The sequence below is a fragment of the Curtobacterium sp. NPDC086286 genome (assembly GCF_044746255.1).
GTDB lineage: Bacteria > Actinomycetota > Actinomycetes > Actinomycetales > Microbacteriaceae > Curtobacterium.
This window is the reverse complement of record NZ_JBIVBW010000007.1, coordinates 20,791-75,542: the sequence shown is the minus strand read 5'-3', so window position 1 is coordinate 75,542 and position 54,752 is coordinate 20,791. Positions and strand designations below refer to the sequence as shown.

Here is a 54,752-nt window from a genome sequence, read left to right as displayed (position 1 = left end):
CGATGTGGCGGGAGTTCGAGGCCGTCATCGAGCGGTACCGCGCCATCCGGGGGCAGGCGGCCGATCTGCCCGAGGGCGTCCGTCGCGTGTTCGCCCAGGTCCGCAGCGTCCCGATCATCGACGAGGAGCCGACACCGTGACCACCTACCAGCCCCGCACACTCCCGGTCCCGCCGATCTCGCCGGTCGAGGTCCTGACCAACCGACTCGGCACCGCGCTCGTCCGCTGGAGCCTCCGGCACGCCGAACGCCGTGCCCTCCGAGCCGTCACGGCCCGCGAACGCGCTCTCCGTCGCGCGCTCGGTGGGCAGGCCCCGGCGATCACGAGCACGACGACCGACCTGGTCGCGGCCGAGCTCCGTCGGCGCTGGTGACCCGGCCGGCACGACCACCGTCCGCGGACCTCAGGGACCTGCGAGCTCGAGGGTGATCGCCGGTTCGTCGCCCAGCTCGACACCCGCGCGGCGACGTTCCGCGGCCCGGAGGGGCACGAGGTACCCGCCGTCCTTCGGGAAGAGCGAGGTCGTCCAGGTCACCGACCCGATCGTCACGCGGGCGGGGATCACGCCCCAGCCGTAGGTGAGCATCGGAGCGAGGTCGTGGATCACCTCGGCGGCATCCGGAGGCACGACGGCGTAGAAGAACGGCGCCGGACCGCGCCACTCGATGATCTCGCCGCTGAACTGGAGCTCCACGTCGCGATCGTACGGCGCGCCGCACGCGGACGGGCGGGTTCGGCCGCGTTCGTGACCGTTCCGGTTCACGATCCCCGGGTTCCGCGAACCAGGACGGTCAACGCGCACGCGCGCATCCTGCTCCAGCGACGGGAGGCGAGGGACGGGACGGACGCGCCCCGCGCCTCCTGGACCCTGCCGAGGAGACGCGGGGCGCGAGCCGCCGCACCGGACGCGACGTCAGTGGTACGTCGCGGCCTGCCCGTAGAGCACCTGCGTCATCGACGACACGTACGACGAGACGTCACCGTCCGGCAGGTTGTACGTCATGAAGACGCCGTAGCCGTCGGCCTTCGTGCGCTGTGCGAGCGACACCGCGGTGGACTGCGCCGTGTTCTGGATGTCGACCGCGGCGGCGGACAGCTTCGCCTTCCCGAGCCCCGGGATCGACGGCGCCGAGTAGGTGCCGTAGTACGGGTTCCAGGCGTAGTCGAGCTTCGAGCCGATGGTGCTGCTCGACGACGAGAGCGACGAGGACGCCGGGCCGATGTCGTAGAACGAGATGAGCTTGCCGGGCATCTGGGCACGGAGCGCGGTGATGAGCCAGCCGATCGACTGCTGGTTCGGCTGCGGCGTGCCGTTCGTGCCGTAGTCGGAGTACTCGTCGTCGAGGTCGACCCCGTCGAGGCCGTACTTCGTGACCGTGGCGGTGACCTGGGACGCGAAGTCCGCGGCGGCTGCCTGGGTCGGGAAGTTGGCGATCCCGGCGCCCTGGTGGTTGCCGAGGATCGACAGCGAGACCTTGATGCCCTTGGCCTGCAGCGGCTTGATCTGCGTCGCCGCGGCGTCGAGCGTCGCCTGCACCTTGTCGTTGTTGTACAGGACGGCCTTCGAGCCGTTCCAGTTGATGTTCGCGGCGAAGATGATCGCCACGTCGAACGTGTTCGCCCCGTTCGCCAGCTGGTAGCGGCCGACGTTCGCGAGCTGGTCGTTGTTGACCTCGACGTACGCGATGCTCGTGGGCCCGGACTTCGTCGCGCTGGTCGCAGACGCGGTCGCTCGCGCCGGGTCAGCCGAAGCCGCGGACGGCACGAGTGGTGCCGCCACCATCGCGGCGATGGCCGCCACGATGCCGAACTTGATCGTCTTCTTCATCACATTCCTCCTTGAATGGGTCGGTCGTTCAGTTGTGTGGGAAGCGGAAGGTGCGGACCTCGTAGGCGTCGACGGCGAACGTGGTCGCGTCCGTCCGGGTCAGCGGCTCCTCGAGCAAGGTGACCTCCGCCCCCGCACCGAACGGGCCGTCGACCACGAGCCCGCCGGTCCCCCGCTGCCCGGACGGCTCGTACACCCGCACGACCAGGTCGCCGGACCGGTCGTCGGCGAGCTTGACGCTCGACAGCACGACGTCCCCGGAGACCTGCACGAGCGGGTCGAACCCGTGCCCACCGGTGGTCACCCGTGCAGCGGCGTTCATGACCACGCCGGCCGCCGTCGCCCCGAGCTGGTCGGTGCCGATGACGATCCCGTACCGGTGCGTCTGCACGCCCTGGTCGGTCTCGGGGTCGGGGAACCGCGGTGCCCGCAGCAGCGAGAGCCGCACGGTGGTGGTCACGTGCCCGTCGACGGCGTCGCGCGTGGTGTCGAACCCGTGGATCGAGTCGTTCACGAGGGCGACGCCGAAGCCCGGCTCGGACACGAGCACGTAGCGGTGCATCGAGGTCTCGAACTTCGCGGCCTCCCACGAGGTGTTCGTGTGCGTCACCCGCTTCTGCGCCCCGAACTGCGTCTCGGCGACGGTGTGCTCGGCGCGGACGTCGAGCGGGAACGCGACCTTGAGGAACTTCTCGGTCTCGTGCCAGTCGGTCGTCTGGTCGAACTCGAGGGTGCGGGAGTCCGGCGCGAGCACGAGCTCCTGCCGGACCGTCGAGTCGCCGAACGCCCGCTCGACGACGACGCGCGCGACACCGTCCGCGTCGACCGAACCGTGCAGCCCGGTGACCGACACGAGGTCCTCGACCCGGTTCCGGTAGTACCGGTCGACGTCCCACGCGTCCCACATGTTCGGGAAGTCCTGGTGCAGCTGCAGCAGGTTCGCCGCCTGCCCCGGAGCGATCGCCTCACGCCCGGTCGCCCGGTCGACGGCGCTCGTCACGAGCCCCTGCGCGTCGACGACGACCCGGACGAGGTCGTTGGCGAGCACGTACCCGCCGTCCTCCTCGGTCAGTGCCACGGCGGTCGGCTCCGGCACGTCGGTCGCCAGGACCGCGCCCTGCGCGGGTGCGCCGGCCTGGAGGAACGGGGCCGGGTTCACGACGACGGCCGCGTCCCCGGTACCGGCGAGCGCCGACAGCGCCTGGTCGATGATCGCGGTCAGGGCGCGGTCCGTCTCGGCGTACTTCGCGACCGCTTCGCGGTGCACCCACGCGATCGAGGTCCCCGGCAGGATGTCGTGGAACTGCTGGAGCAGGACCTGCTGCCAGAGCGCGTCGAGCTCGTCGTACGGGTACTCGAACTCGGTCCGGGCCGCGGCGGTCGTGGCCCAGAGCTCGGCCTCGATGAGGAGCTGCTCGGAGCGGCGGTTGCCCTGCTTCGTGCCGTGCTGGCTGGTCAGGGTCGCACGGTGCAGCTCGAGGTAGAGCTCCCCCACCCACACCGGCGGGTCGGGCAGTTCGGACTTCGCCCGGTCGAAGAACGTGTCCGGGTGCTCCCAGCGGACCTTCGCGCTCCCCTCGAGGTCGGCGAGGCGCTTCGCCGTGCCGGTCATCTCGCGGGTCGTGCCACCGCCGCCGTCGCCCCAGCCGACCGGCGCGATCGACCCCGAGGCGAGCCGGTTCTCGCGGAACTGCCGGGAGGCCTTCGCGACCTCGCTGCCGGACAGCCGCGAGTTGTACGTGTCCATCGACGGGAAGTGCGAGAACACCCGCGACCCGTCGATGCCCTCCCAGAGGAAGGTGTGGTGCGGGAACTTGTTCACCTGGTTCCACGAGATCTTCTGCGTGAAGAACCACTCGAAGCCCGCGCGACGCATGAGCTGCGGCAGGGCCGGGGAGTACCCGAAGCTGTCCGGCAGCCAGACCCCCTTCGGCCGGATCCCGAACTCGCGCTCGAAGAACCGCTGCCCCTGCGAGAACTGGCGGACGATGCTCTCGCCCGTCGGCATCACGGTGTCGGACTCGACCCACATGCCGCCGATCGGCAGGAAGCGTCCGGCCGCGACGGCGGCCTTGACCCGGGCGTAGACCTCGGGCCGGTGCTCCTTGATCCACGCGTACTGCTGCGCACTCGACATGCCGTACAGGAAGTCGTCGGTCTGGTCGATGAGCTCGGTCATCGTCGAGGTGGTGCGGGCGACCTTGCGGATCGTCTCGCGGACCGGCCAGAGCCAGGCGGAGTCGATGTGCGCGTGCCCGACGGCGGAGATCGTGTGGGCGGAGGCCTCGGCGGGCGCGGCGAGGACGTCCGCGAGGGCCGCTCGGGCCTCGGGGGCGGTCGCGGCGATGTGCTGCAGGTCGAGCCGGTCGAGGGCGTCGTCGAGCGCCTGCAGGATCCGCATCCGCCGCGGCCCCTCCGGGAGCTCGGCCTGCAGTTCGAGCAGGACGTCGATGTCGAGCGCGAGTTCGTGCACCTCGGACTCGAAGACGGCGAGGTCCATCCGGCGACTCGTGTAGAGGCGCGTCGACGACGAGGTCTGGACGTCGCCCTCCTGCGTCGGGAGGAAGGGGTGGTAGTCGAGCAGGACGGGGTTCGACGCCGCCTCGACGAAGAGCTCGACGGTCTCGCCGCCGACGGCCTCCTCCGCGACGAGCACCCACTGGTTCCGGGGGTTGATCGACTTCACGGGCGTGCCGTCCGCGCGGTAGACGAGTCCCTCGCACTGGAACCCCGGCATGTTCTTGTCGAAGCCGAGGTCGACGACGGCCTCCACACGGCGGCCGGCCCACTCGTCCGGCACGGTCCCGGTCAGCCGGAACCACGTCGTCCCCCATGCTGCACCCCACGTCGTGCCCACCTCGTACGGCGTGAACTCGAGCGCGAGCCCGGCCGCGGGCGGGATCGGCTCCCCCGGCAGCTCGTGCCACGCGGTCTCGAGCGGCGTCGCGGTGGCGTGCACCGCCGGCAGGATGCGTTCGTCGAGGACGCGTCGCGCCCGGCCGGTGGTGAGGGGGATGTCGTCGTGCATGGGGACCTTCCTGTCGTGCGGTGGTGCTGGACGTGCGGGTGTGCGGGGTGTGCGGCTCAGGCCATCGTGGCCGGGTGGGCCACCGACAGGAGCTCGGTGGCGGTGTCCTCGGGGACGTCGACGCACCGGGTGATGCCCCGGGCGGCGAGCAGCGCGTGGTCGTCGACCCGCGAACGCAGGACCACCTGGGGGCCGCGTCCGTCCGGGGCCGTCGAGGCGAGGTCGAGCCAGGCGGCGGCGAACCGGCCTCCCGGCGCGCAGTCGGCCCGGAGCCCGCCACGTTCGGCGCCGTCCGCGAGCACGTCGTCCAGCACGAGTGCGGTGGCCGGCGGCCCGGACACGGCACCGGTCGTGTCGGCCCGGCCCCGGGTTCCGTGCTCGCGGGCGAGGGCGGCGAAGGCCTCCCCCGCCGGCTTCAGCCGACCGTCGTTCGTGAAGAGGCCGAGGTCGTACTCGAGCTCCGGGAAGTCCGCGAGCGACCGCGAGACGTCGTGCGAGCACCACCACGTGACGCCGAGCACGTGCTGCGCGTCGAGCACGTGCCGGATCGTCTGCTCGGTGAACGCGGCGGCGTCGGCGGGGTCGACCACGTTCGTCGGGGCGCCCACCTCCTGCAGCCAGTTCGGGCGCTCCGGGTCGCGGTTCCACGCGCTCGCGAGCTGCAGCAGGTACTCGCCGTGGCGGACCGAGCCGGCCCCGAGTGCGCCGTGCAGGGTCGCCGAGCCGTTGAACACCCACGAGTGCGTGACGGTCGCGTCGCCGTGGTCGGCCGCGTGTTCGGGGCCGAACGGCTGGGCGTCGTCGTACCAGGCCGCGTCGTACTGCGCGACGGTGACCAGGGGCCGTGGACGCGACCCGGTGCCGGGGCGGGCGGGCGGTACCGAGCCGAGCCGCGCCTCCAGGCCGACCGGACTCGACAGCCCCGCCCGCGCCGCTGCGACCATCGCTGCCGCCCACGCGTGCCCCTGCTCCGCCGTGATGTCGTGCGGCGTCGGGTGCGGCGCGTGCGCGAACTGGTTCACCTCGTTGCCGATGGTGATCCCGAGCAGGTTCGGCTTGTCGGCGACGGACGCGGCGAGCGCCTCGACGTAGGCCGCCGTCGACGCGACCACGTCCGGGTCGGTGAACATGTTCCGGCGGTGCCAGCTCTCGAGCCACGAGGGCACGAAGTCGAAGCTCGACAGGTGCCCCTGCAGCGCGTCGACGTTGACGTCGAGCCCGAACGAGCCCGCGATGTCGACGACCGTCGCGACGTCCCGGAGCGCCGACTGCCGGATGAGCGTCCGGTTCGGCTGCACGACCGGCCAGAGCGGGAAGATCCGCACGTGGTCCGCGCCGAGCGACGCGATCTGCTCCATGTCCCGCGCCGTGTCCGACGGCGAGAAGTCGAGCCACGAGTGGAACCAGCCGACCGAGGGGGTGTGGTTGACGCCGAAGCGCATCAGCCCTTCACCCCGCCCTCTTCGACGCCCTTGAAGAAGAACCGCTGCAGGATCGCGAAGATCACCGCGATCGGGATGAACGCGATCATCGTGCCGGCCGCGATCATGCGCTGGTCGGTCGCGAACGTGCCCTGCAGGTACTGCAGCCCGACGGTCAGCGTCAGCTTGTCCGGCGACTGCAGCACGATGAGCGGCCAGAGGAAGTCGTCCCACGCGCCGATGAACGAGAAGATCGCGATGACGGCGATGGTCCCCTGCACGGCGGGCAGCGAGATGTACCGGAGCCGCTGCAGGGCGTTCGCGCCGTCCATCACGGCTGCTTGGTCGATCTCCTCGGGGATCTGCCGGAACGCGTTGAACATGAGCAGGACGTTGAGCGCCGCGATCATGCCGGGCAGGGCGACGCCGACGAGGGAGTCGGCGAGGCCGAGGTCCTTCACGGTGACGAACTGGGAGATGATCGTCGCCTCGCCCGGGAGCACCAGGGTGGCCAGGAAGAGCCCGAGCACGGCCTTGCGGAAGCGCCACTGCAGCCGGGCGAGCGCGAAGCCCGCGAGGGTCGCGAACACGATGTTGCCGAGCACGTCGATCGCGGCGACGACGAGGGAGTTGCCGATGTACCCGAACACGGGGATCGCCTCGCCCACCCGCAGGTAGTTGCCGAAGGTCGGCTGCGTCGGGATGAAGGACGGGTTCGCCGTGTAGATGTCCTCCCCCGTGCCCTTGAGCGAGGTCGACAGCTGCCAGAGGAACGGCCCGATCGTGATGAAGAGGACCACGACGAGCAGGACGTAGCGGAGCACCTTCTCGCGGGTGGACATGACGCCCCACGCGGCGCGGCGCCGCTTGCGTCCGTTGCGTCCGTTCGGCCGGGAGGCGCGGCTCCCGTCGGTCGCGCCGGTCACGTCCGGCGCGGGTGCGGCCGCGCCGGCGGCGCCCCCGAGGACGGGTTCGGTGGTCGAGGTCGTGTTGGTCACTTGTCCGCCTTGCTGTTCATCCGGGCGAGGGCGAGCATCGGGATGAGCGTCACGACGAAGAGCAGGAGGCTCAGGGCGGACGCGTAGCCGAGGTTGCCGGTGAAGCCGCGGGCGTACTGCTGGATGAGCATGACGAGCGAGTTGTCCTGCCCGCCCGGTCCGCCGGTGCCGTTGGTGAGGATGTAGAGCTCGCTGAACACCCGGAGCGCGCTCACGCACACGAGGATGCCGACGAGGGTCATGGTCCCCCGGACGCCGGGCATGGTCACGGACCAGAACCGGCGGACGGAGCCGGCGCCGTCGAGGGCCGCGGCTTCGTGCAGGTCCTTGCCGACGTTCCCGAGGGCCGCCAGGAAGATGATCATGTAGTACCCGAGGCCCTTCCAGACCGTCAGGCTGATCGCGCTGAAGACGAGCAGCCACCGGTCGGTGAGGAACGGGATGGAGCTCTGCACGATCCCGAGGGACTGCGCCATCTCGTTGATGACCCCGCGGTCGTCGAGGATCCAGTTCCAGATGAGCCCGACGACGACGGCGCTGGCGATCACCGGCGTGTAGTACGCGGTCCGGAAGAACGCGATGCCGGGGAGCTTCCGCTCGACGAGCACCGCCATGAGCAGGGGGAGCACCGTCAGCAGCGGCAGGCACACCGCCATGTAGATGACGCTGTTGAGGAGCGCCTCCCACACCTGCGGGTCGGCGAGCAGCGTCTCGAAGTTCTTGAGGCCCACCCACTGGCTCACGCCCCCGAGCGGGCTGGCGTTCGTGAACGACAGCCGGACGGTGTTGATCGACGGCCAGAGACTGAACGCGAGCAACCAGACGAGCGCCGGCAGGACGAGCAGCCAGGGCGTGAACCAGCGGTTGGCGCGCATCAGCTGTTCGCCAGCAGGCTGTTCATCTTGGTCTGCGCGGTCTGCAGCGCCTTTTCGGGCGTCGTGCCGCCCTTCATCGCCAGCGCGATCTGCTGGTCGAGGAAGTCGGTCATCGCCGAGTTCGCCTCGACCGGGTTGAGGTTCTTCGCCGTCTTCAGGGCGTCGTTGGCGAGCACGCGGGCCTTGGCCTCGACGGTGCCGTCGTCCTTCGAGAAGTACGGGTCGGACTGCGACGAGGTGGTCGACGGGAAGATGTTGACCAGGTGCGCGAAGGCCTCCTGGTTCTTCGCGTTCGTCATGAAGGCGGCGAGCGCCTCGGCCGTGGCGATGTGCTTGCTCTTCGCGCTGACGCTGAGGCCCTGCACGTAGAGCGGCGGGTTGTCGAGGGCCGACGACACGACGATGTTGCCCTTGAGCGACGGGTTGTTCTTCTCGAAGTCGCTGATCGCGGTGGCGCCACCGGTGGTCCAGGCGACCTTGCCCTGCGTGAACAGGGTGGAGTTGCCGAGGTAGTCGGTGTTCAGGACGGACGAGGGCATCAGGCCCTCCTTGTAGGCCTTCGCGTACTTCGCGATGAGATCGGCCGCCTTCGACGAGTTCGCGAAGGTGAACTTCGTGCCCTGGTCGTTGATGATCTTGACGCCGGCGAGCGAGAAGTCCGACAGGCCGGGCTTGCGGCTCATCAGGTAGTCGTCCGGGCACTTCTGGTGCATGGTCTCGGCCTGCGCGAAGAGCTCGTCCGTCGTCTTCGGCGGGTTGGCCGGGTCGAGGCCGCACTGCTCGAACATCGTCTTGTTCCAGTAGTCGACGTCCGTGTTGAGGTACCACGGGTAGCCGAAGGTGCCGTCGACGCCCTTGTAGTTGTACGCGGCGAGCGCGCCCTCGACGTAGGTGCTCGAGAGCTTCGAGTCGTCCTTCGCGACGTCCTGCAGGAAGCCGCGCTTGGCGAGGGGCAGGGCGATGTCCGGCGGCAGGTTGATCACGTCGGGCAGGGAGTTCGACGACGCCTGGCTGAGGACCTTGTCGGCGTAGCCGTCGCCGGGCTGGTCGACGAGCTTCACCTTCGCGTCCGGGTACTTCGCCTCGAAGTCCTTGATCACGCCGTTGAGGTAGTCCGTGTAGGTCGGGGTCAGCGCCCAGGTCTGCAGGGTGATCGATCCGTCGACCTTGCCGCTCCCGCCGCCGCTGCCGGCGCTGCTGCCGCTCGAGCAGGCGGTCAGCGCGAGGGCCGTGACGGCCGCTCCGGCGAGGATCGCGAGGGCGCGTCCCGTCGTCCTGCGTGTGGTGTTCTTCATCGCTCGTGACTCCTTCGTCGTGGTGCGCGTCGTGCTGAACCGGTTCAGTCCCCGTCACCGATCCGTGTGAATGGAGCGATGATTTCCGACTAAAGCGTTATAGTCAACCCCGTGGCCCAGAACCGTCGCACGACGATCGCCGACATCGCCGCACGAGCCGGCGTGTCCATCAGCGCGGTCTCGTTCGCGCTCAACGACCGCCCCGGCGTGTCCGACGAGACCCGAGCGCGGGTGCAGGCCATCGCCCGCGAACTCGACTGGCAGCCGCACACCGCCGCACGCGCCCTGGGTGGTGCGAAGGCCGGGTCGATCGGCTTCGTGCTGAACCGGCCGGCCCGGACGCTCGGCACCGAGTCGTTCTTCGGCGACCTCATCTCGGGGATCCAGCTCGGGCTGGCCGGCAGTCACGTCGGCATGAACCTCCTCGTCGCGCGGGACGCCGCCGAGGAGCTCCAGACCTACCGGGACTGGTGGCGCGGACACCGGGTCGACGGCGTGATCGTGATCGACCCCCGCCGCGACGACGACCGGCTCACGCTGCTCACCGAGCTCGGGATGCCCACCGTCGTCGTCGGGTCGCACCCCTCGGCCGAGCCCGCGGCGCCGACGGTCTGGATCGACGACTCCGACGCGACCGACACCGTGCTGCGGTACCTGCACGCGCTCGGACACCGGCGGATCGCGCACGTGGCCGGACGACCGGAGTTCGAGCACACGGCGATGCGGATCGACCGCCTCCGCGAATTCACCGCGGCCGAGGGGCTCGAGGACGCCGTGTCGATCCCGACCGACTACTCCGCCGAGGCCGGGGCGAGCGCGACCAGGGCCCTGCTCTCGCGGAGCGTCCGCCCCACCGCGATCGTGTACGACAACGACGTGCTCGCGGTCGCCGGGCTGGGCGTGGCGAGCGAGATGGGCGTGCGCGTGCCGGGTGACGTCTCGATCGTGTCGTTCGACGACTCGGCGATGGTCCGGCTCGTGCGGCCGTCGATCACCTCGCTCACGCGTGACACGGTCGAGCTCGGGCAGCGGGCGGCGACGCTCCTGCGCGAGCAGATCGACGCCGGCTCGCCGCTGCCGTCGCGCCCGGGGCCGTCGCTGACGCTCAGCGTGCGCGAGTCGACCGGCCGCGTGCGCCCCTAACCCCTCCGCCCCGCCGGCCCCGTCGACACGCCGATCTCGGGCGCCTCGTGCGCACGGGCAGCGCGGCCGACTTGACGCCGGTTCGAACACACGTTCGAATACTCTCGTGGGACGGCGTCGCGAGAACCGGTGGCAGCCCCCGGAACACCCGGAGGTCGAGCGTCCGCGCGCCTACTCCCTCTCCGAGGACGCCCGCGGTCCGGACGCCTGCCACGCCGTCACCCCCGTGCCGGTCTGGGCGTGGATCCAATTCCCCACGTTCCACGTCCGCGTGAAGGCCTTCGCGAAGAGCTGGACCCGCGACGCTGTCCTCGTCGAGTGGGCGCAGTTCGGGCAGCAGGCGAACGCGTGGGTGTGGCGGTCCGCGGTGAAGCACCGCACCCTGCGTGCCGACGCGGCGCGGCGCAGTCCGCAGAACGCACCACGTTGACTTCCCCCGACATCGCGAGGATCGTTTACGGAACACCGGTACAGCAAGTAACTCACTGATCGAGACATTCGGTCCGAGTGCTGACGCTGGGAGGAGGCACCATGAAGAAGAGCGAGGTGCCGTCCTGGGTCGCCCACGTGCTCACCCCGCCCGAGGTCATCGCGGCCTACGTCGAACGACGGGTCAACGACCCGGCGTTGCTGACGGGTGAACACACGGAACCCACGTACGCGGACTTCCTGCGCGACGAGTAGACGGTCTTTCCGGAGGCGCGGCACACGTTCCGGACTCACGGAACGGGATCCGCGCCTCCCGTTCGACCGCCCCGACCACGACGCGCGGACAGCGTCACGCCCACGCTCGCGGCGGTGACGCACGCGAGGGCGACGACCTCGAGCAGCGCGAGCGCTTCGTGCAGGATCAGCAGGCCCGCGAGGGCCGCGATCGCCGGCCCGAGGCTCTGCAGGACCCCGAAGACACGGGTCGGCATCCGCCGGAGCGCGAGCATCTCGAGCGCGTAGGGCAGGACGCTCGACAGCACGGCGACGCCGCCGAACACGAGGAGGAGCACCGGTTCACGGACGACCCCGTCGACCGCCGACCGGAGCCCGAACGGCAGCGACACGAGCATCGCGACGAGCATCGACACGGCGAGCCCGTCCACGCCGGGGATCGCGGCGCCCACGTGCCGGTTCATGACGATGTAGCCCGCCCAGCACACCGCGGCGAGGACGGCGAACACGACACCGCCGACCGCGGTCACCGCCGCCGGACCGACCCCGAGCAGCACGACCCCGGCGAGCGCCAGTACCGCCCAGAGCACGTCGCGCCACCGTCGGGTGTGCACGAGGGAGAGGGCGAGCGGGCCGAGGAACTCGATCGTCACCGCGACCCCGATCGGGATGCTCGCGAACGCCACGTAGATGAAGACGTTCATGCCGCCGAGCGCCAGCCCGAGGCCGATCGCACCGAGCCACTGCTGCCGGGTCCAGTGCCGGACGCGCGGCCGGACCACGAGCGCGAGGACGACGGCCCCGATGACGAGCCGCAGTGTGGCGGCACCGACCGAGCCGACCTCGTCGAACCGGGTCTTCGCGATCGCGGCGCCGAGCTGCACGGACACCATCGCCGCGAGGGCGAGGAGCGGCGCCGGGACGCGGTTCACCGGTGCGCCGTCACCCGAGGTAGGCGAGCACGGCGAGGACCCGACGGTGGTCCTCGCCCGTGTCCTCGAGCGCGAGCTTGCCGAAGATGCTCGAGACGTGCTTCTCGACCGCGCCGGTGCCGATCACGAGCGCGCGGGCGATCGCGGCGTTGGTGCGGCCCTCGGCCATCAGCCCGAGGACGTCCCGCTCGCGCGGCGTGAGCGCTGCGAGCGGATCACGGCGGCGGCTCATGAGCTGGGTGACGACCTCGGGGTCGAGGACGGTGCCGCCGGCGGCGATGCGGCGGACGGCGTCGTCGATCTCCTCGAGCCGGGTGACGCGGTCCTTGAGCAGGTAGCCGATGCCGGTCGCGCCCGCCGCGAGAACGTCCTCGGCGTAGGTGGCCTCGACGTACTGGGACAGCAGGAGCACGCCGGTGCGCGGAGCCCGGCGCCGGGTCTCGACCGCGGCGCGGACGCCCTCGTCGGTGAAGGTCGGCGGCATCCGCACGTCCATCACCACGACGTCGGGCGCACCGTCGGGGAGCGTGGCGAGGAAGGAGTCGGCGTCGGCGTACTGCCCGATGACGTCGATGCCCGCTTCGTCGAGCACGCGCGAGAGTCCTTCGCGCAGGAGCACGGCGTCGTCGACGACGACGGCCCGGATGCGTGCTGCATCCGGGCCGTCGCTCATGCCGACCAGCCTAGTGGGAGCGCGGACGCTCCCGGGGGCTCACGAGCGCGTCGTGGGCACGCCGTTCAGGGCGCCGAGCGGGATCCGTGCCGTCGCCTCGGTCGGACCGCCCTCGGGGCTCGAGACCGTCAGCTCGCCGTCGAGGGCGCGCATCCGACCCATCAGCCCCTCGATGCCGTGCCCCTCCTGCGGGCGGGCCCCACCGCGGCCGTCGTCGGTGACGCTGACCGTGAGGTACCAGAGTCCGGAAGCGTCGACCACGAGTCCGAGGTACACCCCGGCGGTCGAGGCACCGGCGTGCTTCGTGGTGTTCGTCAGCAGCTCGCTCACCGTGAAGTACACGTTGCGCTGGATCTCGGTCGCGAGCTCGAGCCCGTCGGGCAGGCGGACGTCCAGGCCGACGGGGATCGGGGTCCGGGCGACGAGGGCCTCGAGCGCGGCGACGAGCCCGCGGTCGAGCAGGATGGGCGGTGCGAACCCGCGGGAGAGTGCACGCAGTTCGTCGAGGGCGTCCTGGGCGTGTGTCGATGCCTCACCGATGAGCTGCTTCGCCTTCGCCGGGTCCTTGTCGAAGGCACGCTCGGCCGCGGACAGGTCCATGCGCAGGCGGACGAGTCGCTGCTGCGGGCCGTCGTGCAGGTCGCGCTCGATCTGGCGGAGTGCCTGGCCCTCGGCGGTGACGGCGCCGGCACGGGAGGCCTGGAGCCCGGCGACCCGACGCTCGAGCTGCTCCGCACGGAACCCGCCGAGCAGACCGAAGTCGATCCAGAAGTGCGCGATCACGGAACCGCGGGCCCACAGCGGGAAGAGCACCACCGAGGCGGCCATCGACAGGAGTCCGAGGAATCCGAAGCCCACGACGGACGTCATGTCCCACCCGAAGTACTGCGCGCTCATGCCGTTCACGAACGCGACCCCGGCGAGCCCGATCGGCCAGAGGAAGCCGGCGAGGAGCAGTGCCCCGGCGCCCACCGTGCAGAGCGCCGCGATCGGGTACACGACCGCCGCGTGCAGCAGGTACAGCCAGTAGTGCGGGTTGGCGACGGCCGAGCCCGTGCGCGTCCACCAGTTCTGCTGCCACCGGGGCGTCCAGTCGACCGGTCGGATCGGGCGGTTGTCGGCCCACCCGATGCGGAGCTTCTCGAACTGTCCGAGCCACCGCGCGACGAACAGCGCGATGAAGAACATCAGCAGGACGAACGGGTTGAAGAGGTCGCGGAAGCCGCCGCCGAAGATCGCCGCGGGGAACGCGGCGTAGAGCGTGCAGAGCAGCACCGCCGTCAGGGCCATGTAGCCGAAGTCGCGCGGCAGGCGCTTCCACGCCTCGCGGTAGAACGCGCCGGCGGTCATGCCCGTGCCCGATCCGGACCCGCCGGGCGCGGTCGGGTGTGCCGGCGGGACGCTCGGGCCCTGGCCGCTCGCGGGCGGCGTCGACGACCACGTCGGGGGCGTCTGGTTCGGCTGTGCGGGCATCGGTTCGGTGGCTCCTGGCGGGACGGAGTCGTGCAGCGGGACGGTCTCGGCCTGGTCGAGGCGGGCGGTGTCGGTCATGACACCAAGCCTCGCGATCACCGGCTCGATCCCCCATCCTGCCCCCTCCCGAACCGGAGGTGGGGTTATCCCCCGCACCGGCGTACCGTGTGGCCATGGGGAACACCACGGGGGTCCGGGTCGCGTCGGCGGCCGCCATTGTCGCAGCGCTCGTCTTCGGTGCCGAGGGGCTCGGCGACGCGTGGGGGGTCCTTGCCTTCGGCCCACCGGCGTTGCGGCTCGCCGGAACGGTCGTCGCCGGTGTCTGCGGAGCGGTCGTGCTCGTCGCCGCCCTGCGTTCCCGGGACCGCCGCGCCGTCGCGTTCGGGGTCGCCGTGCTCGCGTTCGCCCTGGCCTGGGCCGTCCCCGGGCCGATCGGCGACGGGCTGTACTGGATCGCCCGGGCGGCGCTCGTGGCGTTCGGCGTGCTGACCGTCCGTGGTCTGCGCGGACCGCAGCGCGTGCTCGGCTGGGTCGTGACGATCGCCGCGGCGCTGTGGTTCGTCGTGTCCGTCCTGACACAGACGGTCCCGCCGCCCTCCACCGCGCAGGAGGTCCTCGCCGTCGTGTACGCGGTCCCCGGCGTACTGCAGGCGGTCGCGTTCCTCGCGGCGGCCGTCCTCGTCGCCGTGCCCCTGCTCCGCCTGGTCGGTACCGGTGCGGGGTCGCTCTGGTCCTCCGCCGAGGTCCGCTGACCCGGACCGGTCCCCCGCTCAGACCAGACCCGCGGCGACCTCCGGCGTCTCCACCGGGATCGTCCACGGCTCCGACGTCATGCCGCCGCCGGCCCGGATCGACAGCACGGAGCCGTCGGCGTCGCGGCGGTACGTCACGTCCTCGTCGATCGACCCGAACCGGTTGCCGTGGGTCATCCGGAGCGTGTCCGCGTCGACGACCTCGAGCCGCGTCGGGGTGACGAGCGGCTCGGGTGCGGACGGGTCGACCTCGACGAGCCGGTCACCGATCCGGGCGATGTCGCTCACACCCCAGGGGTTCGCGAAGCGGCCGGTGAACGTGCTCGTGTCGACATCGGCCGGCACCGGGGTGCCCGGGGCGTCCGCGTCGGCCGCTGCGTCGAGGAACTGCACGATGGCGGTGGCGATGAGCGTCGCGGGGCCGGCCGCCGCGCTCGTCAGCACGGAGACGACGAGCCCGGACGCGGGGTCGAACAGCGACTGCGTGATGTGCCCGGGGAACCCGCCGGAGTGGCCGCGGACCTCTCGCCCGCCGATCCGGTCGACGATGAACCCGGCGCCGTACCCGCGTGCTGCCGGGTCCTCCGTGGCGCTCCACGCCTTCCGCTGGGCGAGCCGCTTCGAGTGGTCGTCGAGCAGGGTGCCGTGGCCGATGACGTGCTGCGAGAAGTACCGGACGAGGTCGGACGCCGTGCCGTGGAACCCCGTCGCCGCAGCCATCGCTCGCGTGTCGACGTGGTCGAGGCGGTGCCGGGTGCGCGCGGTGTAGAACCCGGAGTAGCCGACCACGAAGTCGCCCGCGCGGGCGGGGTCCCAGTCGGGACCGGTGTTCCGCAGCCCCAACGGCTCGGTGATCGACTCGCGGACGAAGTCGCCGTAGGACTGCCCGGAGACCGCCGCGATGACAAGTCCGAGCAGCGAGTACCCGAGGTTCGAGTAGTTGAACGACGAGCCTGCGGGGACCTTCTGGCCCCGGTCGAGGACGAGCGCGAGGAGCTCCTGTTCGTCCGGGAAGGGGCGCAGCTGCGACCAGTAGTCGCCGTCGTGGCCGTCCCGGATGACCCCGGCGCCCATCTCCATGAGCTCGCGGAGGGTCGCGTCGGCGAGGGGCGAGCCGCCGTCGACGAGTGCGGGGACGTACGTGCCGACCGTGTCGTCGAGCCGGAGTGAGCCCCGCTCGGCGAGCTGCAGGAGCGCGGTCGCGGTGAAGGTCTTCGAGTGCGAGGCGATGCGGAACAGGTCCGTCGTCCTGAGGCGCCGGCCGGCCTCGACGTCGGCGTAGCCCCAGGCCTCGTCGAGGAGGACCTCGTCGTCGTAGCCGATCGCGACCTGCACGCCGGGGATCCGGAGTTGCCACACCTTGTACGCGATCCACTCGCGGACGTAGGGCAGGACGGTCTCGTACGCAGCGCGATTCGACATGCCCTCCACCCTCGCATGTGCCACGCTGGCGGGCATGCGACACACACCGCACTTCCTGATGACCGACGTCGACGAGGTGCGACGCCTCATCGGGGGCAACCCGTGGGCGACGATCGTCTCGCACACCGAGGCCGGGCTGGTCGCGTCGCACTACCCGTTCCTGCTCGAGACGCCCGCACCGGGCGGCGCTACCGACCCCGACCCCGACGAGCTCGTCCTGGTGTCGCACGTCGGCCGCCCGGACGAGGTGGCCCACGAACTCGGACGCCACGAGGTGCTCGTCGTGTTCCAGGGCCCGCACGGCTACGTCTCGCCCGCCTGGTACCCGCCGGAGCAGTTCGTGCCGACCTGGAACCACGTGACGGCGCACTGCTGGGGCACGCCGGAGATCCTGTCCGACGAGGAGAACTTCCGCGTCCTCGGCGAACTCGTCGACCACTTCGAGCGGGCGATGCCCGAGCCGGTCTCCCTCGAGGTCGACGAGGAGACGGCACGCCGGATGGCGAAGGGCACCGTCGGGATCCGCATCCGGGTCACCCGGTTCGACGCCCGCGCGAAGCTCTCGCAGAACAAGGCACCGGAGGTGGTGGACCGGATCGTCGCGGGGCTGCGCGGCGACGGTCCGTACGCCTCGCCGGCACTCGCCGACGAGATGGAGCGCGCCCACGCGGCACGCGCGGCGGCCCAGGAGGCGCGGTGAACGAGGTCCTGCTCCGCACCGTCCGACGGGTGGGCACGTCCGGCGCCCCGTCCGACGTCCGGATCGTCGACGGGCTGGTCACCGCGATCGCGCCGGCCGGCACGCTCGACCCCACGGACGCCGACACCGATGTCGTCGAGACGGCCGGCGCCTGGCTCGGTCCCGGTCTCGTCGACCACCACGTGCACTTCGACCAGTGGGCCCTCGTCCGCCGTCGCGTCGACGTGTCGGCCTGCGACTCGGCGGAGGCGACCGCCGACCTGCTGGCGGAGGTGGCACGCACCGGTGTGGCGGACCGCGTCCTGATCGGCCACGGCTACCGCGACGGGATGTGGCCCCGCCCTGCACGACGTGCGCTGCTCGACCGGATCGAGCCGCGCCTCCCGATCGTCGTCATCAGCGGTGACCTGCACGCCGTCTGGTGCAACGCCGCCGCGCTGGAGCACTTCTCCGGCATCGTCGGCCGCCCGCTCGTCGCCGGCGACGACGGGGTGCTCCGCGAGCAGGACGCGTTCGACGTGACCGGCGCGCTCTCCCGCGTGCCGGACGAGGTGCTCGACGGCTTCGTCGCCGACGCCGTCGAGGCGGCCGCCGCCCGCGGCGTGACTCGGGTGACCGACCTCGAGATGACGTTCGGACTCGACCGGTGGACCCGCCGTGTGCAGGCCGGCACGGACGGCCTCCGCGTCGACTCGGGGGTCTACCCGGCCGACCTCGACGCCGCGATCCGTCGGGGACTCCGCACCGGCGACGTCGTCGACGGCACCCGCGGACTCGTCCGGACGGGCCCGTTCAAGGTGATCACCGACGGCTCGCTCGGCACCCGGACGGCGGCGACGGCCTCCGGCGACGGCGTGCTCGTGTGGTCGTTCGAGGACCTCGTGGCGATGGTCCGTCGGGCGGTCGATGTCGGGCTCGTCCCCGCGGTGCACGCGATCGGCGACCGGGCGAACACCCTCGCGCTCGACGTCTTCGAGGCCGTCGGCGCACGCGGCACGATCGAGCACGCGCAGTTGCTGGCGGACACCGACCTCGAGCGGTTCGCACGGCTCGGGGTGGCCGCGTCGGTGCAGCCCGAGCACGCGATGGACGACCGCGACATCGCCGACCGCTACTGGGCCGGGATGACCGAGCGGGCGTTCCCGTTCGCGTCCCTCGACCGTGCCGGAGCCCGGCTGCTGCTCGGCTCGGACGCGCCGGTCGCGCCGCTCGACCCGTGGGTGTCGATGGCCGCGGCCGTCGGACGCGACCGGGACGGCCGCGAGCCGTGGCACCCGGCCGAACGCCTCGGCGTGCGGACGGCCTGGCGCGGGTCGACAGGAGGTGGTCGGGTCGGGGTGGCCGTCGGCGACGTCGCGGACCTCGTACTGCTCGAGGCGGATCCGCTCGCGGCGACCGGGTCCGGGCCGCTCCGGCGAGCACGGGTGCTGGCGACCGCGATCGCCGGACGGTTCACGTACCGGGACGTCTGACCGGCGCTACTTCTGGTCCTTCGGGCACCAGTAGAGCTTGCGGCCGGCCATGTCGGCCATCCGGATCTCGGTGCCGCACACCCGGCAGGGTTCGCCCTGACGGTGGTAGACCCAGTGCCGGTCCTTCCGGGACCGGACGGCCTTCGCGTGCTCGCTCTTCGACAGGCCGTCCATGGTCAGCATGAGGCCGTCGCGGACGCCCTCGTGCAGGAGCTTCGACCAGTCGTGCCAGAGCGCCTTCGCCTGCTTGACGGTGAGCTGCTTGCCCGGCTTGTAGGGGTCGATGCGCTGCCGGAACAGCAGCTCGGCGCGGTAGATGTTGCCGATGCCGCTCACGACGGCCTGGTCCATGAGCAGCTGGCCGATCGCGACGTTCCGCTTCCGGACGTTGTCGACGAAGGTCTTCTCGGCCTCGGGGCCGTCGTCGTTGATCGGGTCCGGGCCGAGCTTGTCGAGCGCCTTCTGCACGCCGGCCGGGTCCTCGACGACGCACGCCGTCGGACCGCGGAGGTCGGCGACCGTGTCCTCGGTGAGCAGCCGCACGCGAACCTGCCCGACGGGGTCCGGCGGGAACGCCTCGATCGGGTCCTCGACCTTCTCCTGCTCGGCCATCCGGTAGCGGGCGAGACGGGGAGCGCCGATCGACGTCAGGGACTCCTCGCCGTCGTCGTCCGACAGCGCCCCGGCGGTGGAGAGGTCCCCCGCGAAGTCCCACGCCCCGTAGAGGCCGAGGTGGACGCGCAGGAACAGATCGCCCTCGAACTCGAGGAACATCTGCTTGCCGACGGCCCGGGCAGCGACCATGCGCGTGCCGTCGAGCTGGGCGGCACCGGCGGCGAACCGTCCCTGCGGACTCGACACCTCGCAGCGTTTGCCGACGAAGTGCCGGGTGAACTGGTTGGCGATGCGGTGGACGGAGTGACCCTCGGGCATTGCTCTTGTCTACTCGGCCTTACTGGTCGATCTGCTTGCCGGCGATCAGGCCGGTGGTCTCGTACTCGGCGAGCTGCGCGATGCGGCGGGCGTGACGCTCCTCGCCCGAGAACGGCTCGGCGATGAACAGGTCGACGAACCGGATCGCTTCGTCCTCGGTGTGCTGGCGGGCGCCGATCGAGATGACGTTGGCGTCGTTGTGCTGGCGGGCGAGGAGCGCGGTGGACTCGTTCCACACGAGCGCGGCGCGGACGCCCTCGACCTTGTTCGCGGCGATCTGCTCGCCGTTGCCGGATCCCCCGAACACGACACCGAGCGCCTGGACGCCCGCACGCTGGTCCTGCACCACGGCGTGCGCGGCGTTGATGCAGAACGAGGGGTAGTCGTCGAGCGCGTCGTACTCGGTCGGACCGTGGTCCACCACCTCGTGCCCGGCCTCCGTCAGGTGGGTGGCGAGGGTCTTGTTGAACTCGAGGCCGGCGTGGTCCGTTCCGAGGTGGATGCGCATGGGATCGATCCTATTCCTGCGACTACTGCCCCCGGACCACGACCACGACGTACCGCGTGGGCTCCTCGCCCGGGTTCCGGTAGACGACGTCGGCGGGGTCCCCGAGCTCGATGCGGTCCCCCGCGGCGAGCCGCGTCGGCTCGCCGCCGACGACGAGTTCGAGCACGCCGTCGACCACCCAGATGCAGTGGCGCAGGAACGCGTAGGCGGACGCCGGGTAGGCCACTTCGCGGCCGGACGGGAGGCGCACCTCGGTGACGTCCGCGGGGAAGGCCGCACTCGAGATCGGTCGACGCCGGTACCCGGTCTCGGGATCGGTCCAGGAGTCGGCGGTCGCGCCGCGCTGGACGCCCCGCGCGTCGTCGGGATCGGTCGCCCGGGGCACCTCGTGGTCGAGGGACTCGTCGAGGAGCTGTGAGACCGTGAGTCCGAACGCTCCCGACAGCCGCCCGAGGATGGTCGCCGTGGGGCTCGACACCCCGCGTTCGACGCGGTTGATCATGGCACGGGAGACCCCGGACTCCTCGGCGAGCTCGGTGAGGCTCCACTTCCGCTCCGTGCGGAGGCGCTGCAGGCGCTCGCCGAGCCGTCGCTGGTCGGCGTCGTCCGCCGTTTCCGGTTCCGACTCCGGTGCGTCTACGATGTGAGACATGACGACAGCATATGCGACGAACGGGTCGGGTCCGGCCACCGTCCGGGAGTGCGAGCCGCGCGACCTCGACGTCGTCCACGCGCTGCACGTCGACGCCGTCCTGCACTCCACCGCCATCTGGCAGGAGGAGCCGCACCCGCGCTCGTACTTCGACGGCTGGCTCGCCGAGCGTCGCGCCGACGGCTGGCCGGTCCTCGTCGCCGAGGTCGGCGGGCAGGTCGCCGGCTACGCGACGTACTCGCAGTGGCGGCCGCACCAGGGGTACCGGCTGACGGTGGAGCACAGCGTGTACGTCGTCGAGGCGTTCCGCGGGCGGGGCATCGCGACCGTGCTCATGGACGCCCTCGTCGCACGGGCACGGGCGGAGGGGCGGCACGTCCTGATGGCGGGGATCTGCAGCGAGAACGCCGGGTCGATCGCGCTGCACACCAAGCTCGGGTTCGACACGGTGGCCGTCGTGCCCGAGGTCGGACGCAAGTTCGACCGCTGGCTCGACCTGACGCTCATGCGGCTGCCGCTCGCCTGAGCCGGGCCGGCGGGGCGGACGCGCGCCGCGCCTCCTGGCCCCGCCGGGCCGACGTCAGTCGGTGGTGTCGAAGATCGGTCCGACGGTCCGCGAGCGCTTGAGCTCGAAGAAGCCCGGGTACTTGGCGACCGCGACGACGCCGTCCCAGAGGTCGAGCGCCTCCTGGCCCTTCGGCGCCGGCGAGATGACCGGGCCGAAGAAGGCGGTGCCCTCGACGGCGATGACCGGCGTGCCGACGTCCTGGCCGACCCGGTCGATGCCGTCCTGGTGGCTGGCACGTACGGCCTGGTCGACCTCGTCCGTCCAGGCGTACTCGAGCAGGTCGGCGTCGAGGCCGAGCTCCGCGAGCACCGCCGGCACGACCTGCTCCGGGTCCTGCTCCTGGCGGTGGTGGATGTGCTCGCCGAGCGCGTCGTAGAGCGGCTTGACGATCTCCTGGCCGAGGCGGAGCCGTGCCGCGGTCACGATGCGCGGGTAGACCTGCCCGGCCACGAGCCGCTCGCGGTAGGTGTCCGGGACGTCCTGGTCCTCGTTGAGGACGAACAGGCTCATCACGTTCCAGGTGACGTCGAGGTCGCGGTGCCGGGCGACCTCGCCGACCCAGCGGCTCGTCATCCAGGCCCAGGGGCAGTTCGGGTCGAACCAGAACTCCACAGCGGTGCGGTCGGCGGTCGTCTTGTCCACAGTCGTGTCGGTCACGGATGCGAGCGTACGCGTGCTCGCTAGGCTGGAGGCGACCGTCCCGCCGGTGCACGACGCCGTGCCGGGACCCCCCTCACGCGGACAAGGACCGTCCGTGTGCAACCGCGAAGATGGAGCGTCCGTGCCCGGAGAGAACCTCACCCGAATCGAAGCCCAGGAACGTGCCGCGATCGTCGACGTGCAGACGTACGACGTCGAGCTCGACCTGACCCGCGGCGCCGAGACGTTCGGCAGCACCACGCGGGTGCGCTTCACCGCCACCGACGGTGCGTCCACGTTCATCGACGCCATCACGAAGTCGGTGCACTCGATCACGCTGAACGGCACGGCGCTCGACGTCGCCGCCGTGAACGACGGGGTCCGCATCCAGCTCGACGGCCTGCAGGAGCAGAACGAGCTCGTGGTCGTCAGCGACGCGCTCTACACGAACACGGGCGAGGGCCTGCACCGCTTCGTCGACCCGGTCGACGACGAGGTGTACCTGTACTCGCAGTTCGAGGTGCCCGACTCGCGTCGCATGTTCGCCGTGTTCGAGCAGCCCGACCTCAAGGCCGAGTTCACCTTCACCGTGACGGCGCCGTCCCGGTGGCAGGTCGTCTCGAACTCCCCCACACCCGAGCCGCACGTCGACGGCGACATCGCCACGTGGGCCTTCCCCCCGACGGCGAAGATCTCGAGCTACATCACCGCGCTCGTCGCCGGCCCGTACGAGGTCGTTCGAGACGAGCTGACGAGCCGCGACGGCCGGACCATCCCGCTCGGCGTCTTCGCGCGGAAGTCGCTCGCCGAGTACCTCGACCCCGAGTACGTCTTCGAGACCACGAAGAAGGGCTTCGCCTACTACGAGGAGAAGTTCGACGTCCCGTACCCGTTCGAGAAGTACGACCAGCTGTTCGTGCCGGAGTTCAACGCCGGCGCGATGGAGAACGCCGGGGCCGTCACCTTCACCGAGACCTACGTCTTCCGGTCGAAGGTGACCGACGCCATCAAGGAGCGCCGGGTCGTCACGATCCTGCACGAGCTCGCCCACATGTGGTTCGGCGACCTCGTCACCATGAAGTGGTGGAACGACCTGTGGCTCAACGAGTCCTTCGCCGAGTGGGCCTCGACGATCGCCACGGCCGAGGCCACCGAGTGGACCGAGGCGTGGACCACGTTCCAGGCGATGGAGAAGTCCTGGGCCTACCGCCAGGACCAGCTCCCCTCGACGCACCCGATCGTCGCGACGATCAACGACCTCGAGGACGTCCAGGTCAACTTCGACGGCATCACGTACGCCAAGGGCGGTTCCGTCCTGAAGCAGCTCGTGGCGTGGGTCGGCATCGACGCGTTCTTCGCGGGCGTCTCGGCGTACTTCAAGAAGCACCACCACTCGAACACCGAGCTGCGCGACCTGCTCGTCGAGCTCGAGGCCACCAGCGGCCGTGACCTCTCCGAGTGGTCGAAGGCCTGGCTCGAGACCGCCGGGGTGAACACGCTCCGCCCCGAGATCGAGGTCGACGAGTCCGGCGCGATCACGTCGTTCGCCGTGCTGCAGGAAGCGCCGGCCGACTACCCGACGCTCCGTCCGCACCGTCTGGCGATCGGCGTCTACGCCGTCACGCAGGACTCGGACGCACCGTTCGGCGCCGACACCGCGTCCTCCGGCGGCAAGCTCGAGCGCGTGCACCGCGTCGAGATCGACGTCGACGGTGCCCGCACCGAGGTCCCGGAGCTCGTCGGCGTGCAGCGCGGAGACCTCGTGCTCCTCAACGACGACGACCTCGCGTACGCCAAGATCCGTCTCGACGAGCACTCGCGCCGGACCGCCATCGAGCACCTCGCCTCGATCGCGAACCCGCTCGCCCGCTCGATCGTGTGGGGCGCGATGTGGGACGCCACGCGTGACGCCGAGTCGCCCGCCAGCGACTACGTCCGCCTGGTGCTCGGCAACATCGCCACCGAGACCGAGTCGACCACGATCCGCACGACGCTCTCGCAGCTGCTCCTGACCGCACGCAACTACGTCGCGCCGGCGAAGGTCGACCAGACCGTGCGCACCGTCGGTGACACGCTCTGGAACCTCGCGTCGAGCGCCGAGGCCGGTTCCGACGCGCAGTTCCAGTTCGTGAAGTTCTTCGCGCAGATCGCCTCCACGCCCGAGCACGTGGCCACCCTGAGCGGCCTGCGCGACGGTTCGGTGACGCTGAACGGGCTCGAGATCGACACCGACCTGCGCTGGGAGCTGCTCGAGGGCCTCGTGCTCGCGGGTGCCGCCTCCGGAGCCGAGGTCGACGCCGAGCTCGCTGCGGACAAGACCGCGTCGGGTGAGCAGGCCGCCGCGCGTGCCCGTGCGACGATCCCGACGGCCGAGGGCAAGCTCGCGGCGTTCTCGTCGCTCGTGGACTCGTCCGAGCTGCCCAACGCGATCGTGCGCCAGACGACGGTGGGCTACCAGCACGTGAACAGCCCGGTCGTGCTCGAGGGGCTCGTCCCGAAGTACTTCGACGTGCTCACGCGCATCTGGGCCGAGCGCAGCTACCACATGGCCGACACCATCGTCTCGGGGCTCTACCCGGCGCCGCTCGCGTCGGCCGAGCTGCGGGACGCTGCGGCCGCGTGGCTCGAGGCGCACCCGGAGACCCCGGCGCTGCGTCGCATCGTGTCCGAGAGCCTGGCGGGGACCGAGCGTGCCCTGCGGGTCCAGGCGGCGGACGCCTGAGTCTCGGATGAGGATCGGCGGGGTCCTGGCGTTCCCCAGGGGACGCCAGGGCCCCGCCCTCTAGCATCGACCGGATCATGACCTTGGTTGCAGTTCCCTCCCCGACCCCGTCAGGCCCGGCAGAGGCCGTCTCGCAGACGTTCGGCGAGTTCGTCGACACCTGGCACGTCCCGATCACGATCGTCATCACGATCCTCGCCGCGCTGGTCCTGCGGATCATCCTGCGGCACTCGATCAAGGGCGTCGTCGACCGCGTCGTGAACGGCGTGAAGAAGCGTCAGGGCGCGACCGACACGCAGGCACTCATCGCCTCGCCGATCCAGACCGCCCGCGTCGTGCAGCGCACCCGCACGCTCGGCAGCGTGCTCGAGAACCTCGCGACGGTGATCGTCGTCGTGCTCGCACTCGTCGTCATCATCCCGCTCGTCATCCCGAATGCGGCCGTCGGGATCGTCGGTGGCGCCTCGCTCGTCGCCGCCGGGCTCGCGGTCGGCGCACAGAGCATCGTGCGCGACCTGCTCTCGGGCGTGTTCATGATCCTCGAGGACCAGGCCGGCGTCGGCGACGTCGTCGACACCGGCCAGGCCACCGGCGTCGTCGAGAACGTCGGGCTGCGGGTCATGCAGATCCGCGACGTGAACGGCATCCTCTGGTTCGTGCCGAACGGGCAGATCCTGCGCGTCGGCAACCTCTCGCAGGGCTGGTCGCGCGTCCTCGTCGACATCACGGTCCCGTACGACACCGACATCGACGCCGTGCAGGACGCCCTCCTCAAGGCCGCGGTCACGATGTCGCAGGAGCCCCGGTGGCGCCAACGCATCGTCGAGAAGCCGGAGATCTGGGGGCTGCAGTCGATCACGGACGCCGGCATGGTGTTCCGGCTCGTCGTGAAGACCCGGGCGTCCGAGCTCGACGTCGTCGGCCGCGAGCTCCGCGTCCGGCTGAAGCACGCCGTCGACGAACTCGGCGTGACCCTGCCCGCCATGGCGATGATCATGCCCGCCGGGTGGGAGAACGCGACCTCGATCAACGGTCTCCGCACCGTGCGGACCCAGCCCACGCCGGCGCCGACCAAGCCCCGGCGCGGCCGCAAGAACGTCCTCGGTCAGCCGATCCGGACCGACGACCCCGACGCCGGGAAGGACCCGCGATGACCGACCCCACCCCGCCCGCACAGCCGATCACGCTGCGGGTCGGCGAGCACGGCGCCTCGGCCACCGGCTCCCTCTACGAGCGCATCGGCGGCGCGACCACCTTCGACCGGCTCGTCCGGCGCTTCTACGAGGGCGTGCAGCAGGACGACGTCATCTGGCCGATGTACCCGGCGGACGACCTCGAGGGGGCGATCTGGCGGCTCTCGGCCTTCCTGCAGCAGTACTGGGGCGGCCCGGGGACCTACAGCGAGGAACGCGGCCACCCCCGCCTGCGGATGCGGCACATGCCGTTCCGGATCACGTCCGAGGCCCGTGAGCGTTGGCTCCACCACATGCGCGAGGCGGTCGAGTCCCTCCAGCTCGCGCCCCTCGACGAGGCAGAGCTCTGGGCCTACCTCGACCGGGCGGCGCACGCCATGACCAACACGTTCGACTGACGGACGTGCGCGGCTGACGGACTGGAGGCGCGGTGCCAGCTGGCGCCGCGCCTCCAGTCCGTCACCGGTCGCGTCAGCGGACGTAGGAGCCGTCGGCGAGGTCCTCGACGAGCGGGGGCCGGGTCGGGTTCCACCCGAACGCGCTGCGCGCGTGGGCACCCGAGGCCTCCTGGTGGAGCAGCAGCGCGTCGGCGTACTCGGTGCCGAGGCGCTCGCGGCTGGCGTCGACGCTCTCGGCCACGATCGGCGAACCGTGCGCTCCCGCCTCCGCGATCTCGCGGACCGTCGGGTTGTCCCCGGTGGCCGCGACGACGTAGCCGTCCTGCTCACCGCGGTGCAGGGCGAGGACGTAGAGCTCGCCGAGGTCGTCGGTGTGCACCGTCGTCCAGCGCTGCGAACCGTCACCGACGAGTCGGACCTCGTGCTCGCCGTCCCCGACGAACATCGCGGGGATGCCGGCGCCGCGGCCGTACACGATGCCGGGGGCGATGATCGTCGTCCGGACGCTGCTCGCCCGCACCGTCGCCTCGTTCGGCACGCGCCAGGCGGTGAGTGCCGGCGGTGACAGCGGCGACTGCTCGGAGATGTCGGTCGAGTCGCCGAAGGTGAAGATCCCGCCGGTGTGCACGAACGGCTTCGGGGTGCCCTCGAGCGCCGCGAGCACGGTCGCGATGAAGTCCGCGTCGATGCCCTGGGCCGAGGCCGTGTGCACGACGGCGTCCGCCTCGTGCGCGAGCCGGCGGACGACGTCGGTGTCGGTGACGTCACCGACGAGGGCGCGGCCGCCCGCGTCGCGGACCGCCTGTGCCTTCTCGTCCGTGCGGACGAGGGCGGTGACCTCGTGCTCGTGGGCGACGAGTGCGCGGAGGACCGAGGAACCGATGTACCCGGACGCGCCGGTGAGGAAGACGTGCATGGAGCCAGCCAACCACGACCGGTCCGGGAACCGGCTGCCTACGAGTTGAGGGTCCAGGCGCGACGCTTGACGAGCACGTGCCCGCGCGAGGTGGTCAGGCGGCTCCACGGTCCGGTCTCGAAGAGCCGCACCGGGTCGTGGCCGAGGAAGCCGAGGCTCTCCCCCGCGAAGCCCGCGCCGGCGGGGACGTGCTCGATGCCCGCGACCGGACGGCCCCAGACCTCGGATCGGACCTTGCGGACGATGGCCTCGCCGGCGTTCGTCGGGACGGCGTCGGCGACCTCGGCGATGCCGTCGCGTGCGGCTCGGCGGAGGAGCTCCGGCGAGACGTCGGGCAGCGGGACCCAGCCACCGCGGGGCGGGGAGATCGCTGCCCAGGTGACGGTGTGGACCTCGAGCGGGAGCTCCACCTCGATCGGGGTCGCCCGGGTGGGGTCGGCGCCGTCGGCGTGCTCGGCGTCGTGCGCGTCGGCGAGCAGCCGCAGGCGTTCCTGCAGCGAGGCCAGCGGGACGACCGCGTCGACGGTCGCCGGCTGCGCGAGCGAGAACGTGCGCAGGCCGAGGACCGTCGGCAGTTCGTCGAGCAGCCCGAGCGGGTAGAGGATCGCGGTGTAGACCGCGAGGACGCCGGAGTCCGCGATGAGTCGGACGGAGCCGTCCTCGATGCGGGCGGCCCGTCCGAGGTAGGTGCGCAGGTCCCCGAGGGAGGCTGCGTCGGGAAGCGTGAACGAGGTGCCCATGTCACCCAGCAGCCTACCGGGCACGGCTCGGCGCCGGGGCGTTCGTAGACTGCTCGGTGTGAACGGCGAACCGGACTTCCTGCGGACCCTCAGACTCGAGGACACCGGCGCGAGCACCGGCGAGACCATCCTCACCGGCGCGAGCCACTGGTCCCCCGGCGGCCGGGTGTTCGGCGGGCAGGTGCTCGCGCAGTGCATCGTCGCCGCGCAGGCCACCATCGAGGACCGCGACATCCACTCGATGCACGGCTACTTCCTCCGCCCCGGCGACATCGACGTCCCGATCACCTTCGGTGTCGAACGCATCCACGACGGGCGGTCGTTCGCCGCGCGGCGGGTGCAGGCCTACCAGCGCGGTGTGCCGATCTTCTCGATGATCGCCTCGTTCCAGCGCCCGGACGTCGGCGTCGAGCACCAGGACCCGTTCCCCGTCGACGTGCCCGAACCGGAGTCCCTGCCGTCGGCCGCGTCGATCCTGTCGGCCATCGACCACCCGGTCGCTCGGGCGTGGGCCGAACGCTCCATCGACCTGCGGCACGTCGAGGGCCCGGTGTTCGTCGACGTCCAGGGCGAGCACATCGCCCACCAGGCGGTGTGGTTCCGGGTCGACGGCGACCTCCCCGCCGACCCGGCGCTGCACCGTGCCGTCCTCGCCTACGCGAGCGACCTGTCCATCCTCGAGCCGATCATGCGGCGTCACGGGGTGGCCTGGGGCACCCCCGGTGTGAAGAGCGCGAGCCTCGACCACGCGATGTGGTGGCACCGTGACGGCCGGGCCGACGAGTGGGTGCTCTACACGCAGGAGTCCCCGAGCGCGCAGGGCGGTCGGGGACTCGCGTTCGGGCGGATGTTCTCGCCGGACGGACGGCTGCTGGCATCGGTCGCGCAGGAGGGGATGATGCGCGTCCCGCGCTGACCCGGCCGACGGTGCTGCAGTCCGTCCTACGGGCGGGAGAACTCCACCGGGGCTTCGACGTAGGCGGCGCACGCGTCCCGCTCGGCCTCGGTCAGCCGACGCGGACGGTTGCTGACGGCGTCGACCATCACGAGCGCGGTCGTCGCCCGGGTGTACAGCACCGCGGGCTCGTGCCCGACCGGCGACCAGACCTCGTACGAGACGTCGATGCTCGCGCCGCCGAGCCGCCCGATCCACATCTGGATGTCGAGCGGCTGCCGCAGGTACGGGATCGACGCGAGGTACTCGAGGCGCTGCGCCGCGATCACGGTCATGGTGCCGGAACCCGGCCGCCCGTCGATGATCGGCTCCGGGACCGACCCGTCCGGAGCGCGCTCTTCCGGGTCGGGTCCCCAGAACCCCACGATGCGCGCCTCTTCCAGGAGACGCAGCATCGCGGAGTTGTTGACGTGACCGTAGGCGTCGATGTCGCTCCACCGCATGCGGACCGGAGCGTGCAACCGCGCCACGGTCAGTCGCGGGTGAGCTTGCGGTAGGTCGCCCGACCCGGCTTCGCCGCGTCGGCGCCGAGCCGCTCGATCTTGTTCTCCTCGTACGCCTCGAAGTTGCCCTCGAACCAGTACCAGTTGGGCGTGCCGTCTTCGTTCAGGCCTTCCCACGCGAGGATGTGCGTCGCGATGCGGTCGAGGAACCACCGGTCGTGCGTGATGACCACGGCACAACCCGGGTACTCGAGCAGCGCGTTCTCGAGGCTGCCGAGGGTCTCGACGTCGAGGTCGTTCGTCGGCTCGTCGAGGAGCAGCAGGTTGCCGCCCTGCTTGAGCGTCAGCGCCAGGTTCAGACGGTTGCGCTCACCACCGGAGAGCACCCCGGCCTTCTTCTGCTGGTCCGGACCCTTGAACCCGAACTGCGACACGTACGCACGCGACGGGATCTCGGTCTTGCCGACCTGGATGTAGTCGAGTCCGTCGGACACGACCTCCCACAGGTTCTTGTTCGGGTCGATGCCACCGCGGCTCTGGTCGACGTACGAGATGTCGACCGTGTCGCCGATCTTCAGCGTGCCGCCGTCGAGCGGCTCGAGGCCGACGATCGTCTTGAACAGCGTGGTCTTGCCGACGCCGTTCGGGCCGATCACGCCGACGATGCCGTTGCGGGGCAGCGTGAAGGACAGGTCGTCGATGATGATGCGCTCGCCGAACTGCTTGTGCAGCTTCTCGGCGTCGATGACCTGCGAGCCCAGGCGCGGGCCGACGGGGATCACGATCTCCTCGAAGTCGAGCTTGCGCGTGCGCTCGGCCTCGGTGACCATCTCCTCGTAGCGGGCGAGACGGGCCTTGGACTTCGCCTGGCGGCCCTTCGTGTTGCTGCGGACCCAGTCGAGCTCCGAGGAGAGGCGCTTCGCGAGCTTGGCGTCCTTCTTGCCCTGGACCTCGAGCCGGGCGCGCTTCTTCTCGAGGTAGGTCGAGTAGTTGCCCTCGTACGGGTAGAGACGACCGCGGTCGACCTCGGCGATCCACTGCGCGACGTGGTCGAGGAAGTACCGGTCGTGGGTCACGGCCAGGACGGCACCGTGGTACTGCTGCAGGTGCTGCTCGAGCCAGAGGACGGACTCGGCGTCGAGGTGGTTGGTGGGCTCGTCGAGGAGGAGCAGGTCCGGCTTCTGGAGCAGCAGCTTGCAGAGCGCCACACGACGCTTCTCACCACCGGACAGGTGCGTGACGAGCTCGTCCCCCGGGGGGCACTGGAGCGCGGCCATGGCCTGCTCGAGCTGCGAGTCGAGGTCCCACGCGTCCGCCGCGTCGATGTCCTCCTGCAGGGTGCCCATCTCGGCGAGGAGCGCGTCGAAGTCGGCGTCCGGCTCGGCCATCTGCGCGGAGATCTCGTTGAAGCGCGTGATCTTCGCGTGGATCTCGCCGACGCCTTCCTGCACGTTCTCGAGCACCGTCTTCGACTCGTCGAGCTCGGGCTCCTGCATGAGGATGCCGACGGTGAAGCCCGGGGTGAGCTTCGCCTCGCCGTTGGACGGCTGGTCGAGACCCGCCATGATCTTCAGGATCGTCGACTTGCCCGCACCGTTCGGCCCGACGACGCCGATCTTGGCGCCGGGGAGGAACGACATCGTGACGTCGTCGAGGATCAGCTTGTCGCCGACCGCCTTGCGGGCGCGGACCATCTGGTAGATGTACTCAGCCATATCGCGCCAAGTGTACTGACAGTGCGGGGCGTCCGTCTGCCCGCTCGCCGGTTCGCCGGATCACGCACGGGGGCTGTTGCGCTCGCCGACTTCAACGTACCGTTTCCCCGCTCCGCACCGGGAGCACGGTCGAACGACCACCGGAGAGGATCAGGACATGTTCACCAAGCGTCTGCGCCGTCTCGCGCTCCCCCTCGCGGGAGCCACCGCGCTCACCGTCGCGCTGCTCGCCCCGGCGACGGCTGCCTCGGCAGCGTCGCCCGTTCCGCGCGGCAACCCCTACGTCCAGTACACCGCGCACCTCATCGAGAGCGGCTCGGGCACCGGGTACTCGTCGTACATCAACGTCCACGACGCCCACAACAACGCGTTCGCCGTGGGGATCCAGTCCGACACCGCCTCGTCCGTGAGCAAGGGGCAGCCCCGGTTCATCTGGGAGCGGGTGCAGAACGGCAAGTTCACGTACGGCTACATGGGGGGCGCCTCGCACAGCAAGACGTCGGTCGGGCTGCGCTGGTACAAGAACGACGTCGCGTCGGTCATCCTCAACAACCGCACGGTCGGCACGATCGCCCTGAACCTCGACGGTCGGCTCTTCTTCAACGCCGAGGCGAACGCCCGGCTCAACGGTGACGTCGTGCACTCGCAGGTGAACGACATCTCGATCAAGGTCGGCGACTCGTCCGGTCGGACGGGGCTCGCCGGCACGTGGAACACGAGCTTCTCGTTCCACGGGCTCAAGGCGAAGCAGACGAACAGCCCGAAGGTCCAGGGTGCGAGCTTCTCGATCGACGGACGGGTCTCGGGGCTCCCCCGCGGCGGCAACTGGGACACCACCGAGGTCGCGGGCATCGCGATGATCGCCCAGAACTGGCGGTAGGCGCCCGGGAGCGGGGACGGGGACCGGCTCAGGCCGCGGCACGCTCGTCCCCGTCCACCACCGGGTCGACGCCCACGACGACGTCGAACTCGTGACCGATCGCCGCCGCGGCGTGGCGAGCGGCCTCGGCGCCGTCGGGCAGTTCCTCGCGGACGTCCGGCTCCGTCGGGTCGGGGTCGACACCCGGCACGGGGGTGCGGTCCGTGCCCACCGCGCCGACCTCGCCGGTGACCGGGTCGACGTTCGGCAGGACGCCCGAGGTGCTCCCCGGAGGCGCGGTCGCCTCACCCGTGTGCCGCGGGACGCGCACCCAGTTGCTGATCCCCCAGGCGAGGTCGTGCCCGAGTGCCTCTGCGTCGATCTCGACGGAGGTGCCGCCGCGACCGTCCCGCTCCCACGTCCGGATGCGGATGCGCCCGGTGACGACGATGCGGTCGCCCTTCTTCAGGGAACGGTGCACGTTGGCCGCGAGCGATCGGAAGGCCGTGACGGTGTACCAGTTCGTGGCGCCGTTGGTCCAGGTCGAGGTCGCCCGGTCCCAGCGTCGGGACGGTGAGGCGAGGCGCATGCTCGTGATGGCGATGCCGGTGTCGGTCACGAGGTGACGTGGCTCGGTGGCGATGATCCCGCAGACGGTGATGGTGTCGTTCATGCGTCGATCGTCATCGAGCCCCGGGTCGCGGAAGCGACCCGGGGCTCGATCTGTGACTGGATGACTCGATCAGGTGCGTTGTGGAGGACGAGTCCCCCGCGCCTCCTGGTCGAGACGTGGGCACCGCGCGTTCAGTGCGCGCGGAACTCGGGTCGGTCCGCCAACGGGCCGAGCGCTGCGTGCACAGCACCCTTCGCCGACTCGAGCGACGGGTACGTCCCACCGCCCGCGCTCCGACCGTAGAGCTCGACGCGGAACCCGCCGTCTGCTCGGTGGATGCTGCCGACCGCTCCCGCTGGTCCGACCGCGACCCAGGTCCCGGTGTTGTTCGTCATCGTTCGACCACCTCCTCGTGGCCCCGACGTCCGGAGTCTCAGGACGCCAGGATGTACTGACTGTAGGCCTTGCGGACCTTGTTCACCTTGGGCAGCGCCACCGCGAGGCAGTAGCCCTGACCGGGGTTCTTCGCGAAGAAGTCCTGGTGGTACTCCTCCGCACGGTTGAAGGTACCGAGCGGCTCGATCGTCGTCACGATGCCGCCGTCCCAGATGTCCGAGGCGCGCGCGATCGCCCGCTCGAACAGGGCCTTCTGGTCGTCGTCGGCCGGGAACATCGCCGAGCGGTACTGCGTGCCGACGTCGGCGCCCTGCCGGTTCAGCTGCCGCGGGTCGTGCAGCGTGAAGAACACGTCGAGGATGACGTCGGCCGGGATGACCGTCTCGTCGAAGGTGACCGCCACCGCCTCGGCGTGACCGGTCGTCCCCGTGCACACCGACTCGTACGAGGGGTTCTCGACCTCGCCGCCGACGTAGCCGGACACCACGTCCTGCACGCCCTGGAGCGTGCGGTACACGGCGTCGAGACACCAGAAACATCCACCTGCGAGCACGAACGTCGTCATGGCCGCAACCTACCGCTCCCCGCTCGGAGCGAGCCGCGACCGGGGCACGCCTCCTCCACAACGCGCACGCCCCGGCGACGCTCCCCGGATCGTCCGAGCGCACTCGGCGTGTCGGTGGTCGGCCGTACCGTCGGGGACACACCGACGAGCAGGAGGCACCACGATGCAGACGACGAACGAGCCGGTCTTCCGGATCCGTACCGCGCCCGTGGCCCGCTCGCGCGGCGACCTCCGGATCCTCGACGTCCGCGACGACCTCAGCCGCGTGACCCGGGCGAACGGCGAGATCGTCGGGTACGTGGACCGCGTCGACGTCGCCGGCGGCACCGCCTACCGCGCCCGTCGGTACGTGTCGACCGAACGACGCTTCGTCGAGCTCCCGAACGTCTGGTCGGCCGACGACGCCGTGGACTGCCTGCGCTGGGGCTGATCCGGCCCCACCGGACGACATGATGTTCCACATTGGAATCATGTCCGGTCGGATGCGCGGAACACCGCCCGACCTCCCCGATGCCTGACCGTTTCGTGAGTAGGGTGCGCGCATGGACTGGTGGAACGACCTGACCGACTGGATCTCGTCCGACAACGGCTGGCGCGTGATCTCCGGCGCGCTCATCCCGTTCGTCGCGATCGTCGTGGCGGGCGTCATCGCGGCGCTCATCGGCCGCGGGGCGACGAAGCGGGTCGTGGCGATGCAGGAACGCGAAGCGCGGAACGCCGCCGTCGCGGGCATCGTCTCGGCTGCACGCAAGGCCGCGACCTGGGGTTCCCTCGGGCACGACGAGCGCGCGTACGCCGACCACCTCGCCGAGGACGCCGACATCCGACTCCGTCTGCTCCCCGTCGCCGGTGCGCCCCTCGCGGCCAACTGGACGCAGCACGAGATCGCGGACATCAAGAAGAACTCCTCGACCTTCAGCTTCCAGGCGGAGCAGTCGCTCGCCGAGTTCCGTGACCGCATCCTCGAGTGGCAGGCACGACCGAACCGGGCGCGCAAGCTCTTCAAGAGCGACCTCGAGCGCTGGAAGTTCGATTCGCCCGACCCCGACGCCGAGCTGATCACGCGGCAGCAGGACTGGAACGCCGACCAGGCCGCCCCCGCGCGACCGACGGACGCCGGCACGACCACCGCCGTCCCCGCCGAGCGCCCGACGCCGACGACGACCTCCCTCCGGCCCGCTCCGGCGAGGACGCCCGCCCCGGCGAACGCGCCCGCCCCGTCGAGCACGCCCGCCGCAGCCCCCGGTGCCGGCGCCGCCTCCGGCGCTGCTGGCGCAGGCTTCTCGGTCACCCGCGGCGGCGCCGCACCGGTCGACCCGAACGCGACGACGCCGATCTCGGACACCTCCAGCACGAACCGGACGACCCCGATCTCCGACACGAACGCCACCCGCGCGTACGGCGACGGCGCGACCCGCGCGTACGGCGACGGCGCCGCCACCCCGACCCGGGCGCCCCTGGGTTCGCCGGCATCGCCCGCCGGCAGCCGCGGCTCGGCGACCGAGTCGGCCGCGTCCGGCGCGGACACCGACAACGCCGACGCGGTCGACGACGTCCGGCCGAGCAGCCCTCGCGGCACCGACCGTCCCACCACGGGCCCCCGGAGCAGCGGGCCCCGCGGGGCGGACACGACCGGTCCCGACGCGAGCGCGACGCCGCCGGTCGCCAAGCCGACCTCGGCGGACGCGCACGTCAACCGCACCACGGAGTCCGACGCCCGCGGTGTCGACGCCTCGACGACCGCACACACCCGGTCGATCCCGACCCGCATCGCGGACGGCCCCGCCGAACCGGCCGACGCGAACGAGACCTCGGAAGCGCCCTACACGCAGCCGATCAGCGCGAGCGAGCTCCGTCGCCGCGCTGCCGACGACGACGAGTAGGCAGTCACCGAACGACACGAAGGCCGCCGTCCCGATGGACGGCGGCCTTCGTCGTGCGTGCCCCCGGCAGGAATCGAACCCGCGGCACGGTGGGTAGAAACCACCTGCTCTATCCACTGAGCTACGGAGGCGGACGGCCCCGATTCTATCCGCGACCCTCGCCGAGGTGCTGCACGAACCGGTCGACCTCCCGCTGCGACCGGAGGTGGACGATGCGCAGGTGCGGCGCGGTCTCGACGAGCTCGGGCACCCGACGACGCGTCACGTTGCGGGTGCTGATGCCCCAGCGGAGGATGTGGCCGCGATCGGTGAAGAACGTCCACAACGACGGTTCGACGTTGCCGTTCCACATCTCGATGCGCCCGAACCGACGGTGGAGCGTCCGACGCAGCAGCCGCCAGAGCGCCTGGGCAGTCGGCAGGTCGATCCACACGAGCGTGTCTGCACGGTTCGCCAGCATCGCCCGGACGGAGGTGTACTGCCACTCCGTCACCCACGCGGGTTCGCTCGTGTACCGCTCGACGTCGGCGACGAAGGTGTCCCGCGGGACCCAGCCGGGCCCGTGGTAGAGCGCGTCGATCTCGGTGTGCGGGATCCCGAGGACCCGGCCGATCCGCCCTGCGGTGGTGGTCTTCCCGACGCCCGTGGTGCCGGCGACGAGGACGCGACGGGGCACCGGGTCCAGGGGGTCGTCGGCTCCGAGCACTCGTCGACCCTAGCCCGCGGTGAGGTCGTAGACCGTGACGCCTCCGATCGTCGACGAGGTGAAGGTCGACTCGACCCACTCGGAGATCTTCGACGCCGCATCGCTGCCGCCGTTCGACTGCCCGACGCTACCGGCGATGAAGTAGTGGATCTTCCCGGCAGCGACGTCTGCCTGGAACTCCGCGAGGGTGGGTGACGGGTCCGAGCCGTTGAAGCCGCCGATGGGCATCACCGAGGCGCCGGTCGCGAGCTGGTAGGTCGCGGCACTGTTCGAACCGACGGTGGCGGCGACCCAGGTGTAGTCGTCGGCGTCCTCCAGGAGCGCCTTCCGCAGCGTCGAGGAGACCTCGGTGGACCCGCCGAGCAGCCCACCGGCTCCGCCGAACCCGCCGCCACCCGCACGCCCCGTCCCGGTCCCGCCACCGGTCCCGGTCCCGCCACCGGTCCCGGTCCCGCCACCGGTCCCACCGGTCCCGCCGGCCGCGCCCGCCCCACCCGGTCCGCCAGTCCCGCCGACGCCACCCGCGCCTCCAGGGGCGCCGCCAGCACCACCGAACCCGCCGCCACCGCCGCCGCGGGCCCCGCCACCAAACCCGCCGCCACCGAACCCGCCGCCCGCGACGGTCGGTCCGGCCGAGGGCAGCGCCCCGGTGTGGGCGGTCGTCACCGTGTCGATCGAGTACGCCGCCGGTCCGAGCAGCGCCGTGACGACCGCGCCGACGACCACGACGCTGCTGATCGGACGGGACCACCTCGCGAGCCCGCCGCCGCGCACCGGCACCAGCACCGCCCCCGCCGTCACCACCCCGACCACGAGCACCACCCACCGGATCCACGGCTGCCAGCCCGACGCCGCCGTCAGCAGGTGCCACTGCCACACCACCGTGACGACCACCGCGAACGCCGCCGTCCCACGCCACCACCACGACGCGCGCCGCTCCCACAGCACCCCGGCGCCGATGCCCACGAGCCCGGCGATGTACGGCGCGAGCGCGACCGTGTAGTACGGGTGGAAGATCCCGCCCATGAAGCTGAACACCAGCCCGGTCACGAGCAGCGACCCACCCAGTGCGATGACCGTGGCGAGGCGGGAGCGAGCGGACGGCGTCCGCTGCCGGAACCCGATCGCGACGAGCGCCGCCACGAGCAGGACCAGTGCGGTGGGCAGCAGCCAGGTGATCTGCCCGGCGAACTCCGACCCGAACAGCCGCAGCAGCCCGGTGGCGCCCCAGGAGCCGGCTCCGGCAGTGCCGCCGCCCCCGGTCACGCTGCCGGTCTCGTCGCCGGTGACCCGCCCGAGGCCGTTGTAGCCGAAGGTGAGCTCGAGGAACGAGTTCGTCTGCGACCCGCCGATGTACGGGCGGGACGACGACGGCACGAGTTCCACCACGGCGACCCACCACCCGCCGGCGACGACCACGGCGAGGGCTGCCCACAGCAGGTGCACGATGCGCTTCACGAACGGCAGCGACGAGCAGGACAGGTACACGCCGACGAGCACGGGCAGGATGAGGAACCCCTGCAGCTGCTTCGTCAGGAAGGCGATCCCGACGGCCACGCCGGCCAGGACCACCCACCGCAGACGCCCGCTCTCGACACCGCGCAGGACGAGCCAGAGCGACAGCACCATGAGCAGGGTGAGCAGTGCGTCCGGGTTGTTGAAGCGGAACATGAGGGTCGCGACCGGGGTCGTCGCGAGTGCGGCACCCGCGACGAGCGCGGCCCCGGCGGAGAACCGCCGCCGGACGATGACGTACAGCAGTGCCACGGTCCCGACGCCCATGAGGGCCTCCGGCACGAGGATCGCCCACGAGTTGAGGCCGAACAGGCGCACGGACAGTTCCATCACCCAGAGGAACGTCGGCGGCTTGTCGACCGTGATCGAGTTGCCCGCGTCCGAGGAGCCGTAGAAGAACGCCTCCCAGCTCTGGCTCCCCGCCTGCACGGCCGCCGAGTAGAACGCGTTCGCGTACCCGTTCACCCCGAGGTTCACCAGGTACAGGACGGCCGTCGCGACCAGCAGGCCGAAGAAGGCAGGACGTTCCCACCGTGCTCGCTGGACGGCGGGTGTGCGGGAGCTGATGCGCATGGTCCCAGCGTCACCGGATCGGCTTTCGGCATCCGTTGGCAGCGCTGTGGAAGCGCCGGGAGGCGCGGCGTGCGTCCGCCGGGTCGGGTTCCGGAACGGTTTGGCGCGCGTCTGCCTGGTGTTCGCCTCCGCGACACCGCGGCTTCGTAGCGTCCCGAGCATGCGCCCCACCGGTTCCGTCGTCGCGGTCGTCCCGGCCCGTGCGGGGTCGAAGGGCATCCCGGGCAAGAACCTCCGCCCCGTCGCCGGGCGCTCCCTGGTCCGTCGCGCGGTCGAGTCCGCCCGAGCAGCGACGACGATCGACACCGTCGTGGTCTCGACGGACGGCGACGCCATCGCCGCCGAGGCCGTGTCCGCCGGCGCCCGGGTCGTCCGGCGTCCGGCAGCGCTCGCCGGGGACGAGGCCTCGTCGGAGTCCGCGCTGCTGCACGTCCTCGACACGCTCGCGGCCGCGGGCGAGGAGCCCGAGGTCGTCGTGCTCCTGCAGGCGACCTCGCCGTTCATCGACCCGGCCGACCTCGACGCCGCCGTCACCCGGGTCCGCGACGGCCACGCCGACTCGGTGTTCGCCGCGGCGCCCTCGCACGCGTTCCTCTGGCGCATCGGCGACGACGGCTCCGCCCGCGCCGTGAACCACGACCAGGCCGTCCGCCCCCGGCGGCAGGACCGCGAGCCGGAGTTCCGCGAGACGGGCGCGTTCTACGCCTTCCGGGCCGCCGCCTTCCGCGAGCACCGCCACCGGTTCCACGGCCGCGTCGAACTCGTCGTCGTCGACGGTGCCGGTGCGATCGACGTCGACGACCCGTCCGACCTCGCGCTCGCGTCCGCCCTCGCACCACGGCTCGACCGTCCCGTGCACCGGTCCGACGAGCACGCACCAGACCACCGTCCGGCCACCGAGCCGCACGTCCCCGCACCGAACGGAGCACCATGACCGTCACCATCGGCACGTCCACGATCGGCGCGGGCCACCCCGCGTACCTCATCGGCGAGATCGGCCTGAACCACAACGGCGACGTCGACATCGCCAAGCGACTCATCGACGTCGCGGCCGACGCCGGGCTGCAGGCCGTGAAGTTCCAGAAGCGCACGCCGGAGATCTCCACGCCGGAGCACATGAAGCAGACGCCGCGCAGCACGCCGTGGGGCGAGATGACCTACCTCGAGTACCGGTACCGCGTCGAGTTCGACCGCGACCAGTACATCGAGATCGGCGACCACGCCACGCTCCGCGGGCTCGACTGGTTCGCCTCGCCGTGGGACGAGCCGTCGGTCGCCTTCCTCGAGGACCTCAACGTCGTGGCGTACAAGATCGCCTCGGCGTCGGTGACGGACCTCGGACTCCTGGCCGAGGTCGCCACGACCGGCAAGCCCGTGATCCTCTCGACGGGGATGTCGACGCTCGAGCAGATCGACCGTGCCGTGGAGGCCCTCGGCACCGAGCGACTCGTGCTCATGCACGCCACGTCGACGTACCCGCTCCCCGCCGAGGAGGCGAACCTGCGGATGATCGACACCCTCGCGAACCGCTACGCAGGCGTCCCGGTCGGGTACTCCGGCCACGAGCCCGGGCTGCAGATCTCCATCGCCGCCGTGGCGCTCGGCGCGACGGCCGTCGAGCGCCACATCACGCTCGACCGCACGATGTGGGGCTCCGACCACGCCGCGTCGCTCGAACCGCACGGGCTGCAGACGCTCGCGCGCGACGTCCGGATCATCGAGACCGCGCTCGGCGACGGCGTGAAGCGGGTCATGCCCGGCGAGCGGGCACCGCTCGCGAAGCTGCGCCGCGTCGGAGCGTGACGGGCGGCGACCTGGACGCGACCGGCGACGGGGGCGAGCTGAGGGACGGACGGGAGGCGCGCCTCCCGTCCGACGCCCTGCCACGCGTCCGACGCGTGGTCGGCCTGGTCGACACCGACTCGTTCGCCAAGTGGGGCGCTCACCTGCTCGCCACGGCACCCGCGCACTGGAACCTCGAACTGCTCACGGTGGCGACGCCGCGATCCGCGAGCCGCGCGCAGCTGCGGTCCGCGTTCCGCGGGCTCGACGACCGGCTCGCGCACCTGGCCGCGGCGCCGCCGGAGGCGCTCGAGGTCGACGCCATCGTCGAACGACTCCGGCAGGACCCACCGGACGCCGTGCTGGTGTCCCTGATCGGACCGGTGGCGGAGCTCGTCATCGAGGAGGTCCTCCGTCGGGTGCCACGGCGACCCGTCCTCGTGACGGGGCTGCCCGGGATCTCCTACCCGGCGAAGTGGAAGGGCGTGTTCTTCCGGGCGCGCGCCGACCTGTTCGTGCTGCACAGCCACCGCGAGGTCCGCGCCTACGAGGAGCTCGCGACCGAGGGCGGCGTCGAGCCGCACTTCGCGCTCGCGACCCTGCCGTTCGCGCGGCCGTCCGGAGCCGCTGCGAGCCGTGACGGGGTCTCACCGCGCGACTCCGTCGTCTTCGCCGCACAGCCGAGCGTCCCCGCGGAACGTGCCGAGCGGGAGCGTGTCGTCGGGTGGCTCGCCGAGACCGCCCGTCGGCACCCGGAGTGGCGCGTGGTGATCAAGGTCCGTGCCGCCGCCGGAGAGCACCAGACGCACCGCGAACAGGACCCCTACCCGGACCTCGTGCCGACGGACGCGCCGGCGAACCTCGTGGTCGAGAGCGGGCCGATGTCCGCACACCTCGACCGGGCGGTCGCCCTCGTCACGATCAGCTCGACGGCCGTGCTCGAAGCGGCGGCACGGGGCATCCCCGCGCTCACCCTGACCGACTTCGGCATCGGGCGACACCTCATCAACGAGGTGTTCGTGGGCAGCGGGCTCGAGGGCGACGCCGTCGACCTGGTGGACGGCCGGTTCGGGACGGTCCGGGACGAGTGGATGCACGACAACCACTTCCACCCGGAGTCCGAGGACGACTGGGCCGACCGGACCGAGCAGCTCATGGCGTCGCGCGACGCCGGCGTCCTGCGCGACCGACCGGCGGCACGCCGGAGTCGCGGTGGCGTGCTCCGTCGGGCCTGGGAGCGGAAGAACGCACTCGGGCCGGACGACCGGAGTGTCCTCGGGGCCGTGGCGCTGGTGATCGGGGCGCCGGTGCGGGCGCTGAAGCGGGTCGTCCGGCAGGTGCGGCGGGTGGTGCGGCCGGCGGAGGTGCCGGTGTTGCTCGCGCCGACGAGTCAGCGTGCTGCGTCCGGTGCTAGCCGGTCAGATCGCCTTGGCGATCGCGAGGAGCAGTTGGTCCCGGGTCGGGACGCCGGGTGACCGGAAGACCTCGGCACCGTCGTCCCGCCGCACGATGATCGTGGGGGTCGACCGGATGCCGAGGTCCTCCGCCTGGTCGGGGTGGTTCGCCACGTCGCGCTCGGTCACGTGCAGCCCGGGGACGAGCTCGGACGCCTCGGCCGACACCCGGCGGGCGGCGGCGCACGGGGCGCAGAACGAGGACGTCCAGAGGTCGAGCTGCATGTGGTCCTGCAACGCGGGCGCGGCCGGATCTACTCCCGGTGCGTGTGGTGCGGCGCTGTTGCTTACTCGCGGTCGAACTCGCCGCTGCGGTCCCCGCGGTCCGCGAGGTCGTCCACCGGGTCGGACTCCCCCGGCACGTACTCGAACTCGGCCGAGGTCTGGTCGAGCACCTGGCGGGACTTCGTCAGTCGGTAGGTGAACGCGGTCTGGAGTCCCTCGACGTCGGCGAACACCGTGACCTCGTCGTCCAGCGCGTCGCTCGTGGCCGTGCGGGTGTCGGTCGTGCCGTCGAAGGGTCCGCCGTGGAAGATCGCGGTGTACTCGTCGCCTTCGTGGATCGTGATGTCGCTCATGCATCCCTTCTACCAGGCACCACCTGTTGACACATTCATAGCCTCGCTATATAGTTTTGCTATGGAATCACCGCGTGAACAGACGATCGAGACGCTCCTCGTCTCCGTCAACCGCCTGATCCGCACCGCAGCGCAGGCGACGGGGAACACCACGTCCTCCGCCGTCTGGCGCACGCTCGGCATCCTCGAGACCGACCAGCCGCTCCGCCTCGGCGAGCTCGCTGCCGCCTCCCGCGTCGCGCAGCCCACGATGACCCGACTCGTCGCGGGCATGCTCGCCGACGGGCTCGTGTCCCGCAGCGTCGACCCCGACGACTCCCGCGGGCAGCTCATCGAGCTCACCGACGCCGGCCGTGAACGCCTGGCGTCCTGGCGGGTCACCCTCACCCGGACGGTCGGCCCGCTCTTCGCCGACCTGTCCGACGACGAGTGGGACACCCTGCACGACGCCGTCGAGGTCATCGCCGCCCGAACCTCCACCGCCACCAGAACGGAGACCCACGCGTGAACGCCCACGCACCCGCCGCACAGTCCGGCAGCATCCTCAAGCAGTCATCGGCGGTCTGGGCGATCGCCTTCGCCTGCGTCGTCGCCTTCATGGGCATCGGCCTCGTCGACCCGATCCTCCCCGCGATCGCCTCGTCCCTCAAGGCCACCGCGGCGCAGACCGAGCTCCTCTTCACGAGCTACCTCGCCGTCACCGGTGTCGCGATGTTCTTCACCAGCTGGGTGTCCAGCCGCATCGGCGCGAAGAACACCCTGCTCATCGGCCTCGCCCTCATCGTGCTCTTCTCGGTGCTCGCGGCGACGTCGAACAGCGTGTGGACGATCATCGACTTCCGCGCGGGCTGGGGTCTGGGCAACGCGCTCTTCATCTCCACCGCGCTCGCGACGATCGTCGGCGCAGCCTCCGGTGGCACCGCGTCCGCGATCATCCTGTACGAGGCGGCGCTCGGCCTCGGCATCGCCGTCGGCCCGCTCGTCGGCGGCCTGCTCGGCTCCGTCAGCTGGCGCGGCCCGTTCTTCGGCGTCACGACGCTCATGGCCATCGCGTTCATCGCCATCGTCACGCTCCTCAAGACGAAGAACCTCGAGAAGCCCACGCCGACCAAGCTCTCCGCGCCGTTCCGCGCACTCGGTCGCCCGGCACTCACCGCCCTCGCCGTCACCGCGCTCTTCTACAACATCGGCTTCTTCGTCCTGCTCGCCTACACGCCCTTCCCGCTCGGCTTCGGCGCACTCGGCATCGGCTTCACCTTCTTCGGCTGGGGCGTCGGCCTCGCGATCACCTCGGTCTGGGTCGCCCCGATGCTCACCGCACGACTCCGCCGCACCACCGTGCTGAAGATCGCGCTCCCGCTGCTCGCGCTCGACCTGTTCGCCGCCGCCGTGGTCGTGCAGTCGCAGGTGGGCCTGATCATCTGCGTCATCATCGGCGGCCTCGTGCTCGGCGTCCTCAACACCGTGCTCACCGAGTGCGTCATGGAGGCCACCGACCTCCCCCGCTCCGTCGCCTCGAGCGCGTACTCCGCGGTGCGCTTCATCGGCGGTGCGATCGCCCCACCCGTGGCCACCCTGCTCGCCGACCAGTTCGCCCCGTCGGCCGCGTACGTGTTCGCCGGGCTGTCCGTCGCCGTCGCGTTCGTCGTCGTGGTGTGCACCACGCGCGTGCTGCGCCGGGTCGACGACGGCGCCGAGCCCGAGCCCGTCGAGGCCGAGGCCATCGCCGCCGGCGAGATGGCGTAGCCCCGGCCCCCGGCCCGGCGCTGGCCGGGCTCCGCGCTCCGCGCTCCGCGAGCGGGCGAAGTACGTCCCGCTCACCCGCCGCACCCAGCACCTTCCGCCCGCTCGCGCGCTCACCCGCGCGAGCGGGCGTTTTCCGTCCCGCGCGCACCCCGCACCCTGCGCATTCCGCCCGCTCGCGGATCCCGGGGTGACCGCCTGGAGGCGCGGGTCGACCCGGAGACCGGCACCGCGCCTCCAGACCCTCGCGCCCACCCCGCGAGCGGGCGAAATCGGGCTCGGTCGCGCCCCGCAGCCGTCACATACCGCCCGCTCGCCGCACCGGCCACGCGAGCGGGCGAATCCTGCGCGGCTCACACCCCGCACCCCGCTCATTCCGCCCGCTCGCGCAGGTGGCACGGGCGCCGCCTGGAGGCGCGGGTCGCCCCCGAGACCGGCGCCGCGCCTCCAGGCACTCGCGCTCACCCCGCGCCACGAGCGGGCGAAGAACGTCCGGACCGCACCCCGCAACGCGCACATACCGCCCGCTCGCGCACACCGCGCCGCGAGCGGGCGAATACGTCCCAGCCGCGCCCCTCAGCGCGCACATACCGCCCGCTCGCGGGCCGGGCGGGCCGCGAACGGCCGGGCGCGCGGGCGGAAAGCGACCCCGCCCCGCCGCGGAATAGGATCGACACCATGGCAACTGCGAACGACCGCCTCGTCTGGATCGACTGCGAGATGACGGGCCTCGACCTCGAGGTCGACGAACTCGTCGAGGTGGCCGTGGTCGTCACCGACTTCGACCTCGTCCCCGTGCACCCCGGCTTCGACATCGTGATCAAGCCCGACCAGTCGGCACTCGACAACATGAACGAGTTCGTCACGAACATGCACACCACCTCGGGGCTGCTCGAGGAGATCCCGAACGGTGTGAGCCTCGCGGACGCCGAGTACCAGGTGCTCGAGTACATCCTCGAGCACGTCCCCGCCGAGGGCTCCGCTCCCCTCGCGGGCAACACCATCGGCACCGACCGATCGTTCCTGTCGAAGTACATGCCCCGCGTCGACGGACACCTGCACTACCGCAGCGTCGACGTGTCGAGCATCAAGGAGCTCTGCCGCCGCTGGTTCCCGCGCGTGTACTTCAACGCGCCGGAGAAGCACGGTGGGCACCGTGCCCTCGCGGACATCCTCGAGTCCATCCGCGAGCTCGAGTACTACCGCCGCGCGGGCTTCGTGGCCGAGCCCGGCCCCACCTCGGACGAGGTCAAGGCCGTCGCGAGCGAGGTCGTCGCCAAGTGGGAGCCGCGGCTCGCGCAGTAGGACACACCGCCTGCGGCGCGTCCAGGAGGCGCGGCTCACCCCTCGTGTTCTGACCCGCCTCCGGCATGTACTACTATTGAGTGGTCGCGCCGGTCGCCCGGTGTGCACATGGTGGATATAGCTCAGTTGGTAGAGCGCCTGGTTGTGGTCTAGGAGGTCGCGGGTTCGAGACCCGTTATTCACCCCAGTGCTGATGCAGATCAGCGGAAGGCCCCGGTCCCTCGGACCGGGGCCTTCGTCGTGCACAGGACCGGCTGTGTGCACAGGACCGCCTGCGTGCATACGACATGTGGAGAACTTCCGGTCGAGCGCTCGCATCTGGTGCACTCGAACGGTGTTCAACCTCGTGCGGAAACTCTGGCCGAACCTCGCTCGCGAGTTCTGGCTCAACACCGTGTGCAGCTCCCGGCTCGTCCCGTCACAGGCACGGTTCCTCCTGCTCCGGCTCGGCGGGCTCCGACTCCGGCGGAGCACGGTCCTGCACGACGTGGAGTGGTTCGGCAGCGGGCGGGTCACCTTCGAGCGGGGTGTGATCCTCAACCGGGGCGTGGTCGTGAACCACAGCGGCGGGCTCTACATGGCCGAGAACTCCGGTCTCGGCCCGGGGACCCTCGTCATCACGGCGTCGCACGAGATCGGCCCTCCGACGAAGCGGTGGGCTGCCGGCACGACCGCTCGGGTGGTGATCGGCAAGGGTGTCTGGGTCGGCGCGAACGTGACGATCCTGCCGGGGGTGCGCATCGGCGACGGCTGCATCATCGGGGCGGGATCCGTCGTCAGTCGTGACTGCCTCCCGGACGGCATCTACGCCGGCGTCCCCGCCCGCAGGCTCCGCGACGTGGTGCCGGCCCCGTGACCGCGCGTCCGCCGCCGGGCCGGACGGGGTTCCACCAGCGCGGTGTGGCACGATCGGCGACGTGATGGAGATGTCCGCCGACGCGTTCGAACAGCTCGTGACCGACGAACTCGACCTGCTGCCGGACGAGATGGTCGACGGCCTCGACAACGTGGTGTTCGTCGTCGAGGACGAACCGGAGAACGGCGAAGAGCTCTTCGGCGTGTACGACGGCATCGCGGCGACCGAGCGTGGGCAGTACGGCTTCGGCGAGCTCCCGGACCGCATCGTGCTGTTCCGGAAGCAGCACCTCGCCGAGTGCGACACGCTCGAGGAGCTCAAGGACGAGGTCCACACCACGCTCGTGCACGAGATCGGGCACTTCTACGGCATCGACGACGAGCGCCTCCACGAGCTCGGCTGGGCGTAGCCGGGGCCACGGCGCCCGCGCGGCCGCCGGGGCCACGGTGCCCGCGCCCGCGCCCACGCACCAGCGCCCCCCAGCACCTCAGAACCGCGTCGGCCCCACCTCGTGGTACTTCTCCCACCCGTCCACCGGCCCCCGCCCGTGCAGCGCGTACTCCCCCACGAGCCGCTCCTTGTAGACCGCCGGGTTGTGCGACGCCACGACCCGAGCGTTCCGCCAGTGCCGGTCCAACGCCCGCGTGCGATCGGCCGCCGAGGCCCCACCGACCTCGAACAGCTCCGACGCCGCCCGGAGCACCCGCGGCCCGACCTCGATCTGCGCCTGGTAGACCGCGTTCTCGGCGGCGTCCAGCAGGTCACGGTCGACGCCGGCCCCGGGCTCGTTCGTGCCCACCACCCCGTCGAGCAGCCCCGCCGCGGCGACGACGAGCGACCGGGCCGTGAACGCCCCGGCCGACAGCCGACCGAGCACTGCCAGCACCTGCGGGTCGTCCCCGGGCCGCGCGGCGTTCGCATGGATGTACGTCCGGGTCCGCGGTCGCACGAACGCGACGGCGTCGTCGGACACCGCCTGCCCGATCCCGGCGAGGACCGCCAGCAGGTACACCTGGTAGAAGGCCTGGATGTGCGACAGCGGGGCGTCCTTGTACGCCGAGACCACCGAGGGGTCGACCGACACCCCGTCGAACACCGTGGTGCCGGACGCGGTCAACCGCTGGCCGAACCCGTCCCAGTCGTCGACGCTCGTCACGCCCGGCGCGTCGACCGGCACGGCGAACGTGACGCGGTCACCCGAGCGGTCCGCCGCGAGGTAGATCCAGTCCGAGTAGAGCGTCCCGGTCGAGTAGAACTTCCGGCCGTCGAGACGGACGGAACCGTCCTCGGCGACGCGCACCGTGGTGGAGATGTCGGCGAGCGTCGTCCCGGTCCGCTCCGACGTCGCGTTCCCGATGATCGCGCCGTCGACGATCCGCTGCAGCCACTCGTCCCGCCCGGCCGACGACGGCCGGAGGAGCACGAGTTCGGTGTACCCGAAGTGCCCGCGCCACAGGTGCGCGATGTTCGAGTCGGCAGCGGCGAGGTCGGCGACGAGGTGCACGAGTTCGACGAGCGTCACGCCGAACCCACCACGGTCCTCCGGCACGCGGAGCCGTCCGAACCCCGCGTCGGCGAGCGCACGGACCTCGTCGTGCGGCAGCGGCCGGTCCCCCGGCGTCCCGGACGCCAGCTCGCGGTCGACGGCCCCCTCGCGGATGCGGTCGAACAGCGGCTGGAACCGAGCGCGCAGCTCCGCCAGGCGGCTGGTCCCGGTGCCGGCCTGGAGGGACGGCTCGCCCCCGGTGGTCGTCGTCGCGTCGGTCATGCGGTCACCTCCACGGCGTCGCGCGCGGCGTCCGCGCCGGTTCCGGCAGCTCCGCCCGTGAACGCTCCCCGCCACCGCCGCGCCGGGTGGCTGTCGGGCAGCTGCGGGTGGCCGAAGAGCTTCTCGCGCAACGTCCCCTCGCGGTACTCGGACTGCATCAGTCCGCGCTCCTGCAGGGTCGGGGCGATGTGGTCCACGAACTCCTCGTAGGAGCCGGGCAGCGTCCAGTTGATGACGTTCACCCCGTCGACGCCGGCGCGCTGCCAGTCGGCGAGCTCGTCGGCGATCTGCTCGGGCGTCCCGACCACGCGGGCACGGAGCTTCGCGGAAAGTCGGGCGAGGTCGGCGATCGTCGGCTCCCGGTCGCCGGCGGCCTCCCGGAGCCACTGCAGATGCGACTGGCCGGCGTGCGTGCGGACCTCGGACAGCGGCGTCTCGGGGTCGAGGGGCTCGCCGGTGTCGGGGTCGAACCCGAGGTTCGAGTGCACGAGGAAGCCGTCGGCCGCGAGGTACTCGTCGATCTCCGCTTCCTTCGCCTTCGCCTCGGCCTCGGTGGCCCCGGTGACGAACGTCAGTCCGAGGAAGAAGGCGATGTCGTCCCGCTGCCGCCCCGCTGCCGAAGCGAGGTCGCGGGTCTCGCGGATGAGCTGCTCGGTGGCGTCGCGGTTCGACGTCAGGATGAACTGGGCCTCGGCGTTCCGCGCCGCGAAGGCTCGGCCGGCCGGCGAGGACCCCGCCTGGAAGAGCACGGGCGTCCGCTGCGGCGACGGTGCCGACAGGTGCGGGCCCTGCACGTCGTAGCGCTTCCCGTGGTGGTCGATGCGGTGCACCTTGTCGGGGTCGGCGTAGCCGCGCACCGGGTCCTTGAGCACGGCGCCGTCCTCCCACGACCCCTCCCAGAGCTTCGCGCAGACCTCGAGGTACTCCTCGGCCCAGACGTAGCGCTCGTCGTGCTCCTCGAGCCGGTCGGCGCCGAAGTTCCGCGCGGCGCTGTCGAGGGCGCTCGTGACGACGTTCCAGCCGATCCGGCCCCGGGTGATGTGGTCGAGGGTGGAGACCTTGCGGGCGAAGTCGAACGGGTGCGACTGGATGACGCTCGACGTGAACGCGAGCCCGAGGTGCTCCGTCGAGACGGCGAGCGCCGAGAGCAGCACGGACGGGTCGTTCGAGGGGATCTGCAGCCCCTCGCGCAGGTTCGTCGAGTAGTCGCCGCGTCCGGGGCCGTACGTCCCGACGACGTCCGCGAAGAACATCGCGTCGAACTTCCCGCGCTCGAGGGTCTTCGCGAGGTCGGTCCACAGCGTCACGTCGTCGAAGTCGGCCTGGCGGGCGTCCGGGTGCCGCCAGAGGCCGTGCTGGATGTGCGACGTCGTGTTCATGACGAAGGCCGCGAAGCGCAGCGGGCGGTTCGGTGCATCGCTCATGCGGTCCATGTTCCCCGCCGTCGTATCGCGGGAGGGCGTGACGTGACCTCGCGTTACGCGGGGTGTTCCCCGAGGTGCGCGACGCGACCATGCTCCTGAGGGTGCCGAACTCGACCACCGCAGCCGCGCCTCCAGTCCGTTCCACCGCACCGTCGACCACCGCGACCCGCCGTCGCGTCGCCCTGGCGTCCTTCGTCGGGACGACCGTGGAGTACTACGACTTCTACCTGTACGCGACCGCGTCCGCGCTCGTGTTCGCGCCCACGTTCTTCCCCTCCGTGACCCCCGCGGTCGGCGTCATCGCGTCGTTCGCGACCTACGGTGTCGGGTTCGTCGCCCGCCCGCTCGGCGGGATCATCGCCGGACACCTCGGTGACCGGATCGGGCGGAAGAAGCTGCTCGTCGCGTCGCTCGTGCTGATGGGGATCGCGTCGACGCTGATCGGGGTCATCCCCTCGGCCGCGACGATCGGCGTCGGTGCCGTCGTCGCGCTCGTGGTCCTGCGGCTGCTGCAGGGTGTCGCGGCCGGGGCCGAGTGGGGCGGCTCGGCGCTGCTGTCCGTCGAGCACGCACCCGAGCGGCACCGCGGACTGTTCGGGGCGTTCACGCAGATGGGGTCCGCGGGCGGCATGCTCCTCGCGACCGGTGTCTTCACGCTCGTCCGGGGGCTGCTCGGCACCGAGGCGTTCCTGGCGTGGGGCTGGCGGCTGCCGTTCCTGTTCTCGGCGGTGATCGTGGCCGTCGGGCTCGTCATCCGGCTCGGCGTGCAGGACGCGCCGGTCTTCCAGGAGCTGCGCGCCTCCGGGAACGTCGAGCGGTTCCCGGTGTGGCAGGCGATCCGGCGGCACCCGCGGGCGATCCTCGTCACCGCGGGGCTGCGGCTCGTGCAGCCGGCGCTGTACTCGATCCTGACGACGTACTCGCTGACGTACCTCGGGTCGGTGCGGGGGCCGTCCGGCGCTTCGGCCGGGCTCCAGGCCGTGCTCGTCATCTCGGCGGTGTCGCTCGTGTCGACGCCGTTCTGGGGCTGGCTGTCCGACCGGGTCGGCCGCCGGGTGCTGACGATCTGGTCGGCGGTGGGGATCGCGGTGCTCATCTGGCCGTTCTTCGCGTTCCTCGACGCGGGGCCGCTCGTGCTGCTGCCGCTCGTGGCGCTGATCGGGATGTGCGTGTTCCACGACAGCATCTACGGGCCCCAGGCGGCGTGGTTCGCGGAGCAGTTCCCGACCGGTCGGCGCTACTCGGGGATGTCGCTCGGGTACCAGATCGGGTCGATCTTCTCGGTGGGGCTCACGCCGTTGCTCGCGGCCGTGTTCGTCGAGCTCGGTGGGGGCTCGCCGTGGATCCTGTGCGGGTACCTCGGGGTGTACGCGGTGCTCTCGATTGTGGCCGCGGTCTTCGCGGTGGACCCGGTGGCGGCGGCCCGGCGGGGTGCGCGGGGCGCGGCGGGTCGGGCGCGCGCTGAGGTTTCGGGCTGAGGTTTCGCGCTGAGCGACACATCACGGGCGCGATCGGGCGTGAACTGTCGCCCAACGCGTGAACTCGCGGGCCGCCAGCGACGGGACGAGCGCCCGCGCCGCGCCGCACGCCCAGCGCGTGAACTCGGCCTCCGCCCGCGCCGGGCCGGGCCGCGCGCCGCGCCGTACGCCCCGCGCCCTACGTCCGCAGCACCACGTCCGCCAGCTCCGCCGGCCGCTCGGCAGCGATGAACGCCGCCTCCTGCGCCGCCCACCGGTCCCACTCCCGCGCGAAGGACTCGCCGTCACGCCCGATCGCCCGCTCCCACCGGGTGTCGTCGTCGGCCTCGAGCCACACCCGCAACGACGCGAGCGGCGCCGAGCCCCGGGACAGCGCACCGCACCCCTCGACCACGATCGGCCGCCCGGGGTCGACGGCGGCCCACTCTGCCGGGCACGACGTCGCCCAGTCCCACCGTCGGTAGCCGGAGCGTCCCCCGAGGACGTCGGTCACCACGGCCTCCGCGGCGGCCCGCAACCCGTCCCATCCCGGGTAGACGTCGTCGAGGTGGACGACCTGCGCGCCGAGCCGCTCCGCCAGGGAGTCGCCGAGCGTCGTCTTGCCCGTGCCCGACCTGCCGTCGACGAGCACGACGAGTCGCGTACCGGAGGCGGTCGCGACCCCGGCGGCCGCGGCGGCGAGGCCCTCGACGAGCGAGTCGTCGGGACCGGCCGTGCCGTCCGTGCCGCGCGCGCCACCCACGTCGGGTTCCCCCTCAGGCACGCCACGTCCCCGCGCCCACGGCCACCGCGATGGACACGACACCGATCCCGACGAGCACGCCGACCATCGCCCACTCCGGCCCCGCGAACCGCACACTCCGCGCCCACGTCCGCCGCCCGGGAGTGCCGAACCCCCGCGACTCCATCGCCACCGCCAACGTCGTCGCCCGCCGCAGCGCCAGCACGAGCAGCGCGAACGCCATCGACGCGCCACGCCGCAGCCGTCCGGTGTCCGCGACGCCGCGGGCCCGACGAGCCATGCCGAGCTGTCGCCAGTCGTCCCCGAGGAGCGTCATCATCCGGATCGCCGCGAGCGCCCCGAGCACGAACCGTGCCGGCAGCCGCAGGAGCTGCGCGAGCCCGTCCGCGAGGTCGGTCGGGTCCACCCGCACGAACAACACCACCGCAGGCAGCCCGATCGCCAGGACACGGAGCGCCGTCGCCAGCGCGAGTGCGAGCGACCCGTCGGTGACGTGCGCGAACCCGAGGTCGAACCAGGACCGCCCGGACGGCCGCCCGTACAACGCGATGCTCAGCGCGGTCAGCGGCACCGCGACCAGGACCGGCGAGGTCCGCAGCAGCAGGGTGCGGGGCGGGATCCGCAGGAGCGGCAGGAGCAGGAGTTCGAGACCGAGCGCGACCGCCGCGGACACGACGTCGAGGCTGAGCACGAGGCACACGCCGAGCGCGAGGACGCCCAGCAGCGATGCCACCGGCTGGACGCCGCGGACGCCGCGTGCACGCGTGGTGCCGTCGGGTGGTCCAGGAGGCGCGGCTCGTCCGGGCAGACCGGCCGCGGCGTGGTGCACGGTCACGGTTGCACCTCCGTGGCCGGATCGCGCAGGTCGGCGGCCGGCCCGACGGTGCTCGCCCCCGTCGCCCCTGTCGCCCCCGTCGCCCCTGTCGCCCCGAGCACGACCTCGTCCGCATCGAGCGCGCGGACGAGGTCACGGTCGTGCGTCACGGCGACGATCGCGGTGCCGGAGTCGGCGAGTTCGCCGAGCCGGTCCACCACGGCCTGCCAGGTCGCCCGGTCCTGACCGGAGGTCGGCTCGTCGAGCACGACGACGGGCGGCCGGGAGGCGATGACCGTCCCGATCGCCAACCGCCGCTGCTCGCCGCCGGACAGCGTGAAGGGGTTGGCGTCGGCGAGGTGCACGAGGCTGAACGCGTCGAGGAGCTCGTCGACCCGGGCATCGACGTCCGCCGCTCCGAGGGCGCGGGGGCCGACGGCCAGCTCCTCACGCACGGTGCGGGCGACGAACTGGTGCTCGGGGTCCTGGAAGACCGTGCCGATCCGACCGGCCAGCTGCCTGCTCGTCCACGCGGCGGGGGCGTCACCGATGCCGTCGGCGAGTGCCGTGCCCGCGCGGAGGGACCCCGCTGCGGGGCGCAGGAGCCCGGCGAGCGTGAGGCCGAGCGTCGACTTGCCGATGCCGTTCGGCCCGGTGACCGCGAGGACCCGTCCGGCCCGGACGTCGAGGTCGATCCCGCTCCCGACCGGCTGCCGCCTGCCCCGGGCGGTCCCGAGCCCCCGCGCCGCGAGCAGCACCGGGTCCCGATCGCCGAGCGGGCTGATTCCGTCCGGTCCCCCGTTGTCGGCCCTGTGCATTCCGCCCACTCGCGGTCCCGCGTCGCCGAGCGGGCGGATTCCGTCCGGTCCCCCGCCCGCAACCCCGCGCATTTCGCCCGCTCGCGGCGGCGTGCGGGTGCCCCGACGCGCCGAACCCCGCTCGGGCTCGGACCCGGGCACCCAGACGCCGGCGGCGGTCAACGCCGGACCGTGCTCGGCGAGCACGTCCGCGGGCGCACCGTCCGCGACGACACCCCCGGCCGGCTCCAGCAGCACGAGTCGGTCGACCAGGTCCAGCCACGTGCCGATGCGGTGCTCGACGACGAGCAGTGAACACCCGGTCTCGTCGAGCAGCGCCCGCACGGCGTCGTGCACCTGCACCACCCCGGAGGGGTCGAGGTTCGCGCAGGGCTCGTCGAGCACGAGGGCACCCGGGCGCATGGCGAGCACGCCCGCGAGCGCCAGCCGCTGCCGCTGCCCGCCGGAGAGCATCGTGGTGGACCGGTCGAGCGGCAGGTCGAGCCCGACGACGTCGAGGGCCGACCGGACGCGCTGCCAGATCTCGTCCCGCGGGACGCCGGCGTTCTCGCAGCCGAACGCCACGTCGTCGCCGACGCGGGACATCACCGTGTGCGCCTCGGGGTCCTGCATGACGAGGCCGACGCGCCCGCGGACCGCGCGCGGTTCCGCACCGTCGACGAGGACCGAACCCTGGACGGAGGCGGCGGTGTCGTCGGTGGCGTCCGGCTCGTCCGGGAGCACGCCCGCGACCGCCCGCAGCAGCGTCGACTTGCCGGCGCCCGAGGGACCGACGATCGCGACCCGCTCCCCCGGCTCGACGGTCAGGTCGACGCCCCGGACGGCCCAGGCGTCACGTTCCGCGTACCGCCAGCCCCAGTCGGAGAAGGTGACCCGCGCGGCTGCCACGGTCACGCGACGGTGCGAGGACCGCGTCTGGAGTGCTCACGGCCCGCCGCGAACGACGACAGGACGCCGGTCGCGGCGAGCGCTCGGACGAGGAACCACGAGCCGACGCCCGCGATCAGCGCACCGGAGACGATCGCCGAGACGACGTAGACGACCTTGAAGGCCAGGTCGAGTCCGGGGTACCAGAGCACCGTGTCGTTCAGCCCGAGCGCCAGCCCGGCCGCGGCACCGGCGAGCACGACCACCGGCAGGCGGTACACGCGGTACAGGAAGAGCGCGAGCACCAGCTCGGCTCCGAGGCCCTGCACGAGGCCGGCCTCGAGCGTCAGCCAGCCCCACTGCGTGCCGAGGAGCGCCTCGACCGAGGCGGCCACCATCTCGGCGTAGAGGGCCGCTCCGGGCTTCCGGACGATGATCGCGACGACGGGCCCGGCGAGCAGCCACACCCCGCCGAAGAGCGCCTGCGTGCCGGGGAGCACGAGAGCGGCGACGGCGCTGATCGGCTCGTAGCCGAACTCCCAGAGCTTGAAGACGACACCGATCGCGACGGCGAGCACGCTCGCCACGACGATGTCGACGACCCGCCAGCGCAGCGAGCGCCTGACGGGGGTGGACGGAACAGCAGTGTGCGTGCTCGTGGACATGGCCCTGGACTCCTCCCTGCGCCGGCATGATCCGGATCAGGTTCGACGGTCGGAGCGCCACTCGCTCCCTCTCAGCCCGGCGATCCCGGACTCCCGTGTGTGTCCCGCCATTGTAGACGTGGTCGCGACCCGGTGACGGATCGCGACCACGGGACGTCCTGGAGGCGGGGGGGGGGGGGCCCCCCCCCCCCCCCCCCCCGGCCACGGGGACAGCAGTAGGTCGCCCCCCCCCCACCCCCCCACCCGGCGCCGGCGCCCCCAGACCACCCGCGGCAACCCCCCCCCGGGCGC

General features: G+C 71.7%; 56 protein-coding genes, 2 tRNA genes, 1 pseudogene and 1 riboswitch (1 of these 60 running past the window's edge). Of the genes and pseudogenes, 26 read left to right on the top strand and 33 right to left on the bottom strand.

Going from position 1 to position 54,752, the window contains the following annotated elements; translation table 11 throughout:
* Positions 1–140: the final stretch of an ArsR/SmtB family transcription factor gene (locus tag ACIPKM_RS13720; RefSeq protein WP_402736933.1), read on the top strand. 451 nt of this gene lie to the left of the window's left edge; 140 of the gene's 591 nt are visible here — the last part of the coding sequence; its start codon lies beyond the left edge, outside the window; the stop codon is at positions 138–140.
* Entirely contained in the window at positions 137–373 is a 237-nt protein-coding gene (locus ACIPKM_RS13715) for a hypothetical protein (protein WP_402736932.1), read from the top strand. The genes ACIPKM_RS13720 and ACIPKM_RS13715 overlap by 4 nt, the downstream gene beginning before the upstream one ends.
* A 30-nt stretch (positions 374–403) precedes the next feature.
* Here the strand turns inward: ACIPKM_RS13715 and ACIPKM_RS13710 are convergent, their stop codons facing one another.
* The 7 genes from ACIPKM_RS13710 to ACIPKM_RS13680 all read right to left on the bottom strand — a co-directional run bounded on the left by ACIPKM_RS13710 (position 404) and on the right by ACIPKM_RS13680 (position 9,445).
* Positions 404–694 carry a DUF1905 domain-containing protein gene (locus ACIPKM_RS13710; RefSeq protein WP_402736931.1) on the bottom strand — a complete coding sequence of 97 codons (291 nt, stop codon included), beginning with the start codon at positions 692–694 and terminating at the stop codon, positions 404–406.
* Positions 695–913: 219 nt separating this feature from the next.
* Positions 914–1,828 (bottom strand): endo-beta-N-acetylglucosaminidase H, encoded by a 915-nt coding sequence (locus tag ACIPKM_RS13705; RefSeq protein ID WP_402736930.1) that lies wholly within the window; start codon positions 1,826–1,828, stop codon positions 914–916.
* 28 nt (positions 1,829–1,856) lie between these two features.
* A complete protein-coding gene (locus ACIPKM_RS13700; RefSeq protein WP_402736929.1) occupies positions 1,857–4,856 on the bottom strand; it encodes an alpha-mannosidase in 3,000 nt (999 codons plus the stop codon).
* A gap of 56 nt (positions 4,857–4,912) precedes the next feature.
* Positions 4,913–6,298, bottom strand: coding sequence for a glycosyl hydrolase (locus ACIPKM_RS13695; RefSeq protein ID WP_402736928.1), 1,386 nt, complete (start codon positions 6,296–6,298; stop codon positions 4,913–4,915).
* Positions 6,298–7,275 carry a carbohydrate ABC transporter permease gene (locus ACIPKM_RS13690; protein ID WP_402736927.1) on the bottom strand — a complete coding sequence of 326 codons (978 nt, stop codon included), beginning with the start codon at positions 7,273–7,275 and terminating at the stop codon, positions 6,298–6,300. The genes ACIPKM_RS13695 and ACIPKM_RS13690 overlap by 1 nt, the downstream gene beginning before the upstream one ends.
* Positions 7,272–8,150 (bottom strand): carbohydrate ABC transporter permease, encoded by an 879-nt coding sequence (locus ACIPKM_RS13685; protein ID WP_070416584.1) that lies wholly within the window; start codon positions 8,148–8,150, stop codon positions 7,272–7,274. Before ACIPKM_RS13685 ends, ACIPKM_RS13690 begins: the two co-directional genes overlap by 4 nt.
* A complete protein-coding gene (locus tag ACIPKM_RS13680) occupies positions 8,150–9,445 on the bottom strand; it encodes an ABC transporter substrate-binding protein (RefSeq protein WP_402736926.1) in 1,296 nt (431 codons plus the stop codon). The genes ACIPKM_RS13685 and ACIPKM_RS13680 overlap by 1 nt, the downstream gene beginning before the upstream one ends.
* Before the next feature lie 111 nt (positions 9,446–9,556).
* Between ACIPKM_RS13680 and ACIPKM_RS13675 the strand changes: the two genes are divergently transcribed.
* From ACIPKM_RS13675 to ACIPKM_RS13665, 3 genes are all read left to right on the top strand, one after another.
* Positions 9,557–10,588, top strand: coding sequence for a LacI family DNA-binding transcriptional regulator (locus ACIPKM_RS13675; RefSeq protein ID WP_402736925.1), 1,032 nt, complete (start codon positions 9,557–9,559; stop codon positions 10,586–10,588).
* Between the two features lie 106 nt (positions 10,589–10,694).
* Positions 10,695–11,018 carry a hypothetical protein gene (locus ACIPKM_RS13670; protein WP_402736924.1) on the top strand — a complete coding sequence of 108 codons (324 nt, stop codon included), beginning with the start codon at positions 10,695–10,697 and terminating at the stop codon, positions 11,016–11,018.
* Between the two features lie 101 nt (positions 11,019–11,119).
* On the top strand, positions 11,120–11,272 hold the full coding sequence (locus tag ACIPKM_RS13665) for a hypothetical protein (protein ID WP_156794738.1): 153 nt from the start codon (positions 11,120–11,122) through the stop codon (positions 11,270–11,272).
* 35 nt (positions 11,273–11,307) lie between these two features.
* Here ACIPKM_RS13665 and ACIPKM_RS13660 read toward each other — a convergent pair whose 3' ends face one another.
* From ACIPKM_RS13660 to ACIPKM_RS13650, 3 genes are read right to left on the bottom strand one after another with little or no spacing between them, the layout of a single operon-like run.
* Positions 11,308–12,183 carry an EamA family transporter gene (locus ACIPKM_RS13660; RefSeq protein ID WP_402736923.1) on the bottom strand — a complete coding sequence of 292 codons (876 nt, stop codon included), beginning with the start codon at positions 12,181–12,183 and terminating at the stop codon, positions 11,308–11,310.
* 10 nt (positions 12,184–12,193) lie between these two features.
* Positions 12,194–12,856 carry a response regulator transcription factor gene (locus tag ACIPKM_RS13655; protein ID WP_070416588.1) on the bottom strand — a complete coding sequence of 221 codons (663 nt, stop codon included), beginning with the start codon at positions 12,854–12,856 and terminating at the stop codon, positions 12,194–12,196.
* 39 nt (positions 12,857–12,895) lie between these two features.
* The gene (locus tag ACIPKM_RS13650) at positions 12,896–14,407 is read right to left on the bottom strand and encodes a sensor histidine kinase (RefSeq protein WP_071295898.1); all 1,512 of its coding nucleotides are present in this window, start codon (positions 14,405–14,407) and stop codon (positions 12,896–12,898) included.
* A 95-nt stretch (positions 14,408–14,502) separates the two neighbouring features.
* Here ACIPKM_RS13650 and ACIPKM_RS13645 point away from each other — a divergent pair, with 95 nt between their 5' ends.
* The gene (locus ACIPKM_RS13645) at positions 14,503–15,081 is read left to right on the top strand and encodes a hypothetical protein (RefSeq protein WP_071295899.1); all 579 of its coding nucleotides are present in this window, start codon (positions 14,503–14,505) and stop codon (positions 15,079–15,081) included.
* 18 nt (positions 15,082–15,099) lie between these two features.
* Here the strand turns inward: ACIPKM_RS13645 and ACIPKM_RS13640 are convergent, their stop codons facing one another.
* Complete coding sequence (locus ACIPKM_RS13640; RefSeq protein WP_402736922.1) at positions 15,100–16,503, bottom strand: serine hydrolase domain-containing protein; 1,404 nt, start codon at positions 16,501–16,503, stop codon at positions 15,100–15,102.
* A gap of 34 nt (positions 16,504–16,537) precedes the next feature.
* Between ACIPKM_RS13640 and ACIPKM_RS13635 the strand changes: the two genes are divergently transcribed.
* Entirely contained in the window at positions 16,538–17,203 is a 666-nt protein-coding gene (locus ACIPKM_RS13635; RefSeq protein ID WP_402736921.1) for an FMN-binding negative transcriptional regulator, read from the top strand.
* Positions 17,200–18,675, top strand: coding sequence for an amidohydrolase (locus ACIPKM_RS13630; protein WP_402736920.1), 1,476 nt, complete (start codon positions 17,200–17,202; stop codon positions 18,673–18,675). Before ACIPKM_RS13635 ends, ACIPKM_RS13630 begins: the two co-directional genes overlap by 4 nt.
* Before the next feature lie 6 nt (positions 18,676–18,681).
* Here the strand turns inward: ACIPKM_RS13630 and ACIPKM_RS13625 are convergent, their stop codons facing one another.
* The 3 genes from ACIPKM_RS13625 to ACIPKM_RS13615 are packed head-to-tail and all read right to left on the bottom strand — an operon-like array spanning position 18,682 to position 20,768.
* The gene (locus ACIPKM_RS13625) at positions 18,682–19,608 is read right to left on the bottom strand and encodes an Fpg/Nei family DNA glycosylase (protein WP_402736919.1); all 927 of its coding nucleotides are present in this window, start codon (positions 19,606–19,608) and stop codon (positions 18,682–18,684) included.
* Between the two features lie 19 nt (positions 19,609–19,627).
* On the bottom strand, positions 19,628–20,116 hold the full coding sequence (locus ACIPKM_RS13620) for a ribose-5-phosphate isomerase (protein WP_070416594.1): 489 nt from the start codon (positions 20,114–20,116) through the stop codon (positions 19,628–19,630).
* A gap of 22 nt (positions 20,117–20,138) precedes the next feature.
* Positions 20,139–20,768 (bottom strand): XRE family transcriptional regulator, encoded by a 630-nt coding sequence (locus ACIPKM_RS13615; RefSeq protein ID WP_083413707.1) that lies wholly within the window; start codon positions 20,766–20,768, stop codon positions 20,139–20,141.
* Here ACIPKM_RS13615 and ACIPKM_RS13610 point away from each other — a divergent pair.
* Entirely contained in the window at positions 20,767–21,294 is a 528-nt protein-coding gene (locus ACIPKM_RS13610; RefSeq protein ID WP_092384066.1) for a GNAT family N-acetyltransferase, read from the top strand. The two genes, ACIPKM_RS13615 and ACIPKM_RS13610, sit on opposite strands and share 2 nt — an antisense overlap.
* A 54-nt stretch (positions 21,295–21,348) precedes the next feature.
* On the opposite strand, the gene ACIPKM_RS13605 is transcribed toward ACIPKM_RS13610, so the two are convergent.
* Complete coding sequence (locus ACIPKM_RS13605) at positions 21,349–21,909, bottom strand: disulfide bond formation protein DsbA (RefSeq protein ID WP_217637385.1); 561 nt, start codon at positions 21,907–21,909, stop codon at positions 21,349–21,351.
* Between the two features lie 208 nt (positions 21,910–22,117).
* On the opposite strand from ACIPKM_RS13605, the gene pepN reads away from it, so the two are divergent.
* The 3 genes from pepN to ACIPKM_RS13590 all read left to right on the top strand — a co-directional run bounded on the left by pepN (position 22,118) and on the right by ACIPKM_RS13590 (position 26,288).
* On the top strand, positions 22,118–24,697 hold the full coding sequence (pepN, locus tag ACIPKM_RS13600; RefSeq protein WP_402736918.1) for an aminopeptidase N: 2,580 nt from the start codon (positions 22,118–22,120) through the stop codon (positions 24,695–24,697).
* A gap of 77 nt (positions 24,698–24,774) precedes the next feature.
* Entirely contained in the window at positions 24,775–25,851 is a 1,077-nt protein-coding gene (locus tag ACIPKM_RS13595; RefSeq protein WP_402717655.1) for a mechanosensitive ion channel family protein, read from the top strand.
* The gene (locus ACIPKM_RS13590) at positions 25,848–26,288 is read left to right on the top strand and encodes a globin (RefSeq protein WP_402736917.1); all 441 of its coding nucleotides are present in this window, start codon (positions 25,848–25,850) and stop codon (positions 26,286–26,288) included. Before ACIPKM_RS13595 ends, ACIPKM_RS13590 begins: the two co-directional genes overlap by 4 nt.
* A gap of 73 nt (positions 26,289–26,361) precedes the next feature.
* Here ACIPKM_RS13590 and ACIPKM_RS13585 read toward each other — a convergent pair whose 3' ends face one another.
* Both ACIPKM_RS13585 and ACIPKM_RS13580 read right to left on the bottom strand, forming a co-directional pair.
* The gene (locus ACIPKM_RS13585; protein ID WP_402736916.1) at positions 26,362–27,204 is read right to left on the bottom strand and encodes an NAD(P)H-binding protein; all 843 of its coding nucleotides are present in this window, start codon (positions 27,202–27,204) and stop codon (positions 26,362–26,364) included.
* A gap of 38 nt (positions 27,205–27,242) precedes the next feature.
* Positions 27,243–27,944, bottom strand: coding sequence for a hypothetical protein (locus tag ACIPKM_RS13580; protein ID WP_071295907.1), 702 nt, complete (start codon positions 27,942–27,944; stop codon positions 27,243–27,245).
* A gap of 58 nt (positions 27,945–28,002) precedes the next feature.
* Between ACIPKM_RS13580 and ACIPKM_RS13575 the strand changes: the two genes are divergently transcribed.
* The gene (locus ACIPKM_RS13575) at positions 28,003–28,860 is read left to right on the top strand and encodes an acyl-CoA thioesterase II (protein WP_071295908.1); all 858 of its coding nucleotides are present in this window, start codon (positions 28,003–28,005) and stop codon (positions 28,858–28,860) included.
* A gap of 26 nt (positions 28,861–28,886) precedes the next feature.
* Here the strand turns inward: ACIPKM_RS13575 and ACIPKM_RS13570 are convergent, their stop codons facing one another.
* Both ACIPKM_RS13570 and ettA read right to left on the bottom strand, forming a co-directional pair.
* Positions 28,887–29,342 carry a thioesterase family protein gene (locus ACIPKM_RS13570; protein WP_070416602.1) on the bottom strand — a complete coding sequence of 152 codons (456 nt, stop codon included), beginning with the start codon at positions 29,340–29,342 and terminating at the stop codon, positions 28,887–28,889.
* A 29-nt stretch (positions 29,343–29,371) separates the two neighbouring features.
* Positions 29,372–31,057 carry an energy-dependent translational throttle protein EttA gene (ettA, locus tag ACIPKM_RS13565; RefSeq protein ID WP_071295909.1) on the bottom strand — a complete coding sequence of 562 codons (1,686 nt, stop codon included), beginning with the start codon at positions 31,055–31,057 and terminating at the stop codon, positions 29,372–29,374.
* A 157-nt stretch (positions 31,058–31,214) separates the two neighbouring features.
* Here ettA and ACIPKM_RS13560 point away from each other — a divergent pair, with 157 nt between their 5' ends.
* Complete coding sequence (locus tag ACIPKM_RS13560) at positions 31,215–31,937, top strand: hypothetical protein (RefSeq protein ID WP_070416604.1); 723 nt, start codon at positions 31,215–31,217, stop codon at positions 31,935–31,937.
* A gap of 28 nt (positions 31,938–31,965) precedes the next feature.
* Here the strand turns inward: ACIPKM_RS13560 and ACIPKM_RS13555 are convergent, their stop codons facing one another.
* The 3 genes from ACIPKM_RS13555 to msrA form a co-directional block, all read right to left on the bottom strand.
* Complete coding sequence (locus ACIPKM_RS13555) at positions 31,966–32,589, bottom strand: single-stranded DNA-binding protein (protein ID WP_229085054.1); 624 nt, start codon at positions 32,587–32,589, stop codon at positions 31,966–31,968.
* Between the two features lie 131 nt (positions 32,590–32,720).
* On the bottom strand, positions 32,721–32,924 hold the full coding sequence (locus ACIPKM_RS13550; protein ID WP_070416606.1) for a hypothetical protein: 204 nt from the start codon (positions 32,922–32,924) through the stop codon (positions 32,721–32,723).
* Positions 32,925–32,962: 38 nt separating this feature from the next.
* Entirely contained in the window at positions 32,963–33,490 is a 528-nt protein-coding gene (gene msrA / locus ACIPKM_RS13545) for a peptide-methionine (S)-S-oxide reductase MsrA (protein ID WP_402736915.1), read from the bottom strand.
* Between the two features lie 163 nt (positions 33,491–33,653).
* Between msrA and ACIPKM_RS13540 the strand changes: the two genes are divergently transcribed.
* A complete protein-coding gene (locus ACIPKM_RS13540) occupies positions 33,654–33,920 on the top strand; it encodes a hypothetical protein (protein WP_070416608.1) in 267 nt (88 codons plus the stop codon).
* Between the two features lie 112 nt (positions 33,921–34,032).
* Positions 34,033–35,373, top strand: coding sequence for a hypothetical protein (locus tag ACIPKM_RS13535; protein WP_402736914.1), 1,341 nt, complete (start codon positions 34,033–34,035; stop codon positions 35,371–35,373).
* 58 nt (positions 35,374–35,431) lie between these two features.
* Here ACIPKM_RS13535 and ACIPKM_RS13530 read toward each other — a convergent pair.
* From ACIPKM_RS13530 to ACIPKM_RS13520, 3 genes are all read right to left on the bottom strand, one after another.
* A tRNA-Arg gene (locus ACIPKM_RS13530) sits at positions 35,432–35,504 on the bottom strand.
* Between the two features lie 14 nt (positions 35,505–35,518).
* Positions 35,519–36,079: an AAA family ATPase gene (locus tag ACIPKM_RS13525; protein WP_402736913.1), complete on the bottom strand. Its 561-nt coding sequence runs from the start codon at positions 36,077–36,079 to the stop codon at positions 35,519–35,521.
* A gap of 9 nt (positions 36,080–36,088) precedes the next feature.
* The gene (locus tag ACIPKM_RS13520; RefSeq protein WP_402736912.1) at positions 36,089–38,167 is read right to left on the bottom strand and encodes an ArnT family glycosyltransferase; all 2,079 of its coding nucleotides are present in this window, start codon (positions 38,165–38,167) and stop codon (positions 36,089–36,091) included.
* Positions 38,168–38,327: 160 nt separating this feature from the next.
* Between ACIPKM_RS13520 and ACIPKM_RS13515 the strand changes: the two genes are divergently transcribed.
* Genes ACIPKM_RS13515 through ACIPKM_RS13505 form a run of 3 tightly spaced genes read left to right on the top strand, consistent with a single transcriptional unit; the run spans position 38,328 to position 41,424 of the window.
* Positions 38,328–39,101: a cytidylyltransferase domain-containing protein gene (locus ACIPKM_RS13515; protein ID WP_402736911.1), complete on the top strand. Its 774-nt coding sequence runs from the start codon at positions 38,328–38,330 to the stop codon at positions 39,099–39,101.
* Entirely contained in the window at positions 39,098–39,970 is an 873-nt protein-coding gene (locus ACIPKM_RS13510) for an N-acetylneuraminate synthase family protein (protein ID WP_261647502.1), read from the top strand. Before ACIPKM_RS13515 ends, ACIPKM_RS13510 begins: the two co-directional genes overlap by 4 nt.
* Complete coding sequence (locus tag ACIPKM_RS13505) at positions 39,967–41,424, top strand: DUF6716 putative glycosyltransferase (RefSeq protein WP_402736910.1); 1,458 nt, start codon at positions 39,967–39,969, stop codon at positions 41,422–41,424. Before ACIPKM_RS13510 ends, ACIPKM_RS13505 begins: the two co-directional genes overlap by 4 nt.
* Here ACIPKM_RS13505 and ACIPKM_RS13500 read toward each other — a convergent pair.
* Complete coding sequence (locus tag ACIPKM_RS13500; protein WP_022907438.1) at positions 41,368–41,628, bottom strand: thioredoxin family protein; 261 nt, start codon at positions 41,626–41,628, stop codon at positions 41,368–41,370. The genes ACIPKM_RS13505 and ACIPKM_RS13500 overlap by 57 nt on opposite strands.
* 62 nt (positions 41,629–41,690) lie before the next feature.
* Positions 41,691–41,981: a hypothetical protein gene (locus ACIPKM_RS13495; protein WP_070416615.1), complete on the bottom strand. Its 291-nt coding sequence runs from the start codon at positions 41,979–41,981 to the stop codon at positions 41,691–41,693.
* Positions 41,982–42,042: 61 nt separating this feature from the next.
* Here ACIPKM_RS13495 and ACIPKM_RS13490 point away from each other — a divergent pair, with 61 nt between their 5' ends.
* The 6 genes and pseudogenes from ACIPKM_RS13490 to ACIPKM_RS13465 all read left to right on the top strand — a co-directional run bounded on the left by ACIPKM_RS13490 (position 42,043) and on the right by ACIPKM_RS13465 (position 46,294).
* Positions 42,043–42,489: a MarR family winged helix-turn-helix transcriptional regulator gene (locus ACIPKM_RS13490; protein ID WP_070416616.1), complete on the top strand. Its 447-nt coding sequence runs from the start codon at positions 42,043–42,045 to the stop codon at positions 42,487–42,489.
* Positions 42,486–43,727, top strand: a complete 1,242-nt coding sequence (locus ACIPKM_RS13485; RefSeq protein ID WP_071295919.1) for an MFS transporter — start codon at positions 42,486–42,488, stop codon at positions 43,725–43,727. Before ACIPKM_RS13490 ends, ACIPKM_RS13485 begins: the two co-directional genes overlap by 4 nt.
* Before the next feature lie 675 nt (positions 43,728–44,402).
* Positions 44,403–45,029, top strand: a complete 627-nt coding sequence (gene orn, locus ACIPKM_RS13480) for an oligoribonuclease (RefSeq protein ID WP_402736909.1) — start codon at positions 44,403–44,405, stop codon at positions 45,027–45,029.
* A gap of 111 nt (positions 45,030–45,140) precedes the next feature.
* Positions 45,141–45,216 (top strand) — tRNA-His (locus ACIPKM_RS13475).
* Between the two features lie 495 nt (positions 45,217–45,711).
* Positions 45,712–45,849: pseudogene (locus ACIPKM_RS13470) on the top strand (DapH/DapD/GlmU-related protein); the annotation flags it as partial.
* A gap of 100 nt (positions 45,850–45,949) precedes the next feature.
* Positions 45,950–46,294 (top strand): metallopeptidase family protein, encoded by a 345-nt coding sequence (locus ACIPKM_RS13465; protein ID WP_071295921.1) that lies wholly within the window; start codon positions 45,950–45,952, stop codon positions 46,292–46,294.
* Between the two features lie 78 nt (positions 46,295–46,372).
* On the opposite strand, the gene ACIPKM_RS13460 is transcribed toward ACIPKM_RS13465, so the two are convergent.
* Together ACIPKM_RS13460 and ACIPKM_RS13455 are read right to left on the bottom strand one after the other, a co-directional pair.
* Positions 46,373–47,653 (bottom strand): acyl-CoA dehydrogenase family protein, encoded by a 1,281-nt coding sequence (locus tag ACIPKM_RS13460; RefSeq protein ID WP_071295922.1) that lies wholly within the window; start codon positions 47,651–47,653, stop codon positions 46,373–46,375.
* Positions 47,650–49,077: an LLM class flavin-dependent oxidoreductase gene (locus ACIPKM_RS13455; RefSeq protein ID WP_071295938.1), complete on the bottom strand. Its 1,428-nt coding sequence runs from the start codon at positions 49,075–49,077 to the stop codon at positions 47,650–47,652. The genes ACIPKM_RS13460 and ACIPKM_RS13455 overlap by 4 nt, the downstream gene beginning before the upstream one ends.
* Positions 49,078–49,166: 89 nt before the next feature.
* Between ACIPKM_RS13455 and ACIPKM_RS13450 the strand changes: the two genes are divergently transcribed.
* The gene (locus ACIPKM_RS13450; RefSeq protein ID WP_402736908.1) at positions 49,167–50,555 is read left to right on the top strand and encodes an MFS transporter; all 1,389 of its coding nucleotides are present in this window, start codon (positions 49,167–49,169) and stop codon (positions 50,553–50,555) included.
* 178 nt (positions 50,556–50,733) lie between these two features.
* On the opposite strand, the gene ACIPKM_RS13445 is transcribed toward ACIPKM_RS13450, so the two are convergent.
* From ACIPKM_RS13445 to ACIPKM_RS13430, 4 genes are all read right to left on the bottom strand, one after another.
* The gene (locus tag ACIPKM_RS13445) at positions 50,734–51,297 is read right to left on the bottom strand and encodes an AAA family ATPase (protein WP_402736907.1); all 564 of its coding nucleotides are present in this window, start codon (positions 51,295–51,297) and stop codon (positions 50,734–50,736) included.
* Between the two features lie 13 nt (positions 51,298–51,310).
* Positions 51,311–52,132, bottom strand: a complete 822-nt coding sequence (locus tag ACIPKM_RS13440; RefSeq protein ID WP_402736906.1) for an energy-coupling factor transporter transmembrane component T family protein — start codon at positions 52,130–52,132, stop codon at positions 51,311–51,313.
* On the bottom strand, positions 52,129–53,823 hold the full coding sequence (locus tag ACIPKM_RS13435) for an ABC transporter ATP-binding protein (protein ID WP_402736905.1): 1,695 nt from the start codon (positions 53,821–53,823) through the stop codon (positions 52,129–52,131). Before ACIPKM_RS13435 ends, ACIPKM_RS13440 begins: the two co-directional genes overlap by 4 nt.
* Positions 53,820–54,461 (bottom strand): ECF transporter S component, encoded by a 642-nt coding sequence (locus ACIPKM_RS13430; RefSeq protein ID WP_070416623.1) that lies wholly within the window; start codon positions 54,459–54,461, stop codon positions 53,820–53,822. Before ACIPKM_RS13430 ends, ACIPKM_RS13435 begins: the two co-directional genes overlap by 4 nt.
* Positions 54,458–54,567, bottom strand: a riboswitch (TPP riboswitch). Its footprint overlaps the gene before it by 4 nt.
* Positions 54,568–54,752: the final 185 nt, after the last annotated feature.

Bases quoted from the DNA above. Each gene is read 5' to 3' on its own strand.
- ACIPKM_RS13705 (WP_402736930.1), bottom strand. From the start codon at position 1,828: ATGAAGAAGACGATCAAGTTCGGCATCGTGGCGGCCATCGCCGCGATG.
- ACIPKM_RS13700 (WP_402736929.1), bottom strand. From the start codon at position 4,856: ATGCACGACGACATCCCCCTCACCACCGGCCGGGCGCGACGCGTCCTC.
- ACIPKM_RS13695 (WP_402736928.1), bottom strand. From the start codon at position 6,298: ATGCGCTTCGGCGTCAACCACACCCCCTCGGTCGGCTGGTTCCACTCG.
- ACIPKM_RS13685 (WP_070416584.1), bottom strand. From the start codon at position 8,150: ATGCGCGCCAACCGCTGGTTCACGCCCTGGCTGCTCGTCCTGCCGGCG.
- ACIPKM_RS13680 (WP_402736926.1), bottom strand. From the start codon at position 9,445: ATGAAGAACACCACACGCAGGACGACGGGACGCGCCCTCGCGATCCTC.
- ACIPKM_RS13665 (WP_156794738.1), top strand. From the start codon at position 11,120: ATGAAGAAGAGCGAGGTGCCGTCCTGGGTCGCCCACGTGCTCACCCCG.
- ACIPKM_RS13655 (WP_070416588.1), bottom strand. From the start codon at position 12,856: ATGAGCGACGGCCCGGATGCAGCACGCATCCGGGCCGTCGTCGTCGAC.
- ACIPKM_RS13650 (WP_071295898.1), bottom strand. From the start codon at position 14,407: ATGACCGACACCGCCCGCCTCGACCAGGCCGAGACCGTCCCGCTGCAC.
- ACIPKM_RS13645 (WP_071295899.1), top strand. From the start codon at position 14,503: ATGGGGAACACCACGGGGGTCCGGGTCGCGTCGGCGGCCGCCATTGTC.
- ACIPKM_RS13640 (WP_402736922.1), bottom strand. From the start codon at position 16,503: ATGTCGAATCGCGCTGCGTACGAGACCGTCCTGCCCTACGTCCGCGAG.
- ACIPKM_RS13635 (WP_402736921.1), top strand. From the start codon at position 16,538: ATGCGACACACACCGCACTTCCTGATGACCGACGTCGACGAGGTGCGA.
- ACIPKM_RS13625 (WP_402736919.1), bottom strand. From the start codon at position 19,608: ATGCCCGAGGGTCACTCCGTCCACCGCATCGCCAACCAGTTCACCCGG.
- ACIPKM_RS13620 (WP_070416594.1), bottom strand. From the start codon at position 20,116: ATGCGCATCCACCTCGGAACGGACCACGCCGGCCTCGAGTTCAACAAG.
- ACIPKM_RS13610 (WP_092384066.1), top strand. From the start codon at position 20,767: ATGACGACAGCATATGCGACGAACGGGTCGGGTCCGGCCACCGTCCGG.
- ACIPKM_RS13615 (WP_083413707.1), bottom strand. From the start codon at position 20,768: ATGTCTCACATCGTAGACGCACCGGAGTCGGAACCGGAAACGGCGGAC.
- ACIPKM_RS13605 (WP_217637385.1), bottom strand. From the start codon at position 21,909: ATGACGAGCCGCTGGGTCGGCGAGGTCGCCCGGCACCGCGACCTCGAC.
- ACIPKM_RS13595 (WP_402717655.1), top strand. From the start codon at position 24,775: ATGACCTTGGTTGCAGTTCCCTCCCCGACCCCGTCAGGCCCGGCAGAG.
- ACIPKM_RS13590 (WP_402736917.1), top strand. From the start codon at position 25,848: ATGACCGACCCCACCCCGCCCGCACAGCCGATCACGCTGCGGGTCGGC.
- ACIPKM_RS13585 (WP_402736916.1), bottom strand. From the start codon at position 27,204: ATGCACGTCTTCCTCACCGGCGCGTCCGGGTACATCGGTTCCTCGGTC.
- ACIPKM_RS13580 (WP_071295907.1), bottom strand. From the start codon at position 27,944: ATGGGCACCTCGTTCACGCTTCCCGACGCAGCCTCCCTCGGGGACCTG.
- ACIPKM_RS13570 (WP_070416602.1), bottom strand. From the start codon at position 29,342: ATGCGGTGGAGCGACATCGACGCCTACGGTCACGTCAACAACTCCGCG.
- ettA (WP_071295909.1), bottom strand. From the start codon at position 31,057: ATGGCTGAGTACATCTACCAGATGGTCCGCGCCCGCAAGGCGGTCGGC.
- ACIPKM_RS13560 (WP_070416604.1), top strand. From the start codon at position 31,215: ATGTTCACCAAGCGTCTGCGCCGTCTCGCGCTCCCCCTCGCGGGAGCC.
- ACIPKM_RS13555 (WP_229085054.1), bottom strand. From the start codon at position 32,589: ATGAACGACACCATCACCGTCTGCGGGATCATCGCCACCGAGCCACGT.
- ACIPKM_RS13550 (WP_070416606.1), bottom strand. From the start codon at position 32,924: ATGACGAACAACACCGGGACCTGGGTCGCGGTCGGACCAGCGGGAGCG.
- msrA (WP_402736915.1), bottom strand. From the start codon at position 33,490: ATGACGACGTTCGTGCTCGCAGGTGGATGTTTCTGGTGTCTCGACGCC.
- ACIPKM_RS13540 (WP_070416608.1), top strand. From the start codon at position 33,654: ATGCAGACGACGAACGAGCCGGTCTTCCGGATCCGTACCGCGCCCGTG.
- ACIPKM_RS13535 (WP_402736914.1), top strand. From the start codon at position 34,033: ATGGACTGGTGGAACGACCTGACCGACTGGATCTCGTCCGACAACGGC.
- ACIPKM_RS13520 (WP_402736912.1), bottom strand. From the start codon at position 38,167: ATGCGCATCAGCTCCCGCACACCCGCCGTCCAGCGAGCACGGTGGGAA.
- ACIPKM_RS13515 (WP_402736911.1), top strand. From the start codon at position 38,328: ATGCGCCCCACCGGTTCCGTCGTCGCGGTCGTCCCGGCCCGTGCGGGG.
- ACIPKM_RS13510 (WP_261647502.1), top strand. From the start codon at position 39,098: ATGACCGTCACCATCGGCACGTCCACGATCGGCGCGGGCCACCCCGCG.
- ACIPKM_RS13500 (WP_022907438.1), bottom strand. From the start codon at position 41,628: ATGCAGCTCGACCTCTGGACGTCCTCGTTCTGCGCCCCGTGCGCCGCC.
- ACIPKM_RS13495 (WP_070416615.1), bottom strand. From the start codon at position 41,981: ATGAGCGACATCACGATCCACGAAGGCGACGAGTACACCGCGATCTTC.
- ACIPKM_RS13490 (WP_070416616.1), top strand. From the start codon at position 42,043: ATGGAATCACCGCGTGAACAGACGATCGAGACGCTCCTCGTCTCCGTC.
- orn (WP_402736909.1), top strand. From the start codon at position 44,403: ATGGCAACTGCGAACGACCGCCTCGTCTGGATCGACTGCGAGATGACG.
- ACIPKM_RS13465 (WP_071295921.1), top strand. From the start codon at position 45,950: ATGGAGATGTCCGCCGACGCGTTCGAACAGCTCGTGACCGACGAACTC.
- ACIPKM_RS13460 (WP_071295922.1), bottom strand. From the start codon at position 47,653: ATGACCGACGCGACGACGACCACCGGGGGCGAGCCGTCCCTCCAGGCC.
- ACIPKM_RS13455 (WP_071295938.1), bottom strand. From the start codon at position 49,077: ATGAGCGATGCACCGAACCGCCCGCTGCGCTTCGCGGCCTTCGTCATG.
- ACIPKM_RS13450 (WP_402736908.1), top strand. From the start codon at position 49,167: ATGCTCCTGAGGGTGCCGAACTCGACCACCGCAGCCGCGCCTCCAGTC.
- ACIPKM_RS13430 (WP_070416623.1), bottom strand. From the start codon at position 54,461: ATGTCCACGAGCACGCACACTGCTGTTCCGTCCACCCCCGTCAGGCGC.